Raw genomic sequence first — 55623 nt, forward strand, 5'->3', positions numbered from 1 at the left:
TTCACAAATCGTTCCCCCCCCCTCCCCGTCCGCCCCCCGCGCGGGCGCCCCGCCGGCGGGGGGGGGGGGGGGGGCCCCCCGGCGGGCCCCCCCCCCCCCCCCCCCCCGACGAGGTCAGCGGCCCGGCCGCCCCTGGGTGCGCAGTTGACCGACCGTCTTCAGCAACCGATCGGCGGGCGCCAGCAGTTGGGGGTGGGCCAGCACGGTGTTGCGCAGTCCGCGCACCGGCCGGCGCCACACCCGCTGGGCCATGGACACGGGGTGGGGGCGGGACGCGAAGCCCTCCCCGACCCGCAGTTCGCGGGTCTTGAGCCAGTCCTTGTACTCCTTGTCGCCCCGGCCGAGGTCCACCAGGGTGACCCCGCCTCGGGCGGCCCCCTCGGCCGTGCGCAGGTGCATCATCAACCCCGGTGAGTAGTAGTGCAGTTCGGGGTCGTACGCGGTGAACCAGGCGGCCAGGACGGTGCTGGAGCGGGGCCCGAAGTGGGCGGCGACGGGGCGGTCGCCCGCGTACAGCACGGACAGGACCCCGGTGAAGTGCTCCTCGCGGACATGGAAGAGGTGGTTCACCAGGTCCACGATCCAGGGGCGCGAGAAGCGGTCCATGCGGCCGGTGCGGCGGTACTGCGCCGACTTCCAGCGCATCAGGGTGCGCAGCATCTCCGGGTCGCGCTCGTCGAAGACGAAGCGCACCTCGCCGATGTCGCGGCCGAGCCTGCGCTCCTTCTTCAGGGTGGTCTTGGCGAGCCCCGGGTAGGTGGCGCGCAGCCACTCCGCGTAGGTGCCGTCGCCGGGCTTCACGTCGATGACCGGGGAGGCGAAGGTGCCGGTGAGGTGCGGGGCGAACGGCCGCTGCTCCTGCACGAGATGGTCGAACTCGAAGATGCTGAGCCCGCAGGCGCGCAGCAGTTCGGCGGCGTCCCAGGTGACGCCGGGCCGGTGCACGAGGGCCTGACAGTCGGAGAGCCCGAGCCCGATGGCCCGGCCGGTGCCCAACGGCCCCCGCTCGTAGGGGAGGAAGCCGACCGGCTCGCCGCCCTCGCGCAGCACGGCGACGCGCACGCCGCCGCGATGGCGGCCCACTCCGATGGCGAACTCCGGTGCGAGGAAGGGGTTGGCGTACTCGGGTGATTCGTCCATCGCCCGGTGCCAGGCCCCGCGCAGCGCGGACGTCAGTTCGCCGGGTCTGTGAATGGTGATCTCCACCGCAGTTCGCCCCGCCCTTCGTGTGATCGCTCCCCGTGGCGCGCACCGCCGCTCAAACGTGGCGAAACAGTACGCACAGCGTCAAGGGTGCCCCAGAAGGCGGACGCTCCGCCACGGTTCCGCGCAGATCGACCCGTCCGTTTGCGCCCATCGTCCCAAGTGGTGCCGCCCCTGACGAGACCTCGGGCCGTGCCGCATCTCTTGACGGGGTTGGACCGGACCTTTAGCTTCACGGGTCATCGACGTCCAAGGATGCGTTCAGCGTTCATCATGCTGAACGCACTCGGCCCGGCGGAAGGACCCCCCACATGCTCCGTTCCCGGCTTCTCACGGCGGCGGCCGCAAGCCTCGCCCTCACTCTCGGCGCGCTCGGCGGCACCGCGCACGCGGCCGACCCGCACAAGGCGCCCGGCGGCAACTTCGACCTGTCGGTCTGGCAGCTCCAGGAACCGGTCGGCTCCCCCGGTTCCCCCACCACGGTCTCCTCGTCCCGGCTGCGCGGCGAGAACGGCTACCAGGACGCGTACTTCTACACCGACACCCGTGACGGCGCGATGACGTTCTGGGCGCCCGAGAAGGGCGTCACCACACCGAACTCGAACTACGCCCGGTCCGAGCTGCGCGAGATGAACCGCGACGGCAAAGCGGCCGACTGGGCGCTGGACGGGACGCACCGGATGAACGCGACCCTGCGGGTGGTGTCGGTGACCAAGAACGTCTGCGTCGGACAGATCCACCTCGGCTCCGGCGGCTCCTCCACCAAGCCGCTGCTGGAGCTCTACTACCACGCGGACGGCGAGATCGTCCTGGGCACCGAGAACTCCCCCTCCGGCGGCCAGACCCCGCACACCGTGGGCCAGGTGCCGGTCGGCAAGACCTGGACGTACAGCATCGCCGTGACCGGAGGGAACACCATCGAGCTGACCGTCGACGGCAGCACCACGCGCTACGGCATCCCCGCGTCCTTCAAGCCGTACCGGCAGTACTTCAAGGCCGGGTCCTACAACCAGTCGTCCTCGGACTCCACCACCAGGGGCGCCCGCGTCGCGTTCTACGGGCTGACCGTCCAGCACGGCTGACCCACACGCTCCCACCTGCGCGAGTGGTGCATCCGGGCGATCGGTCGTAGCGTCGGCACACGGTCGGACACAGCACGACAGGTGGGAGCGGCCATGCGCGGATCACTGGTGGGAACGACGGTCACCCTGGCCGCGGGAGCACTGCTCACCGCGGCGATGACGACGGCGTCGGCCAGCCCGCCGACGGCCCCCCAGCAGCCGCGCGACCGGACGGCACCCGTGCTCGTCGACTGCCAGTGGAAGAAGGACGTGCGCCCGGCCGAGTTCATCCTGGCCTGCGGCGACGGCAACAGCAGGCTCGACGGGCTCAAGTGGGTCAAGTGGGACTCGGAGTCCGCGGTGGCCGAGGGTGTGAACCTGGTCAACGACTGCGACCCGTACTGCGCCAAGGGCGTCTTCCGCTCGTACCACGTGACCGTGCGCCTCGACCGCCCGGCCGCGTGGAAGAAGAACCCGGACGTCCAGCGCTACACCCGGATGAGCGTGACGTACGACGACGCGCGCCCGAAGGGCTTCACGCAGACCATGGTCTACCCGCTCTGGGACTGATCCCGCCCGCGCGCCGGCTCCGGCCCCCGTGAGCGGGGCCGGAGCCGGCGCGGGCGGCCTCAGGCCAGCTCGACCAGCAGGTCTCCGCCCTCCACCTGCTGAATGCGGTTGATCGCCAGCCGGGACACCCGGCCCGCCTTCGGCGCCGTGATCGTGGCCTCCATCTTCATCGCCTCGATGGTGGCCACGGTCTCCCCGGCCGCCACCTCGGCGCCCTCCTCCACCGCGAGCGTCACCACCCCGGCGAACGGCGCCGCGACATGGCCCGGGTTCGAGCGGTCGGCCTTCTCCGTCACCGGCACGTCGGTGGCGGCCGAGCGGTCGCGTACCTGGATGGGCCGGAGCTGACCGTTGAGGGTGGACATCACCGTGCGCATGCCGCGCTCGTCCGCCTCGCCGACCGCCTGCAGCTCGATCAGCAGGCGCACGCCGGGCTCCAGGTCGACGGCGTACTCCTTGGCCGGGCGCAGGCCGTAGAAGAAGGACTTGCTGTCCAGGACGCCGGTGTCGCCGTACGCCTGCCGGTGGCTGTCGAACTCGCCGGTCGGGCCGGGGAACAGCAGCCGGTTCAGGGTGGGCCTCGGGTCCTTCTCCAGCCCCTCGCGGTCCTCGGCGGACAGCTCCCGCACCGGCTTGGCCTCGGCGCGGCCGCGCAGCGCCTTGGTGCGGAACGGCTCCGGCCAGCCGCCGGGCGGGGTGCCCAGCTCGCCGCGGAGGAAGCCGATCACCGAGTCCGGGATGTCGAAGCGGTCCGGGTCGGCCTCGAAGTCCGCCGGGGACACGCCCGCGCCGACCAGGTGCAGGGCGAGGTCGCCGACCACCTTGGAGGACGGGGTGACCTTGACCAGGCGGCCGAGGATGCGGTCGGCGGCCTCGTACATCGCCTCGATCTCCTCGAAGCGGTCGCCGAGGCCGAGCGCGACGGCCTGCGTGCGCAGGTTGGAGAGCTGGCCGCCGGGGATCTCGTGGTGGTAGACGCGGCCGGTCGGCGAGGCGAGGCCCGCCTCGAAGGGGGCGTAGACCTTGCGCACGCTCTCCCAGTACGGCTCCAGCTCCTCGACCGCCCGCAGGTCGAGCCCGGTGGGGCGCTCGGAGTGGTCGGTGGCGGCGACCAGCGCCGAGAGCGAGGGCTGGGAGGTCGTCCCGGCCATCGAGGCGACCGCTCCGTCCACCGCGTCGACGCCCGCCTGGATCGCGGCCAGGTAGGTCGCGAGCTGGCCGCCCGCGGTGTCGTGCGTGTGCAGGTGCACCGGCAGCCCGAACTCGGCGCGCAGCGCGGTGACCAGCTTCGCGGCGGCCGGGGCGCGCAGCAGACCCGCCATGTCCTTGACGGCGATGACATGGGCGCCGGCCTCGACGATGCGCTCGGCCAGCCGCAGGTAGTAGTCGAGGGTGTAGAGCCGCTCGGCGGGGTCGCTGAGGTCGGCGGTGTAGCACAGGGCGACCTCGGCGACCGCGGTGCCGGTGCCGCGCACGGCGTCGATGGCGGGGCGCATCTGGTCCACGTCGTTGAGCGCGTCGAAGATGCGGAAGATGTCGACGCCGGTGGCGGCGGCCTCCCGTACGAAGGCGTCGGTGACCTCGGTGGGGTACGGGGTGTAGCCGACGGTGTTGCGGCCGCGCAGCAGCATCTGGAGGCAGATGTTGGGCACCGCCTCGCGCAGCGCCGCAAGCCGCTCCCAGGGGTCCTCGGCGAGGAAGCGCAGGGCCACGTCGTAGGTGGCGCCGCCCCAGCACTCCAGGGAGAGCAGTTCGGGCAGGGTGCGGGCGACGGCGGGGGCGACCGCGAGCAGGTCCTTGGTGCGCACGCGGGTGGCCAGCAGGGACTGGTGGGCGTCGCGGAAGGTGGTGTCGGTGACGCCGAGCGCCGGGGACTCGCGCAGTTCGCGGGCGAAGCCCTCGGGGCCGAGGTGGACCAGGCGCTGCCGGGAGCCGGCCGGGGGCTCGCCCGCCGGGAGCGCGGGCAGCTTGGTGACGGGGTCGAGGAGTTCGGGGCGCTCGCCGTGCGGCTTGTTGACGGTGACGTCGGCGAGGTAGGTGAGCAGCTTCGTGCCCCGGTCGGCCGAGTGGCGGGACGTCAGCAGGTACGGGCGCTCCTCGATGAAGGAGGTGGTGACGCGTCCGGCGCGGAAGTCGGGGTCGTCCAGCACGGCCTGCAGGAAGGGGATGTTGGTGGCCACGCCCCGGATGCGGAACTCCGCCACCGCGCGCCGGGCGCGGCCGACGGCGGCCTGGAAGTCGCGCCCCCGGCAGGTGAGCTTGACCAGCATGGAGTCGAAGTGGGCGCTGATCTCGGTGCCGGCGTGGGTGGTGCCGCCGTCGAGCCGGATGCCGGAGCCGCCCGGTGAGCGGTAGGCGCTGATCAGGCCGGTGTCCGGGCGGAAGCCGTTGGCGGGGTCCTCGGTGGTGATCCGGCACTGCAGGGCGGCGCCGCGCAGGGTGATCCGGTCCTGGGAGAGGCCGAGGTCGGCGAGCGTCTCGCCGCCGGCGATGCGCATCTGGGCCTGGACGAGGTCGACGTCGGTGACCTCCTCGGTGACCGTGTGCTCGACCTGGATGCGGGGGTTCATCTCGATGAAGACGTGGTTGCCGTCGCGGTCGAGGAGGAACTCCACGGTGCCCGCGTTGCGGTAGCCGATCTCGCGGGCGAAGCGCACGGCGTCGGCGCAGATCCGGTCCCGCAGCCCGGGATCGAGGTTGGGCGCGGGCGCCAGCTCGATGACCTTCTGGTGGCGGCGCTGGAGCGAGCAGTCGCGTTCGTAGAGGTGGATCACGTTGCCCTCGCCGTCGGCGAGGATCTGCACCTCGATGTGGCGGGGGTCCACGACGGCCTTCTCCAAGAAGACGGTCGGGTCGCCGAAGGCGGACGCGGCCTCGCGGGAGGCGGCCTCGATGGACTCGCGGAGCTGGGCGGGCTCCTCGACGCGGCGCATGCCCCGGCCGCCACCGCCCGCGACGGCCTTCACGAAGACGGGGAAGCCGATGTCGTCGGCGGCGCGGACCAGTTCGTCCACGTCATTGGAGGGCGCGGACGAGCCGAGCACGGGCACCCCGGCCGCGCGTGCGGCGGCGACGGCGCTGGCCTTGTTGCCGGTGAGTTCGAGGGTGTCGGCGCTGGGGCCGACGAAGGTGATCCCGGCCTCCTCGCAGGCGCGGGCCAGGTCGGGGTTCTCCGAGAGGAAGCCGTAGCCGGGGTACACGGCGTCGGCCCCGGCGCGGCGGGCGGCGGTCACGATCTCGTCGACGGAGAGATAGGCGCGGACGGGGTGTCCGGGTTCGCCGATCTCGTACGCCTCGTCGGCCTTGAGCCGGTGCAGCGAGTTGCGGTCCTCATGGGGGAAGACGGCCACCGTGCGCGCGCCGAGTTCGTAGCCCGCCCGGAAAGCGCGGATGGCGATCTCCCCGCGGTTGGCTACCAGCACCTTGCGGAACATCTGGGATTCCCTTCAGCCTGCCGGCGACGAACGCCATGGTGTCAGCCACGTAGTGCCCCCGTACTTCGCGGAAACACTAGGGGGTGTGTCCCCGGGCCGAAGTGCGAAAACCATCACATTGACGCGGCCGCGTCCCGTGGGCAGGCGCTCGCCCCCGGCGGGCCGGGCGGCGCGACGGGCTCCGGCATCCCCCGTCCGACTGTCGGGGTGAACCCGCGGGAGCGTGCCGCGCCACCGCCGGACAGGTGAACGCCGCCCCGCGTCGGGGTGAGCCGCCCGGCGGGGACGGCCCGGCCCGCCCGGGGAGCGCGGGGTGAGATCCACCGTTTCGCCTCACCCGCGAACAGAGCCCGGTTCACGGCCAAAGCGACGTTTTGAACGTCCACTTCATGGAAGGCCGCTGCTTTCTTTCCACTTTGATCATCAACTCTCGTATAGTGACCGCCGGTTCACCGAAGTCGGTGATTCTCGTCTCCCGACCGCCCCCGATTGCCGCGAGGACCAGACCGGACCGATGACCGCGCCCACGCCTGACGGCGACGACCGCCACGCCCTCCGTACGCCCGCCGTCGCCCTCGTCGCGACCGCCGCCGTGTGGGCGACGGCGCTCGGCGCGGCCGCGGCGGCCGCCCCCGAGGCGGCGCGCACGGTGCTCGTGTGGGCCGGGGCCGCGGCGGGGGTCGCGCTCTGCGCCGCGGTGGCCGTGACCGTCCGGGCCCGGGACACCGCCCGCCGCGCCCGGCACCGGCTGGACGCCGCGCTGGCCGACGTGGCACGCCTGGAGCGGGAGCGGACGTCCGCGACCGAGGAGACACGCCGGGAGCAGCAGCGGCTCATCGACGAACTCTCCGCCCAGCGCCAGGAGTTCAGCACCGAGCGGGTGCGGCTGGAGAAGGACGGCGCGCGGGAACTGGAAGAACTGCGGCACGAGGTGCACCGGCTGTCCGCCGACCTGGAGCGGGCCCGGCGCGAACGCGCCGCCGCCGTCTCGGCCACCTCCAACGCGGCGGGGCGCATGCAGGCGCTGGCCACGGCCACGCTGGCCGACCTGCGGGCGATGGAGGAGCGGCACGGGGACGAGGAGGTCCTCGCCGACCTGCTGCACCTGGACCACCGCACCGCGCAGGCCGGACGGCTCGCGGACTCCGTCGCCGTGCTCACCGGGGCGCGTTCGGGGCGGCGCTGGGCGCGGCCCATCGCCATGGAGTCCATCCTGCGCGGCGCCATGGGCCGGATCGGCGGCTACCAGAGGGTGCGGGTGCACTCCGTCAGCGACTCCGCCGTCGCCGGGCACGCGGCCGAGGGCGTGATGCACGCGCTCGCCGAACTCCTCGACAACGCCACGAACTTCTCCCCGCCCACCGCCGAGGTCCACGTCTACGTGGAGGGGGTCCCGGCCGGCGTCATCATCTCCGTGGAGGACAGCGGCCTGGTGATGGGCGACGTCCAACTGCGCCGCGCCGAGAAGGCGGTGACCGGTGACGTGTCCGGGCTGGGCGGTCTGACCGGTACCCGGCTCGGCCTCGCCGTGGTCGGCAGGCTGGCCCACAAGTACGGGCTGAAGGTGTCGTTCCGGCCCTCGGCGCGCGGCGGCACCGGTGTGCTGATGCTCGTACCGCAGGAGATCCTGACCGGCCCGGAACCCGCGCCCCGGGTCGCCCCGGCGCCCGCTCCGAAGCCCGCCGCCGCCCCGGTCCGAAAGCCCCCGGCGCCCGCCGCCCCGGCCGCCGATGAGGCCGACGGGCTGCCCAGGCGGCGTCGCGGCCGCACGCTGGCCGAGGCCGAGCGCTCCCGGTCCGCCTCGCGGGGCGGCACCCGCGGGTCCGCAGCCGACCCCGCCGAGGCCAAGCTGCGCGCGGCCCGGTTCAGCAGTTTCCGCCAGGCCGTCCGGCCCGGCGAGAAGGCCGGGGACGAGGTACCGCGGACCCGGCCCGCGCAGCCGCCGAAGGCCGGCCCCGCCGGCGATCCCGCCGAAACCCCTCCCCCCACGCAACCGCACACGCACCTGGAAGGCGACCCCACTCCATGACCGGCACGACCACCGCCGACGACACGCTCACCTGGCTCCTGGAGGGCCTGCTGGAGAAGACCCCGGGCGCCCGGCACGCGCTCGTCCTCTCCCGTGACGGCCTCAAGCTGTGCCGCACCCCCGAGTTGTCCGTCGACCAGGCGGACCAGCTCGCCGCGATCGCCGCGGGCATCCAGTCGCTGTCCCACGGCGCCTCCGTGGAGTTCGGCGACGGCAGCGGCGGCGTCCGCTCGGCGATGGCCGAGTTCTACGGCGGTGTGCTGTTCATCGTCGAGGCGGGCGAGGGCGCCCACCTGGCCGTGGTGACCAGCGACGACGCCGACCCCGGAGTGGTCGGCCACACGATGAGCGAACTGGTGGAACAGCTCGGCGAGCACCTGACCGCACCGCCTCGCGCCTCGTGAGCAGACCGGGCAGGGACGACGCTCCCGACCGTCTCTACACGCTCACGCGGGGACGGCTCGGGACCGGCGACGGCAGCCCGCTGGACCTGGTCACGCTGATCGTCGCCGAGTCGGCGGCGGCCACCGGCATGCAGTCCGAGCATGTGGCCATCCTGCGGCTGGCGGAGTTCCCCACCTCCGTGGTGGAGATCGCCGCCGAGCTGCGCCTGCCCGTCAGCATCACCAAGGTGCTGCTGTCCGACCTCCTGGCCAGCGGCCATGTCAGCGCCCGCCATCCGCACCGCCCCGCCATCACCGACCCCGACATCCTGGAGCAGGTGCTCGTTGGACTCCGCAATCTCTGACGCGCGCACCCCGCTGGGTGCCTCCGCGGACAACGGTCTGAAGATCGTCGTCGTGGGCGGTTTCGGCGTCGGCAAGACCACGCTGGTCCGCTCGGTCAGTGAGATCCGGCCCCTGAACACCGAGGAGACGATGACCCTGGCGGGCGAGTCGGTGGACGATCTCGCCCTCGTGGGCGGCAAGTCGGCCACCACCGTCGCCTTCGACTTCGGCCGGGTCACGCTGGACGCGCGCAACGTGCTGTACCTGTTCGGGGCGCCCGGCCAGGAGCGGTTCTGGTTCCTGTGGGACCGGCTGTTCTCCGGCACGCTCGGCGCGGTCGTCCTGGTCGACACCCGCCGGATCGAGGACTCCTGGTACGCCATCGACCGGCTGGAGCGGCACGGCACGCCGTTCATCGTGGCCTGCAACGACTTCGGCGGACGGCGCGCGGGCGACGACGTGCGCGCGGCCCTGGACCTCGACCCGCACGTGCCGCTCATCGACTGCGACGCCCGCTCCCGCGAGTCGGCGAAGGACGTCCTGATCAACCTGGTCGGCCATGTGCGGTCCCTGTACACGGACGACGCCGGGGCCGGTCTCCGAGGGGAGCTGGTGTGATGTCCGAGGCCGTACCGCTGGCGGGACCCCGCTTCCGCACCGATCCCGCCCGCCTCTACCGGGAGTTGCGGCGCGACCACGGCTCCGTGGTGCCGGTGGAGCTGGACGGCGGCATACCGGCGTGGCTGGTGGTGGGCTACCGCGAGCTGCACCAGGTGACCGGCGATCCGGTGCTGTTCAGCCGGGACTCCGAGCTGTGGAACCAGTGGGAGAACGTCCCCGGGGACTGGCCGCTGCTGCCGATGATCGGGCACCGCCAGCCCTCGATCCTCTACACGGTCGGGGAGCGGCACCGGCAGCGCGCCGCGATGATCAGCGACGCGCTGGAGTCGGTCGACCCCTTCGAACTCAGGCGCCAGGCCGAGCGGTTCGCGGACCAGCTGATCGACGCCGTCTGCCCGGCCGGCGAGGCCGACCTGATCACCCAGTACTCGGCGCTGCTCCCGGTCCGCGTCCTCGCGCGCCTGTACGGCTTCCCGGACGACGAGGGACCGGGCCTGGTCACCGCGCTCAACGACATGATCGACGGCCGCGAGCGGGCGCTGGCCGGGCAGTCCCACCTCGCCTCCGCCATGGCCCGGCTGGTCGCCGACCGTGCCGGGAAGCCCGCGGACGACGTGGTCTCCCGGATGCTGGCGGACGACGGCGGGTTCACCGACGAGGAGATCGTCCAGGACCTGATGGTGATGATGGCGGCCGGTCACCAGCCGACCGCCGACTGGATCGGCAACTCCCTGCGGCTGATGCTGACCGACGACCGGTTCGCCGCCTCCCTGTTCGGCGGCCGCAACAGCGTCGCGGAGGCGATGAACGAGGTGCTGTGGGAGGACACCCCCACGCAGAACGTCGCGGGCCGCTGGGCCGCGCGCGACACCCACCTCGGCGGGCGCCGGGTGCGCGCCGGTGACCTGCTGCTGCTCGGTCTCCAGGGCGCCAACTCCGACCCGCAGGTCCGTACCGACGCCTCCGCGCTCACCGGCGGCAACAACGCGCACTTCTCCTTCGGGCACGGCGAGCACCGCTGCCCGTTCCCGGCGCAGGAGATCGCCGAGGTGATCGCGCGCACCGGCATCGAGGTCGTCCTCGACCGGCTGCCGGACATCGACCTGGCGGTGCCCGCCGGGTCCCTCACACGCCGGCCCTCGCCCTGGCTGCGCGGGCTGACCGAGCTGCCCGTGCGGTTCACCCCGACCCCTGCCCTGGGAGGCACGTCACGATGACCACCGGTACCGGTATGTCCCGTATCGCCCTCGACCCCTTCGTCACGGATCTGGACGGTGAGAGCGCGGCCCTGCGCGCGGCCGGACCGCTCGCCGCGGTGGAGCTGCCCGGCGGGGTGCCCGTCTGGGCCGTCACCCGGCACGCCGAGGCCAAGGCGCTGCTGACCGATCCGCGCCTGGTGAAGGACATCAACGTGTGGGGCGCCTGGCGGCGCGGCGAGATACCGGCCGACTGGCCGCTGATCGGGCTGGCCAACCCCGGCCGCTCGATGCTCACCGTGGACGGCGCGGACCACCGCAGGATGCGCACGCTGGTCGCGCAGGCCCTCACCCCGCGCCGGGTGGAGCTGATGCGGGAGCGGATCGAGAAGCTCACCCGCGACCTGCTGGACGCGCTGCCCGCCGGGGACGAGGTGGTGGACCTGAAGGCGGCCTTCGCCTACCCGCTGCCCATGTACGTGGTGGCCGAGCTGATGGGCATCGACGAGGCGTCACTGCCCCGGCTGCAGGTGCTGTTCGAGAAGTTCTTCTCCACCCAGACCCCGCCCGCCGAGGTCGTCGCCACCCTGACCGAGCTGGCCGGGATCATGGCGGCGACCGTCGAGGCCAAGCGGGCCGAGCCGGGCGACGATCTCACCAGCGCGCTGATCCTCGCCTCGGCGGACGGCGACCACCTCACGGACGAGGAGATCGTCGCCACCCTGCAGTTGATGATCGCGGCGGGCCACGAGACGACGATCTCCCTGATCGTCAACGCGGTCGTCAACCTCTCCACCCACCCGGACCAGCGGGCGAAGGTGCTGTCCGGGCAGGTGGACTGGCCGGCGGTGGTCGAGGAGACGCTGCGCTGGTCCACCCCGACCTCGCACGTGCTGATCCGCTTCGCCACCGAGGACGTCCCCGTCGGCGGTTCGGTCATCCCGGCCGGGGACGCGCTGATCGTGTCGTACGGCGCGATCGGCCGGGACGAGGAGGCGCACGGGCCGAGCGCCGGGGAGTTCGACATCACGCGGGAGACCGCGAACCGGCACATCTCCTTCGGTCACGGCCCGCACGTCTGCCCGGGCGCGGCGCTGTCCCGGCTGGAGGCGGCCGTGGCGCTGCCCGCGCTGTACGCCCGTTTCCCGCACCTGGACCTGGCGGTCCCGGCGGCCGGGCTGCGCAACAAGCCGGTGGTCACCCAGAACGACCTGTTCGAGCTGCCCGTTCGCCTGAACGGGTGACTTGACTTCGAGCGCGCTTCAGCTCGTAGCGTCGCGCATGCTCCGGTGCCCGGCTCCCTCACGGGATGCCGGGCGGCCAGATCCGTCGCTAGATGGATGAGGGGCCCGGTCCCCGGCCCGGGGACCGGCAGTCGTCCGGAAGGACGATCGAGCGCGTGCGAAAGGCTGGAACACCACATGCGACAGCGCAGTCTGCGGGATCTGCAAGTGTCGGCGATCGGCCTCGGCTGCATGGGAATGTCCGCGTTCTACGGGACGGCCGACCAGGACGAGGGCGTGGAGACCATCCGGCGCGCCCGCGAGCTGGGCATCGACTTCCTCGACACGGCCCAGATGTACGGGCCGCTCACCAACGAGTCCCTGGTCGGCGAGGCGATCCGGGGCCACCGTGACAGCTACGTGCTGGCCACCAAGTTCAACTACCGGATGGACGACGCGATACCGGGCGACATGTCCAGCGTGGGCCGTCAGGACGGCTCGGCCGAGCATGTCCGCTCCTCGGTGGAGGGTTCGCTCCAGCGGCTCGGCACCGACCACATCGACCTGTACTACCAGCACCGGGTCGACCCGGACGTGCCGATCGAGGAGACGGTGGGCGCGCTGGCCGAACTGGTAGCCGAGGGCAAGATCGGGCACATCGGGCTGAGCGAGGCGAGCGCGGAGACCCTGCGCCGGGGCAACGCGGTGCACCCGATCACGGCCGTGCAGAGCGAGTACTCGCTGTGGTCGCGGGACGTGGAGGCGGAGGTGCTGCCGACCTGCCGCGAGCTGGGCATCGGCTTCGTCGCCTACTCACCGCTCGGCCGGGGCTTCCTCGCCGGCCGCTTCTCCTCCCCCGACGAGCTGGACGAGAACGACTACCGCCGCAGCAGCCCCCGCTTCACCGACGAGCACCTGAAGGCCAACCTGCGTCTGGCGGCCAAGGTCAAGGAGATCGCCGGGCAGAAGGGCGTCACCCCGGCGCAGCTGGCGCTCGCCTGGGTCCTGGCGCAGGGCGAGCACATCGTCCCGATCCCCGGCACCAAGCGGCGCTCCTACCTGGAGCAGAACGCGGCCGCCGTCGACATCGAGCTGACGCCTCAGGAACTGGCGCAGATCGACGCGGAGCTGCCCGAGGTCTCGGGCGAGCGGTACGACGAGGCGGGGATGCGGGCGGTCAACCGCTGATCCGCTCCGCCGGGCCGGGACTCTCGGCGGTGTCCCGGCCCGGCGCCGTCCGGGGCCGCGGGTCCGCCCCGGTCTCCAGGCGCCGGGCCCGCACCCGGCCGGCGTCGGGCCAGCGCACGTCGTAGGCCCAGCCGAGGCGTTCGAACCAGCGGATCAGCCGGGCGCTGGCGTCCAGCTGGCCGGTGAGGACGCCGTGCCGGGCGCTGGTCGGGTCGGCGTGGTGGAGGTTGTGCCAGGACTCGCCGAAGGACAGCGGGGCCAGCCACCACACGTTGCCGGAACGGTCCCGGCTGCGGAAGGGCCGCGAACCGGTCGCGTGGCAGATGGAGTTGATGGACCAGGTGACGTGGTGCACCAGGCAGATCCGCACCAGCCCGGCCCAGAAGAGCGCGCTCGCCGCCCCCGCCCAGGTGCCGGTCAGCAGCAGGCCGAGCAGCGCGGGCAGCGCCAGCGAGAGCACGACGAAGACCCCGAAGCCCCGTGAGACGAGGCGCAGCGCCGGGTCCCGTGCCAGGTCGGGCGCGTACCGCGCGGCGGGGGCGTGGTCGGTGTCGAACAGCCAGCCGAGGTGGGCGTGGAACATGCCCTTGGCGAGCGCGCGCGGGGTGCGGCCGTACCGCCAGGGCGAGTGGGGGTCGCCGTCGCGGTCGGAGTAGCGGTGGTGCTTGCGGTGGTCGGCGACCCAGGTGAGCAGCGGCCCCTGCACGGCGAGGCTCCCGGCGACGGCGAGCGCGATGCGCAACGGGCGCCGGGCCTTGAACGCGCCGTGGGTGAAGTGCCGGTGGAAACCGACCGTGATGCCGAGCCCGCTGACGAGATAGAACGCGGCCGCGAGGCCGAGGTCGGTGGGGCTGAGCCCGCGCCGCCAGGCGAGCGGGCCGGCCGCGAGGAGCGCGAGGAAGGGCACGGCGACGAACACGCCGATCAGCACCTGCTCGGCGCTGGGCCGGGACCACGCCCGGCCGGGCGGCTGCGCGGCCGCCGTGATCTGCGGCGCTTCCGGGACTTCCGGCACGGGTGGGACCTTTCCGCTGGGCGCGGGCGCTTGCGTCGGCCCGCCTTGGAGGGTCGGCTACTCGGCGGCCGTGAGGGCCAGTACCGCGTTCTGGCCGCCGAAGCCGAAGGAGCTGCTGATGGCGGCGCGCATCGTGAGGGGGCGCGGGGTCTTGGCGACGACGTCGAGGTCGATGGCCGGGTCGAGGGTGTGGAGGTTGGCGGTGGGCGGGACGAGCTGATGGCGCAGCGTCAGCACGGTGCAGGCGGCCTCGATCGCGCCCGCGCCGCCGATGGCGTGGCCGATGGTGCCCTTGACGGCGGTGACCGGGGGCGGGCGGTGGAAGACCTGGTGGAGGGCGTTGCTCTCGGCGAGGTCGCCCTGCGGGGTGGAGGTGCCGTGGGCGTTGACGTGGTCGACGTCCTCGGGGGCGAGCCCCGCGTCGCCGAGCGCGCTGCGGATGGCGCGGGCGGCGCCGTCGCCCTCGGGGTGCGGGGAGGTGAAGTGGTGGGCGTCGCAGGACGCGCCGTATCCGGCGACCAGGGCGGCCGGGCGGGCGGTGCGGGCGCGGGCGTCGGCGGTGCGCTCCAGCACGAGGACGGCGGCGCCCTCGCCGAGGACGAAGCCGTCACGGTCGCGGTCGAAGGGGCGGGACGCCTCGTGCGGGGCGTACGAGCGGCGGGACAGGGCGCGCATCTGCGCGAAGCAGGCGGCGGTCATGGGGAGCCGCGCGGACTCGCTGCCGCCGGCCAGGACGAGGTCGCAGGCGCCGGAGAGCAGCAGGTCGCGGGCGAGGCCGATGGCGCTGGTGCCGGAGGCACACGCGGTGGAGACGACGAGGTTGGGTCCGGTGACGCCGAGGTCGAGGGCGATCTCGGCGGCGGCCATGTTGGGCACGCTGCGCGGCAGGGCGAGCGGGGAGACCCGGTCGGGGACGCGGGCGGCGAGCCGGTCGAACTCGGCCTGCCAGCCCTGCATGGAGCCGGTGCCGACGCCCATCACGACACCGACGCGCGGACCGTCCCAGTCGCCGGCGGCGAGCCCGGCGTCGGCGACGGCCTCACGGGCGGCGAGCAGGGCGAAGGTGGTGAAGCGGTCCAGGCGGCGGCTGAGCCGGTGGCCGAGCAGCCGGGGGGCGTCCAGATCGGGCACCTGGCAGGAGAACGCCACGGGCAGCCCGTCGAGTCCGGGGTCGGCGGTGGCCGTGGAGATTCCGGCGCACAGTCCCTCCCAGGCCGCCTGCCGTCCGACGCCGGCCGGGGTGACCAGTCCGAGTCCGGTGACGGCCACGGGGGCGCGCCGGGTCGCTTGACCTGCCTTCACGAGCTGCATGAGCGGTGATTATGCGGACCCGCGGCGCGGGCTTCCGGCCGCCACGACCCGTTCGGTCCAGGACGGCACCGGCTACCACCCGGATGCCCGAACGTCCCCGTCCCGCACGCCGGGCGCGGCTCAGTTCCGGTCGGCGGACGGGGGCACGACGGGTGCGGCCCGGCGCCGCCGGGGCCGTGGTCTGCCGGGCCCGGTCTGGGTCAGCAACGCCTCGGCCGCGGCGCGTAGTTGGCGTGCGGTGGTCCGGCAGGCGGCCGCCTGGCGGGCGAGGGTCGGTCTGCTCCACTCGGGTTCGGCGACCCGGCCGCTCAGGGAGGCGGCGGTGGCGAGCAGACGCCGGGCGTAGTCGTCCATCAGCTCGGCGTCGGTGCGCAACAGCGCTATGCGGTCGAGGAGTTCGGCGGCGATCGGCTGGGCGGGGGTGGAGTGGCTCACCATGGCGGCTCCCGGTCGCTTGGTTCGAGGAGGTTCAGCGCGGGAGGACGGCGCCCGCGGCGCGATGGACCATGAACTGGGGGCAGGCCACGACGAACAGCGGCCGGGCGGTGTCGATGCCGAGCCGGCGCAGCTGCCCGGCCATCGGTTCGGCCGCTGCGGTGTCCAGCCTGAGCCGGACCCCGGCCCCGGCGTGCAGGCGGGGGCGCGCGGAGGTGCGGACGGCGGTGCGTACGGTGCTCTCGCCGCGCCGGCCGTACAGCGCCCAGTCCGGCTCGGGGCAGCGGACGCCGGGGCCTAGGCGGCCGAGGACGGCGATGCCGAGTCCGGGTGCGCTGAGGCGGATTCCGCGGCCGGTCAGATGGACCTCGGCGGCGGCGCGCACGGCGGGCTGGCCCCAGATCTCGCGTGTCGCCACGCGGGCCTCCTCGCTGGTCACCGCGAGGGAGAGGACGAAGCGCCCGGTGCGGCGCAGGTCGGCCCGGCGCAGCAGGTCGGTGGCGAGGTCGGCCGGGCGGGGCCGCCAGAGGTCGTCCACGGGGACGGACAGCGCGATCTCGGTGTAGGAGCCGAGGGTGGAGCAGCGGTGCTCGTACAGCGAGAGCACGGCGAGCGTGTGCCGGCCCGGTCCGCTGGGCCGCATCCAGGGGACGTCGGGCAGCAGGGACCGTACCGCCTCGGTGTCGACGGGGAAGCAGAGGTGGGCGGCGGCGGAGTCCTGGTAGCGCACGGGCACGCCGACCGGGCCGGTGGCGGTCGGGACCGGGGCGGTGGGCAGGGTGAGGAAGGGATGACCCTCGGGCGGCCGGGCGGGGTCCTTCAGCTGGTACGCCTGGCTGCGCACCACGGGACCCCGGTAGGGCGTGAGGGCGTCGTCGAGGTGACGGCGCGCCTCGGGGGCGACGGTGCGCAGGTGGCCGATGTACGCGCGCAGCAGGTGGGAGTCGGGGAAGGCGCGGGTGGGCCCGGTGTAGCGCGCCTCGTACCGCTCGGGATGCGGGGCGGCGGGGTTCGCGGCGGGGACGAGGTCGTGTTCGTTGGTGACGTGGCCGATCCAGGTGCGCGGGTCGGCGGGGTGCCCGGCCGGGGACGGGGAGCCGACCGCGATGACGTGGGTGAGCCGGTAGGCACGGCAGAACCCGGCGTCCCGCGCGAGGTTGAGCAGTGCGGTGCCGCCCTCGCCGTGCCCGACGAGGGCGAGTTCGGCGCCGCGCGGGATGCCGTGCGCCTCGATGGCGGGGCGCAGTGCGCGGGTGTAGGGCGAGTCGGCGCCGAGCTGCTCGCGCCAGGCGCCGACGACGTCGTGGGGGGAGCCGTGGCGGGGGCGGCCGGAGTCGGTGCCGGGCGCCTGGACGACGTACCGGACGACACCGTCGGGGCCGCGCACGTTCTGCACCAGGACGCGGCCCTCGGGGGCCAGGAGTTCGATGTTGCGGAGGAAGCCCAGCAGGGAGCCCTCGGTGGCGAGGGTCTGTTTCTCCCCGCCGGTGAGGTCGACCGCCTCGGCGCCGCCGCCGGGGTCAGGTACGGGTTCCGGGCCGCCGGGCGGCACGGCGTCCAACAGGGTCCGCACCGTGAGGAGTTCATCCAGTACGGGGCTGAGCGCGGCCAGGGCGCGCTGGGCGCCGGGGTCCAGGAAGAGGGCGCGCAGCTCGCGTACGGCCTCCCCGTCGCCCCGGGTACCGAGGGCCGCGGTGAGCCGGCGTATGCCGGGGTCGCGGGCCAGTTCGGGGTGGCCGGCCAGGACCGCGGCGATGCGCAGCCGCAGCGAGGTGACGGCCGTCGTCGCGGCGAGGGGTTCACCGCCCCGGCGTGCGCCGAGCAGCCGCGCGAGTCTTCTGCGGGCCGCTCCGGTGGGGGCGCCCAGGCCGCGCGGGTCCGTCAGGGCGCGCAGCAGCGCCCAGCGGGCGGTGAGTCCCGTACGGGGGTGGCGGGCGGAACCCTTGCGGGGTGGCGCGAGCAGGGCGTCCGCGGTGCGTGTCGCGACGGCGCGTACGCCCTCGGCGATGCCGGCGACCTCACGGGCGCCGTCGCGCAGGAGTTCCTCGGTGGTGCGCTGGTCGGCGTCCTGCCCGCCGGGCGCGGGCCGTCCGGGTGCGTGGCCGTCCGCTCGCATCCGACGCTCCCTCGATTCGGTCGACGTACGACGGGATGCGACCGCGTCCGGAGGGACGCGGCCTCGTGCTCCATCGTCGGCCAGGGGTCCGGCGCCCGCACCTCCGTCCGGCCGGAGCGGGCCGCGCGGGCGGGCGCCGTACCGGTACGGTGCCGGGCCGGGCGGGGCATCCCGGCGGGCGCGGCGCACACCGCCGAACGGGCGACCCCGGCGTCAGCCGGACAGGCCCGCGGCGAGCACGGCGCCCAGTTCCCAGCACGCCTCGGTGTCGGCCCTGGCCGGCGGCCCGGTGACGGTGACCGGCTCGGCGGCGCGCCGCCAGCCGAGGCCGGTGGTGACCGCCTCGACGGCGCGCACGGCGCCGGTCACGTCGTTGCCGCCGTGCACCCAGTAGCCGAAGGGGCGGCCCCGGGTCTCGTCCAGGCACGGGTAGTAGACCTGGTCGAAGAAGTGCTTCAGGGCGCCGGACATATAGCCGAGGTTCGCCGGGGTGCCGAGCAGGATGCCGTCGGCGGCCAGGACGTCGGAGGCGGTCGCGGCGAGGGCGGCGCGACGGACGACGCGGACGCCCTCGATCTCGGGTGCCGTCGCACCGGACACGACGGCTTCCAGCAGCTCCTGGCAGTTCGGCGAGGGGGTGTGATGGACGATCAGCAAGGTGGGCACGCCCGCACCCTGCCCTGCCGGGGCTCGTGTCCGCAAACGCCGGGCGTCGTGAGGCGCGGGTCTGGGCATGGGCATGGGTACGACGCCGCCGGGCACCGGTGGCGCATCCGAGGGGAGCGGTCTTGGCAGAGGACGATCAGCGGGCACCGGCGGCGGTGGTCTTCGACACGCTGGGCCTCGCGTACGAGCGGGCGTTCGCCGCCTCCGGGCCGCATCTGGCCTCGCTGAGCTGGCTGGTGGACCATCTGATGCCGGGCAGCCGCGTGCTGGACGTGGGCAGCGGGACCGGCCGGCCCACCGCGGAGGCGCTGGCACGGGCCGGGCACCGGGTGCTCGGCGTGGACGTCTCCCCGGTGATGGTCGACCTGGCCGCGCGCCAGGTTCCGGACGCCGAGTTCAAGGTGGCCGACATCCGTGAACTGCCCCTGGAGGAAGCCTCCTTCGAGGCCGTCTGCGTGTACTTCTCGCTGCTCCAGATGAGCCGGGCCGAACAGCGCGAGGTGGTGGGCGCGCTGGCGCGGGCGCTGCGTCCGGGCGGGCTCGCGGTGCTGGCCACGGTTCCGGTGGACGTGGCGGACGTGGAGACGGAGTTCATGGGACAGCCGGTCCGGGTGAGCAGTTTCGCGCCGGAGGAGTTCGCCCGGCTGGCGGCCGACGCGGGGCTGTCGGTGCTGTCCGAGTCGCACGCCACCTTCGTACCGGCCCACCCGGACGCCGGACCGGAGCCGCATCTGTTCCTGTACTGCCGGCGTACGGCGCACTGAGCCCCCGGTCCCTCCAGGGGGCCGGGGGCTCAGGCAGGGCCGGGCCTGGCGCAGGGTCAGTACCGCAGGCGCCGGGCGCGGAGCAGCATCACCAGACCGGACGCGGCCAGCAGCACGCCGAGGGCGGCGGGCCACAGGCTGGCACCCGTCTCGGCGAGACCGCCGTTGCCCACCGCCTGCGGCTCCAGGTCCGCGGGCGGCGGCGTGGTCACGGCACCGGCCTGCGCCGGGGCGGACGTGCCGGTCTGCGGGGCCGCGCCGCCCGCCTGGGTGGCCGGGGCGGCGGAGTCGTCCCGCTTGGCCTGGCCGCCGTCGTTCTTGGTGGTGTTGGCCGGTGCGGTCGTCGCGTCGTCGCGCGGGGCCTCCACGGGGTTGGACTGCGCGGGCTGTTGCGCGGGCTGTTGCGCGGGGGCGCTGTCGGCGGGCTTCACCGGGCTGTCCCCGGCCGGCTCGCCGTTGTCCTGGCCTCCGTCGTTCTGGTTTCCGTTGTCCTGGTTTCCGTTGTCCTGGCCGCCGTTGTTCTGGCCGGGGTTCGCCGTGGCGTCATCGCCCTTGCCGCCGTCGTCCTGACCGCCGCCCTGGCCGCCTTCACCCTTGCCGCCGTCGTCCTGGCCGTTGTCACCCTGGCCGCCGCCCTGGCCCCCATCGCCCTTGCCGTCGTCGCCGGGGCCGCAGTCGCGGCCGGAGTTGATGCAGTCGACCATGGTCCGCATCAGGCCCTCGTCGAAGACGTTGATGAAGTCGCCGTGGTCGGTGACCGGCTTGTGCTGCTGCTCCGGGAAGGAGTCGACGGCGAACAGCGGGGTGCCCTTGCCGCCGTCGCCCAGGCTCGGCGCGTCCACGTCGTAGACGATCCGCTGGACGAGCTGCGGGATGGCCTTGAAGCCGCCGGGGCAGTTGCCCTGGGCGTCGGCGAAGGCCACGTGGGTGCGGTGGTTGGCGCTGTCGGCGTTACGGCCGTCCCAGCAGCTCTGGAAGCGGAAGCTGCGGACCACGTCGCTGCCCGACGGGCACAGCGGGTACTTGTCCTTGAGCTGCCGGTCCTCGAACCCGGTGCAGCTCCAGGAGGCGTTGGCGTTGGCGGGCCCGTTGACGAACGCCTTGGCGTCACCGGTGATGATGCGCAGCAGACGCGGCATCTCGGCGACCTGGCCGCTCGGGCTGCCGACGAAGGTCAGGGTGACCTCCTTGGGCGTGACGATCTCGCCCGCGTTGCCCTCGGTACCGCCGCCCGGCGCGCCCGCGTCCCGCTCCTGCTTGCCGTTCTGCAGACGCAGCACCGGCCAGTAGTACGTGGACCGGTCGCCCTGGTCGGCACAGCTCGTCTTGGCGTTCGCCAGGTCCTGGTCGCTGGCGAAGGCGGTGTTGGACTGGTTGCCGACGTAGTCGTGGAAGTGGTGGGCGCCGTTGGAGACACCGGGGGCCACGATCACGTTGTCCGAGTTGAACAGGCCGTTCTCGTTGACCCCGCACTCGGTGCGGAAGGTGCCGCCCGGGGGTGCTTTCGGGGCGTTGGGCTGCACGGACTTGATGTCCGTGTAGTCGGCCGCGACGGGGCCGTTGCCGCCCTGCCCGGTGCCGCCGTTCTGACCCTGCCCCTGCCCCTCTCCCTGGCCTTGCCCCTGGTTCTGGCCCTGGTCCCCGCCCGCGCTCTGCGAAGGCGCGGCCGAACCCTGCTGCTCGCCGCCCGCGGCGTTCTCGGCGGGGCGCAGGGAGCAGGGGGCGAGCGCTTCGAGCTGGTCCGGGCGGTTCCCCGCCCGGCCGATGGCGTCGGCGATACGGCCGAGGGTCGCCGTCCGCTTGTCCTTCAGCGGGTTCATCACGGAGTTGTCGGCGGCCGAGGGGTCCTGCCGGAGCGCGTCGGCCGACTGCTGCAGCCGCTGGTACGCCTCCGCGATCTGCTGGTCCAGCTGGGCCAGCTCGCGGTCGACGTCCGCGCGGGCCGCCTCCGGTACGTCGGTCAACTGCGCGCCCACGTCGGGGCAGTCGACGGTGGCCATGCCGGCCGACCTGAGCTGAGCGTTCACCCCGTCGCCGGAGCCCTGTCCGCCCCAGCCGCCTTCGCCGGCCGACGCGTAGACGTTCGCCGCGACGAGGCCTCCGCCGCCGAGCATCAGCGCGACCGCGGCGAAGGTCACGCGTCGTGCGCCGGTCGGGCGCCTGCGCCTGTTCGGTTCCAAGATCGTCCCCTGCGGGTCGTGGTCGGTGGGGGGCATGTGGCGCCCCACCCCCTTACGCGGGGCGACGCCGACGCGTTCACGCCGGGCCGGAATTCTTGGCCAACTCTCAAGAGGGACGGGTCATATGGGACGCCTCGCACCTCACGAGCCCTTCCGCACAGTCCAGTTGGCGACGGAGGCGCACAGTCTGCCCGCCCGAACATCGCGGCGAACATCACAAATACGTATCGGACATTCCACCCGTCGACCTTCACACGAGTGACACAAGTTGGCTAGGTTGACGCCAGGCCGCCCGGCTCCACCGTTCCAGTGAGCCCGCAGCGGCGTCCGGCACGGGAGATCGACCGACTTCCGGGCGCGTCGTGCCGACTGCCCCGCGGGGCGAGGAAGGAGTCGTCTCTCATGGCGCCGGAGAGTCACGAAGAGGTTCGGCAGCGGATCGACTCCCTCTACGCACGGGCTGAAACCGCGACGGGCAACTACAACGCCACCCGCGCGATGGCGGCGGCCACCCGCAAGCGGGGCGTCCCGCTCGCCAAGCGGTCCGGCGGCCGTCAGGACCCGGCGCTGGACGCGGTGACCCGCCAGTGGTTCGACGCGGCCCGCGTCAAGCTCGGCCCGATCGTGCCCGCGGCCCTGCCCGCCGACCGGATGCTCGACAACTCCCCTGCGGAAGAGCGCACTTGGACCGCCGAGGAGCTGGGCCTGCCCGCACCCGCACCGGAGCGGCCCGCCCTGCCCGCCGGAACCGCGCAGCGCCCCGTGGCTGAGCTGACGGGCGGCCCGTCCACCCCGGCCCTGGACGCGGGAACGGCGACCGCACTCCCCCCGGCCGCCCCCGTGGCGGCACTCCCGCCCGCACCGGCCGCCCAACTCCCGCCGAGCGTGGCGGAGTCGGCACCCCCGGCCCTGCCCACCGCCGGACCGGACCTGACCGGACCGGACCTCGCCGGCCTGGGCATGGCGGGGCCGGGCATGGCGAGCACGGGCATGGCCGGGCCGGGCATCGCTGGGCCGGGCATGGCGAGCACGGGCATAGCCGGGCCGGGCATTGCTGGACCGGGCATGGCGGGTCTGGGCATGGCGGGTCAGGACCTCGCCGGCCTGGGCATGGCGAGCACGGGCATCGCGGGCACGGACATCGCGGGCGGCACGGCCATCGCCGCGCCGGCGCCGCTCGGAGGTGCCCCCGGAGTGCTGCCGGTCACGCCCGCCGGGCCCCGGCGCACCGCCCCCGCCGACCTCAAGGCGGGCAACCGCCGCAAGCTCGCCTCCGCCAAGGACATGCTGTCCCGCCACGCCTGGACCCCCGCCCCGGGGCAGGCGCGGGGAGGCGACGCCCGCCAGGCGCCCGCACCGGGCGCCGTACAGACTGCCGCGCCGGGGATCGCCAGCTCCGGCGCGGCGCCTACACCGGCCGCCCCCGCCGGACCGTGGACGGCACCGGTCGTGGACACCGGCCCGCTGACGTACCCGGTCCCGGACGCGACGGGGGACACCGGCTCGCTGCCGTACCCGATCCCCGGGCCTCTCAGCGACACCGGCGGCCTGAGCTATCTGGCGCCGGCGCCGCAGACCGACACCGGCACGCTGCCCGCCGTCGACACCAGCGCCTTCGCCTACCCGCCCGCCTCCGTGCCCGGCTACGACACCGGCGCCTTCCCGGCTGCGGCCGCGCTGGCGCCCACGTACGACACCGGGGCCTTCCCGGCGGTACCTCCGGTGGCGGAGGCGGCCCCGGCCCCGACTCCGGTGTTCGACACGGGAGCGTTCCCGGCTGCTCAGGCGGCGGCACCCACGCCCACCCCTGGGTTCGACACGGGAGCGGCGTTCCCGGCGGTGGCCCAGGCACCTGCCCCGGCCCAGGCTCCGGCTCCGGCTCCGACCTACGCAACAGACTCCTTCCCGGCGGCACCCGCGTTCCAGCCCGCGCCCGCGGCCCAGACCGCCCCGGCACCTATGCCCGCACCCACGCCCGCCCCGGCCCCCACCCCCGCCTACGCCCCCGGAACGGGACCCGCCCCCACCCCCCAGCCCCCCGCCTTCAGCACAGGCACCTTCCCCTCCGCCTCCTCCGCCCGCCCGGCCGGGGAGTCCGCCCACGCCGTGCGTGCCGCCAAGGCCATCGCCTTCGCGGCCGCGCAGGTCGGCAAGCCGTGCGTCTGGGGTGCCACCGGGCCCGACTCGTTCGACTGCTCCAGCCTCACCCAGGGCGCGTGGCGGGCGGCCGGGGTCGAGCTGCCGCGGTCCGCGCACGAGCAGGGGGCGGCCGGGACCGAGGTGGCGCTCGGCGCCGCGCTCCCCGGCGACCTGGTGCTGTTCTTCGAGGACGACCGGCACGTGGGTCTGTACGTCGGCAACGGCGCCATGATCCACGCTCCGGGGCCCGGCGCGGCCATCCGCGAGGAGTCCGTGTACGGCGCCGGTGAGAGTGCGATCCACCGGGTGATCAGGCCGGCCTGATTGCCCATAAAACCTGTTTATGAGCCCATAGACCGGACCCGTGTACTAACTTAGGGCTGCCTTAGCTTAGGCTTCCTGATCGAGTCGCCTGTCCACGCTCGAAGGGAACCTGATCATGCCGCGCCCCCTGCGGGTAGCCATCGTCGGAGCCGGCCCCGCCGGGATCTACGCCGCCGACGCCCTGCTGAAGTCCGAGACGGCCGCCGACCCCGGCGTGTCCATCGACCTCTTCGAGCGGATGCCCGCCCCGTTCGGCCTGATCCGCTACGGCGTGGCTCCCGACCACCCGCGCATCAAGGGCATCATCACCGCCCTGCACCAGGTGCTCGACAAGCCGCAGATCCGCCTCTTCGGCAACGTCGACTACGGCAACGACCTCAGCCTGGACGACCTCCGCGCCTTCTACGACGCGGTGATCTTCTCCACGGGCGCCATGGCCGACCGCGAGATGTCCGTCCCCGGCATCGACCTGGACGGCTCCTACGGCGCGGCGGACTTCGTGTCCTGGTACGACGGCCACCCCGACGTCCCGCGCACCTGGCCGCTGGAGGCCGAGAAGGTCGCCGTCCTGGGTGTCGGCAACGTCGCCCTGGACGTGGCCCGCGTCCTGGCCAAGACGGCGGACGAGCTGCTCCCCACGGAGATCCCGCAGAACGTCTACGACGGCCTGAAGGCGAACAAGGCCCTCGAAGTCCACGTCTTCGGCCGCCGCGGCCCGGCGCAGGCGAAGTTCAGCCCGATGGAGCTGCGCGAGCTGGACCACTCCCCCAACATCGAGGTCATCGTCGACCCCGAGGACATCGACTACGACGCGGGCTCCATCGAGACCCGGCGCGGCAACAAGCAGGCCGACATGGTCGCCAAGACGCTGGAGAACTGGGCGATCCGCGACGTCGGCGACCGCCCGCACAAGCTGTTCCTGCACTTCTTCGAGTCCCCGGCGGAGATCCTCGGCGAGGACGGCAAGGTCGTCGGCCTGCGCACCGAGCGCACCGCCCTGGACGGCACCGGCAACGTCAAGGGCACCGGCGAGTTCAAGGACTGGGACGTCCAGTCGGTCTACCGCGCGGTCGGCTACCTCTCCGAGAAGCTGCCCAAGCTGCCCTGGGACCTTCAGACGGGCACCGTCCCGGACGAGGGCGGCCGGGTCATCGAGGAGGGCGGCGCGCACCTGTCGTCCACGTACGTCACGGGCTGGATCAGGCGCGGCCCGGTCGGCCTGATCGGCCACACCAAGGGCGACGCCAACGAGACGGTGGCCAACCTGCTGGCGGACCACGCCGCCGGCCGGCTGCAGACCCCGTCCGCGCCCGAGCCGGAGGCGGTGGAGGCGTTCCTCGCCGAGCGGAACGTCCGCTTCACCACCTGGGACGGCTGGTACAAGCTGGACGCCGCCGAGCGCGCCCTCGGCGAGCCGCAGGGCCGCGCCCGCGTGAAGCTCGTCGAGCGCGAGGACATGCTCCGGGAGAGCGGCGCCTGAGGCCCCGCCCGTAGCGGCCCCCGCCCGGCGCGAGACCCCGACGAGACCTCTTGTCGGGGTCTCGCGCTACCCGCCCCGTGAGGGGGGCGCGGGAGGCTCGCCGGGGCGCGCACCACCGCGCGCACCCCCGGCCGACGCGCCACCCCCGGCCCCCGGCGCCCCGGCGGCGGGACCGAGCGGTGATACTGGAACGCGCACCGGCCTCCACCAGCAGATTGGCTCATGTCGAACTCCGCCACCGACCGCGCCCCTGTCCCGCAGACCCTCTGGGCGGCCCGCGGCCGTCACACCGGCCCCGACCCCGACGACGTCGTACGCCGTACCCTCCGCCGCCACCGCACGAGCGGGGATCTGGACGACTTCACCGAACCGTCCGCGCCCGAGGGCTCCCCGCACCGCGTCTTCGAGGCGCGCTGGCGCGCCGGGGGAAAGGTCACCGTGCGGGCCCGGCTCACCCTCGCAGCGCTCCCGGAGCGGCCGGGTCACGAGTGGACGCTCGTCGCGGAGGCCGAGGAGCCGTGGCGGGCGGAGTGGCCCTCACCGGCCACGCTGTTCTGGCCGGAGGACGGCGTCTCCGGCGGTGACGGCGACTGGGACCAGCACCCGACGGTGTCCGGTCTGCGCTTCCGGCAGGTGAACGCGCTGCCGCTGGACGACAAGGAGATGCGCCGGCGGCTGCGCGACGCGGCCCGTGAGGCGTGGTGCGTCAACCTGGTCGTGCACGAGGCGATGACGCCGGACGAGCGCGGCAGACTGCCGCTGGCGCGGCTGCTGCCGCCGGGGCTGCGGCACCGGGTGATCGAGCACCGGGCGACTCCGCAGCAGTTCCGGGCGGTGAACTGGGCGCTGAAGGATCTCGGGGTCGAGGTGCCGCGCGGCGGCGCCGTGCTGCTGCCCTGGGACCCGGCACCGGCCGGGTACGACCGGCAGGCGTACAGCGTGCGCAGTGTCTTCCTGGACGGCTCCGAGCCCGCCGAGCTGTTCACGGCCCTGCGGGACTTCGCCGCGCTGCCCCGGCCGCGGCCCCGCGGGCTCGGCGAGGCGCTGACCGGTCTGCGGGAGAACTGGACGCTGATGACCGCGCGGGAGGAGCTGGAGCGGGAGCGGCGCCGGGTCGAGCGGTACCGGGAGGCGCTGGAGGCGATGACGAAGTCGCGGGACCTGTACCGGGAGGCCGCCGAGCAGGCCCACGAGGCGCTGGCCGCGTACCGGGACACCCCGCTGCCCGTCCTTCCCCAGCAGCGGCCCTCGGCGCGCAACCAGTCGCCGCTGCAGCAGCTCACCCGGTCCTTCGAGCGGCTGCGGCTCCCGGCGTGGGCGCAACGGCCCGAGGCCGGCGAGGGGATGCCCCGCTCGGCGCCCGGTTCCGGGCCCGAGGCCGCCGGGGAGGCTTCCGGTTCCGTGTCCGCGGCCGGGGACGGCGACCGGGTGTGACCGGGCGACTGCCGTGCGCGGGAGCGGGCAGTAGCTGAAGGGCGGCGGGACGAGCGCCGGCTGAGGAGGGGAACTGTGGACGGGAGCACGATCGTGCTGGTGGGGGCCGCCGTCGCGGCGGCGGCCGTACTGGTGCTGGCCGTCGTACTGCTGGTGCGGCTGGTGCGGACCCGGCGCGCGCTGCGCGACGCGGGGCTGCCCACCGGGCCGCGCTGGGTCTTCTGGGGTGCCGTCCTCTATCTGGTGCTGCCGACCGACCTGCTGCCGGACCCGGTCTACCTGGACGACATAGGCGTCCTGCTGCTGGCGCTGCGCAGCCTGCGCGCCGCGCGGCCGCTGACCGGGAAGACGGGCGGCCTCTGAGCGGTGTCCGGCGGCGAGGGGCGGTTCGACGGGTTCGGCGGGTCCGGTACGGGTTTCTCCCGGCCGGGTGAGCGCGGGGCCGGCGCAGGTGAGCGCGGCGCGGCCGCTGCGGGCCCCCCACCTCGGGGGATGGCCTCGCCTGACGGAGCGCGGCAGTGTAGACATGGGCACATGGTGCGACTGCCCGGCCGACCCGACACGCGGGCGCCCCGTACGTCCGGGCTTCCGCGCGCGCCCTTCGGGGCGCGGCATCCGGGCGCGGGGAACGGCGACGGCACGCCGCCCGGAGCGCTGCGCTCCGCGACGACGGGACGCAGCCTGGCGGGACAGGTGTTCCTGCTCCAGGTCGTGATCGTGCTGCTGCTGGTGGTCGCGGCCGTGGTGGCGCAGGTGCTCCAGGTACGGCACGACAGCGAGCTGGAGGCACGCAACCGTTCGCTGTCCGCCGCCGGTGCCTTCGCCAACGCCCCCGGTACGGCGGCCGCGCTGCGCGCGCCGGACCCGACGGCCGTGCTCCAGCCCTCCGCGGAGGCCGCCCGCAAGGCGACCAAGGTGGACTTCATCGTCGTGATGAACACCGAGGGCATCCGCTACACCCACCCCGACCCGGACCGCATCGGCAAGAAGTTCGTCGGCACCATCGGACCCGCCCTGCACGGGGACACGGTGGTGGAGGAGCTGACCGGGACGATAGGGCCGCTGGTGCAGGTGGTGGTGCCGGTCCGGGACTCGGGCGGCAGGGTGGTGGGGCTGGTGTCGGCCGGCATCACCACGGCGCACGTCGGCGGCGCGGCCGACCAGCAGCTCCCGCTGCTGCTCGCGGCGGCCGCGGCGGCGCTCGCGCTGGCCACGGCGGGCACGGCCCTGGTCAGCCGCCGTCTGCTGCGCCAGACGCACGGCCTGGGCCCCTACGAGATGACCCGGATGTACGAGCACCACGACGCGGTGCTGCACGCGGTCCGCGAGGGTGTTCTGATCGTCGGCGGGGACGGCAGGCTGCTGCTGGCCAACGACGAGGCGCACCGGCTGCTGGACCTGCCCGAGGACGCCGAGACGCGCAATGTGCTCGACCTCGGCCTGGACGACGAGACGGCCGGGCTGCTCGCCTCCGGCCGGGTCGCCACCGACGAGGTGCATCTGGTCAAGGACCGGCTGCTGGCCATCAACCAGCGCCCCACCGACCTGCGCGGCGGCCCGCCCGGCAGTGTCACCACGCTGCGGGACTCCACCGAGCTGCGCGCGCTGTCGGGCCGCGCCGAGGTGGCCCGTGAGCGGCTGAACATGCTGTACGACGCCGGGGTGGGCATCGGCACGAGCCTCGACGTGGGCCGCACGGCGGAGGAGCTGGCCGAGCTGGCGGTGCCCCGGTTCGCGGACTACGTCACGGTGGACCTGTTCGAGCCGGTGCTGAAGGGCGAGGAGCCCAAGCCGGGCACCGAGCTGCGGCGGGCGGCGTCCAGCGGCATCCGCAAGGACGCCCCGCTGTATCCGCTGGACGAGCGCATCCGGTTCGTCCCCACCTCGCCCCAGGCGCGCAGCCTTGCCACCGGGCAGTCCGTGGTGGAGCCGGACCTGCGCGAGGCGCCGGGCTGGCAGGCGCAGGACCTGGAGCGGACCGAGCAGATCGTGGACTACGGCATCCACTCGCTGATCACGGTGCCGCTGCGGGCGGGCAGCCTGGTGCTGGGGGTGGCGAACTTCTGGCGCTCGGAGAAGCCGCAGCCGTTCGACTCCGAGGATCTGGCGCTGGCGGACGAGCTGGTCGCGCGGGCGGCGGTGTCCATCGACAACGCCCGCCGCTACACCCGTGAGCACAGCATGGCGGTGACGCTCCAGCGCAGTCTGCTGCCGCGTACGCTGCCCGCGCAGGACGCGCTGGAGATCGCCTACCGGTATCTGCCCGCGCAGTCCGGGGTGGGCGGCGACTGGTTCGACGTGCTGCCGCTGCCGGGCGCCCGGGTGGCGCTGGTGGTGGGCGACGTCGTGGGGCACGGGCTGCACGCGGCGGCCACGATGGGCCGGCTGCGCACGGCGGTGCACAACTTCTCCGCGCTGGACCTGCCGCCGGACGAACTGCTGGGTCTGCTGGACGAGCTGGTGGCGCGCCTGGACCAGGACGAGACCCCGGAGGACGGCGCGGCAGCCGTCACCGGAGCGACCTGCCTGTACGCGGTCTACGACCCGGCCTCCCGGCGCTGCACCATCGCGCGGGCCGGTCATCTGCCGCCCGCGCTGGTCTCCCCGGACGGCTCGGTGGAGTTCCCGGACGTGCCGGCCGGTCCCCCGCTGGGCCTGGGCGGGCTGCCGTTCGAGACGGCCGATCTGGTGCTGCCGGAGGGCAGCCGTCTGGTGCTGTACACGGACGGTCTGGTGGAGGACCGCGAGCGGGACATCGACGAGGGCCTGGAGCTGCTGCGCGACGCGCTGCGGCACGCGCCGGGCGCCTCCCCGGAGGAGACGTGCCGCGTCGTCCTGGACCGGCTGCCGGTCCGGCCCGCGGACGACGTCGCGCTGATCGTGGCCGAGACCCGCGTCCTGGGCGCGGACCAGGTGGCCCGGTGGGAGGTGCCCGCCGACCCGGCGGCCGTCTCGGAGGTACGCGCCGAGGTGACCCGCAGGCTCGCCGAGTGGGACCTCGAGGAGCTGACGTTCACCACGGAGCTGATCCTGAGCGAGCTGGTCACCAACGCCATCCGCTACGGCCGCGGCCCCATCGGCGTACGCCTGCTGCGGGGCCGTTCGCTGATCTGCGAGGTCTCCGACGGCACGACGACCTCCCCGCACCTGCGCTACGCGGCGAGCACGGACGAGGGCGGCCGCGGCCTCTTCCTGGTCGCCCAGCTCTCCGACCGCTGGGGCACCCGTTACACCCCCACCGGCAAGATCATCTGGGCGGAACAGCCCCTGCCGTGAGCCCCGCTCCCGTGCGCGCGAACAAGGCCGCGCTCGCTCAGCCCAGCGCCTTGTCCAGGTTGAAGGCCGCGCTGATCAGGGACAGGTGGGTGAACGCCTGCGGGAAGTTGCCCTGTTGTTCGCCGGTGCGGCCGATCTCCTCGGCGTAGAGGCCGAGATGGTTGGCGTAGGTGAGCATCTTCTCGAAGGCCAGGCGGGCTTCGTCCACGCGGCCCGCGCGGACCAGGGCCTCGACGTACCAGAAGGAGCAGATGGAGAAGGTGCCCTCGTCGCCGCGCAGGCCGTCGGGACTGGCCTCCGGGTCGTAGCGGTAGACGAGGGAGTCGGAGACCAGGTCCTCGGTGAGGGCGTCGAGGGTGGAGAGCCATTTAGGGTCCGTCGGCGCGATGAACTTGGCCAGCGGCATCATCAGCACGGACGCGTCGAGCACGTCGCTGTCCTCGCACTGGGTGAAGGCGCCACGCCGGGCGGACCAGCCGCGGTCCATGATGCGGCGGTAGATGTCGTCGCGGGAGCGGCGCCAGCGGGGCAGGTCGGCGGGCAGGCCACGGCGGTTGGCGAGGCGGATGGCGCGTTCGATGGCGACCCAGCACATCAGCCGTGAGTACAGGAAGTTCTTGCGGCCGCCCCGGGTCTCCCAGACCCCCTCGTCCGGCTGGTCCCAGTGGTCGCAGACCCAGGTGACCAGCTGGCACACGTCGTCCCACTGGGCGCTGGAGATGGGCTGGGCCCACTTGTCGTAGAGGTAGATGGAGTCGATCAGGGCGCCGTAGATGTCGAGTTGGAGCTGCGCGGCGGCGGCGTTGCCCACCCGGACCGGTGCCGAGCCCAAATAGCCTTCCAGGTGCGGAAGTTCGCGCTCGTCGAGTTCGGCGCGCCCGTCGATGCCGTACATGATCTGCAGGGGGCCCTCGGTCGCGCCGTCGCCGGGGCTGATGTGGGTGGTGAGGAAGCGCATGAACGCTTCCGCCTCGCCGGTGAAGCCGAGGCGGAGGAGGGCGTAGACGGCGAAGGCGGCGTCGCGGACCCAGACGTAGCGGTAGTCCCAGTTGCGCTCGCCGCCGAGCTGTTCGGGCAGGCTGGTGGTGGGAGCGGCGACGATGGCGCCGGTGGGGGCGTAGGTGAGCAGCTTCAGGGTGAGCGCGGAGCGGTGCACCATCTCGCGCCAGCGGCCCCGGTAGCGGGACTGGGTGAGCCAGTGGCGCCAGTAGGCGACGGTGGCGTTGAACTCGTTCTCGGCCTCGGCGTGCGCGCAGCCGCGCGGGGCGATCTCGCCGCCCGCCTGGTCCAGGGCGAACACCGCCGTTTCGCCCTCGCCCAGCTTGAACTCGGCGCGCGCGTCGAGCGCGTCGCACTCCATGGCCACGGTCGCGGTGAGCGCGAGGGAGTGCTCCCGGGCGTCGAACCGCAGCCGCCCGTCCTCCTCGCACAGGGTGTGCGGTTCGGCGCCGTACCCGAAGCGGGGAGCGACCAGCGCGCGGAACGGCACGGTGCCGCGTACGCAGACCACGCGGCGGATCAGCCGGTGCCGGGACTCCTCGCCGGGCCGCTCGATCCCGACCGGCATGAAGTCCTGGACCTCGCCGACGCCCTCCTCGGTGAAGAAGCGGGTGATCAGCACGTTGGTGTCGGGGAAGTAGAACTGCTTGGTGTGCGCGGGGACGGAGGCGGCCAGCTCGAAGCGGCCGCCGCGCTCGGCGTCCAGGAGCGCGGCGAACACGCTGGGCGCGTCGAAGGACGGTGAGCAGTACCAGTCGATGGTGCCGTCGCTGCCGACGAGCGCGACACTGCGCAGGTCGCCGATGAGACCGTGCTCGGCGATCGGCAGGTAGCGGTGGCGCTGCCGGGTCTCCTGCTGGAAGGGCGTCTCGGCCATCGCTGCGGCCTCCCGGTGAGGTGTACGGCTGCACCTCCAGCGTAGGACGCTCCGGATGCGCGCGGCGCCCGGGCGGCCGATGGTGGGGAGTGTGCCCCGTTCGGCGGCACCGGCACGGATGCGCCCATCCGGACCGAGGAGGAGAGCATCATGTCGAGTTCCACGCCCGAAGAGTCCCGGTCGGCCGACGACCACTGCACCCCTGACGCCCTGCTGCACACCGCCCCGGCCAGGGACGTCACGCCGGAGGACCTGGTGATGGCGGCCGGCAGGGACGTCACCCCGAAGACCTTGGACTGGGCCCGCCGCAAGCTGGAGACGGAGGGCACTGCGGCCATCGAGAAGCTGCTGCCCTAGGCGTCCTGAAGAGCGGCCGCCCCCTGGAACCGCGTCACAGCGCCTTGCGGCGCAGCAGCACGGCGAGGGTGACGAGGCCGGGGGTCAGCGGCAGCCAGACGGTCAGCATGCGGTAGCCGAGGACGGCGGACGCCGCCGTCGCGGCGGGCGCGCCGGACGTGGCGAGCGCGAGGACGAGCGCCGCGTCCAGCGAGCCCAGCCCGCCGGGCGTGGGCAGCAGGGCGGCCGCGCCGCTGGCGGCGAGGTACAGCAGCGCCACTTCCGGGGCGGGCAGCGGCAGCGTGACGGCGCGCGCCACCGCGACCAGTACCGCGCAGTGCAGGGACGCGAAGGCGAGGGAGCCGCCCCACAGGGCGACGGCCCGCCCCGGCCGGGCGTGCACGGCCCGTACGTCGGCCATCAGGGCGCCCAGTGCCCGGCGGCAGCGCGGCCACAGCGGCCCGGCGGCCACCCCCGCGATCAGCGCCAGTGCGCCGAGCGCGCCGAGCAGCCACGCCAGGGGCAGTTGCGGCACGCGCAGCAGCCCCGGGCAGAACGGGACGAGCAGGGCGATCAGCGCGAGCCGGGCCACTCCCCCGGCGCCGCCCTTGACGGCGAGCGCTCCGGCGGAGCGGCCCATGGGCAGCCCGCAGCGCAGCAGGAACCGCAGGTTCACCGCCCCGGCGCCGATCCCGGCGGGCAGCAGATGATTGGCGGCACCGGCGGCGAACTGGGCCGCGACGAGCCGGACGCCGGGCAGCCGTTCGAGGACCGCGCCCTGCTGGGCGACCGCGGAGGCCGCCCAGGTCCCGACGGCGGCGGCCGCCCCGACGGACAGCCAGACCTGGTCGGCCAGCGCGAGCCGCACCGCACCGCCGCGCACGGTGGGCCAGTGCCGCTGGGTGAGGTAGGCGAGGAAGAGCAGTACGCAGAGCAGCAGGGCGGCCTGCCACGCCACGCCCCGCAGGCGGGGCCGCGGGGCGCCGGGCGGAAGCGGGGGCGCCCCGGGAGCCAGGCCCTCGCGGGCGGTGCCGGTGTCCGGCATCGGCACCCCCTCCCCCTCCGGCACGAGACGCGCCCGCCACCGGCGTCCGGGAGAACCGGACTCCGGGGCGGAATCACGGTCAAGCTAACCCGGATCGGCGCCGTTCGCCGCGCGCGTTCCGCCATCCGGTGGCGCCCCCGCGCGCCGCGAGGCGGGCGACGTGTCCCGTGCGGGCGCGCCCGGCCGGAGCGGACCGGGCCGCTCAGAGCCCCTTGGGCACCCGGTGGGGCGGCTGCTCCGGTGTCGGCCGGTGCGTGAGCGGCGGCACGGTCCGCACGGCGGGTTCGTCGGCCTCCAGCGCGACGGTCTCCCCGTGGTGCTCGATGATCAGCGGCGGCCCTTCGAGCAGCGTGTACGTCGTCTTGTCCGACCCGATCTCCACGCGCAGCCGCCTCCCCCGGAACTGCAGGTGGAAGGCGAGCCGGCGCAGCCGTTCGGGGAGGCGGGGGGCGAAGCTCATCCCGGCCGGGCCCTCCAGCACCCGCCGCATGCCGCCGAACCCGGCCACCAGCGCCATCCAGGTCCCGGCCAGCGAGGCGATGTGCAGTCCGTCGCGGGTGTTGTGCTCCAGGTCGTGCAGGTCCATCAGCGCCGCCTCGGAGGTGTAGGCGTAGGCGAGCCGCAGGTGGCCCGCCTGGGCGGCGATGACGGCCTGGCAGCAGGCGGACAGGGAGGAGTCGCGGACGGTCAGCGGCTCGTAGTAGGCGAAGTTGCGGGCGACCTGCTCCTCGTCGAAGAAGGAGGCGCAGGTGTACATCGCGAGGACCAGGTCGGCCTGTTTGACGACCTGTTTGCGGTAGAGGTCGAAGTACGGGTAGTGCAGCAGCAGGGGGTAGTGCTCGGCGCGGGTCCCCGCGAAGTCCCAGCGCTGGTAGCGGGTGAAGCCGGCGTTCTGCTCGTGGACGCCGAGTTCGTCGTTGTAGGGGATGTTCATCGCGTCGGCCGCGTCCCGCCAGGCCGCGCTCTCCTCCTCGTCGGCGCCGAGCCGGTGCGCCTCGTCGGGGTAGCGCTCCACCACGTCGGCGGCGGCGAGCAGGTTCTGCCGCGCCATCAGGTTGGTGTACGTGTTGTCGTCGGCGACCGCGCTGTACTCGTCGGGCCCGGTGACGCCGTCGATGTGGAAGGCGCCGTGGTGGTCGTGGTGGCCCAGCGAGCGCCACAGCCGGGCGGTCTCCACCAGCAGCTCCATGCCCACCTCGCGCTCGAAGCGGACGTCCCCGGTGGCCTCGACGTAGCGCACGACGGCGTCGGCGATGGCGGCGTTCACGTGGAAGGCGGCGGTGCCCGCGGGCCAGTAGGCCGAGCCCTCCGAGCCCTCGATGGTCCGCCAGGGGAAGGCGGCGCCGCCGAGCCCGAGCTGGGCGGCGCGTTCCCTGGCGGCGTCCAGGGTGTTGTGGCGCCAGCGCAGCGCTTCCGCCACGGCGCGCGGGGCGGTGTGGGTGAGCAGCGGCAGGACGAACATCTCGGTGTCCCAGAAGGCGTGCCCGTCGTAGCCGGAGCCGGTGAGGCCCTTGGCGGGGATGGCGCGCTGCTCGGCGCGCGCACCGGCCTGGAAGACGTGGAACAGGGCGAAGCGGACGGCCTGCTGGATCTCCTCGTCGCCGTGCACCTCGACGTCGGCGCGGGCCCAGAAGTCGTCCAGGCATTCGCGCTGGTCGGCGAGCAGCCCTTCCCAGCCGTCGTGCGAGGCGGCGGCGAGGGCGGCGTCGACCTGGTCGGCCATGGCGGGCAGGGAGCGGGTGCCGGACCAGCCGTGCGCGACCAGCTTCTCCACCCGCAGGGTGTGGCCGGGCTCCAGGACGGAGGTGACGGTGAGCCGGGCGACGTCGGTGCCGCTCTCGCTGCGGCTGGTGGTGCGGCCGGGCCCGGTGATCACATGGTCGGCGCCGACGGCGACCCTGAGTCCGCTGCGCTTGGTGCGGTGCACCAGCCGCAGCCGCTCACCGGAGGCGAAGCCGTCCTCCTGCTCCAGCGGGGAGCGCGGGGTCATCGCGGCGCGGGGGTCGCCGTTGGGTTCGGGCAGGCTCTCGTTGGCGACCAGCTCGGACTGGATCACGACCCGGCTGGGGCGGCCGACGGCCTCCACCTCGTAGGCCACGGCGGCCACCGCGCGCTGGGTGAGGGAGACCAGCCGGGTGGAGCGCACCCGGACCGTGGACCCGGCGGGGCTGGTCCACTCGCAGGTGCGCTCCAGCACCCCGCGCCGCATGTCGAGGACGCGCTCGTGGGAGACGAGGCGGCCGTAGCGCAGGTCGAAGGGCTCGTCGTCGACCAGCAGGCGCAGGATCTTGCCGTTGGTGATGTCGATGACGCTCTGCCCGGACTCCGGGTAGCCGTACCCGGCCTCCGCGTAGGGCAGCGGGTGCACCTCGTGCACGCCGTTGAGATAGCTGCCGGGCAGGCCGTGCGGCTCGCCCTCGTCGAGGTTGCCGCGCCATCCGATGTGCCCGTTGGACAGCGCGAAGACCGACTCGCTCTGGGCGAGCACGTCGAGATCGAGGTCCGTCTCGCGCACGTGCCAGGGCTCGACCGTGTACGACCGTTCGTTGATCACCTCTTGCCTCCCAGCTCGGCGAGGTCATTCACGACGATATGCGCGCCGTGCGCGTACAGCGCGTCGGCCTGGCCGGTCCGGTCCAGTCCGACGACGTATCCGAAGCCCCCGGCGCGGCCGGCGTCCATCCCGGCGAGCGCGTCCTCGTAGACGGCGGCCCGTTCCGGGGGTACGCCCAGGTCCTTCGCGGCGGCCAGGAAGGTGTCGGGGCTGGGCTTGCCCGGCAGGTCGCGCTCGGCGGCGACCACGCCGTCGATGCGGACGTCGAAGAGGTCCTCGGCGCCGATGGAGCGCAGCACGTCCCGGCAGTTGGCACTGGAGGAGACGATGGCGGTGGCCAGGCCGGCCTCGCGCACGGCGGCCAGGTAGCGCAAGGTGCCCTCGTACGCCTCGACGCCGTCGGTGCGGATCTTCTCCAAGAGGAGTTCGTTCTTGCGGTTGCCGAGGCCCCGCACGGTCCGCGCGTCCGGCGGGTCGTCGGGGGTGCCCTCGGGGAGCCGGATGCCGCGGGAGGCGAGGAAGGAGCGGACGCCGTCGGCGCGGGGGCGGCCGTCCACGTACTCGTCGTAGTCGGCGACCTCGTCGAACGGCCGCGCGTCGGGGCCCTCGTGGTCGCGGAGGAAGGCGTCGAAGGTCTCCTTCCAGGCGGCGGCGTGCACGACGGCCGTCTTGGTGACCACTCCGTCGAGGTCGAACAGGCACGCCTGGATGGTGTCGGGCAGTCCGAGCTGAGTCATACCCTGCTCCCTTCCCCGGATCGGGCACGGCGATCACGCCCGTCGGAGCGGAAACCCGGCGCCCCTCCGGCCGCCGCGCGCACGCCCGGTGGCACACTCTGCTGCATGCCGCCGACCTTCGACGATCTCCTCCTCCGCGCCCGCAGCCTGGTCAGGGACCGACGGCGCGCGATCCTCGGCATCGCGGGCGGTCCGGGCGCGGGCAAGACGACCCTCGCCCGGCACCTGGTGCGCGCCCTGAACGCCGACGGGCCGCCCTGGGCCGCGCATGTGCCGATGGACGGCTTCCACCTGGCCGACGCGGAGCTGGACCGGCTGGGGCGCCGGGACCGCAAGGGCGCCCCTGACACCTTCGACGCGGCCGGGTACGCGGCCCTGCTGCGGCGGCTGCGGGAGACCCCCGCCGACGCGGACGAGGTGGTGTACGCGCCCGCCTTCGAGCGGGACCTGGAGCAGCCGGTGGCGGGCTCGGTCCCGGTGCCGCCGTCCGCGCGGCTGGTGGTGACCGAGGGCAACTACCTTCTGCTGCGGGAGGGTTCGTGGGCCGGCGTCCGGCCCCTGCTGGACGAGGTCTGGTACTGCGAGGTCGGCGAGCCGGAGCGGGTGCGGCGCCTGGTGGCCCGGCACGTGGAGTTCGGCAAGGAGCGCGCGGCGGCGGTGGCCTGGGTCATGGGCACCGACCAGCGCAACGCGGAGCTGATCGCGGCCACGCGGGACCGGGCCGACCTGGTGATACCGGCCTCGGCGCTGCCCGTACCCGACGGGAGCTGAACCGGCGCGGCCCTGGGGCCGTATCCGTGGGTGCGCGGCGGAGGGTCCGCCGAGGGGCCCGGCGGGGCGGTGGCACCGCCGGACGCGGGAACGGTGTGCCGACACGGTCCGTCAGCGGGGCCGGCCGCCGCCGGGACCGGTGCGGCCCGTGCCACCGTGGGGCGGATGATGGCGAGCGAACAGCACGGGGCCGTGGCCACCGCGACGGCCCCCGTACCCGCCTCCCCGCCCGCCCCGCTCCCCCGGGCCGGCCGGTGGGTCCGGCTGGTGCCGCTGCTGGTGCTGCTGCTCCTGGGCCAGATGGCGGCGGCGATGGTCACCACGGCGGTCCGGCAGACGCCCACCATCGACGAGCCGGTGTACGTGGTCACGGCCACCGACTATCTGCGCGAGCACCGGCTGCGCTACAACGCCGAGCACCCGCCGCTCGGCAAGCTGCTGATCGCGGCCGGGGTGGCGGTGGCCGCCCCGCACTACGACCCCGGCACGCCCGGCACCCAGGGCGACGCCGGCCGGCACCTGCTGTACGAGTCGGGCAACGACCCCTGGCGGCTGATGCTGTGGGCGCGGCTGCCGGTGATCGCGCTGACCCTGCTGTGCGGGCTGGTGGTGTTCGCGTTCGCGCGTGACCTGGCGGGCCCGGTCGCCGCCCTGGCGGCGCTCGCGCTGTACGCCTTCTCGCCGGACGTGATCGCGCACGGCTCGCTGGCCACCCTCGACCTGCCGATGACCGCCTTCCTGCTGACGTCGGTCTGGCTGCTGTGGCGGGCCCGCCTGCGGCCGCGGCCGTACGTGCCGCTCGCCGGGGCTGCGCTGGGCGCGGCGGTGGCGACCAAGATGAGCGCGCTGCCCGCGGTGCCGCTGCTGATGCTGCTGGCCGCCTGGTCGGTGTGGCACGCGCGGGCCGGGTCCGGGCGGCGGCGCAGGACGCTGTCGGCGCTCTCGGCGGGGAGCACCGTGCTGCTGGTGGCGCTGGCCGTCGTGTGGGCCGCGTATCTGGTGGTCGACCCCCGCCTCGGCTTCGACCCCGCCGAGGCGGTCCCGGCGCTGGCGGGCAAGCGGGCCCTGGTGAGCGGTCTGCTGCCGCTGCCGCCCGCGTTCGGGGCGGGGATGCGGATGCAGTTCGCGATGGAGTACTACCCGTGGGGCGGGTTCCTGTTCGGCCGGGTGTACACGGGCTCCCTCTGGTACTACCTGCCGGTGGCCCTGCTGGTGAAGACCCCGCTCGGGCTGCTGGCCCTGGGCGCGGCCGGTGCCGTGACCCTGGCGGCGGTGCCCCGGCTGCGTCCGGCGGCGCCGTATCTGCTGCTGCCGCCCGCGCTGCTGCTGGCGGTGGCCATGACGGGCGCGCGGGACTTCGGCACCCGGTACGCGCTGTTCGTGCCGGTGTCCCTGGCGGTGGCGGGAGGCTGTGCCGTCGTGTGGCGGCGCCGGTGGGCGCGGGCGCTGGCCGGGGTGCTGGTGCTGTGGGTGGCGGTGAGTTCGCTGCGGGCCTTCCCGTACTACCTGCCCTATGCCAACGAGGCGTTCGGCGGCCCGGCGCGCACGCACGAGCTGCTGCACGACTCCAACGTGGACTGGGGCCAGGACCTGGGGGCGCTCGCGGACCGGCTGCGGGAGCGGTATCCGGGCGAGCGGGTGTGGCTGGTGTACAAGGGCGCCGGTGTCCCGTCCTACTACGGCATCCACGCGGCCGACCCGCGTACCGTGCCGCCGGACCGGGTGCGGGGGCTGCTGGCGGTGTCGGACTCGGCCGTGGCCAAGGCCCAGGGGCGGCTGGCGGAGCTGATCCGTACGAGCCGGCCGGTCGGCGAGGTGGGCCACTCGATCACGCTGTACCGGCGCTGACCGGCCGGGCCGACTCGGCGGCCGGGCGGGGGCGGTGAGCTATGTTGATGCGTCGTGGGAGACAAAGTCGACGGTCCGGCGCCCTCGCCGCAGCAGGCGCGCGCCCAGGCATCCGCCATCACCTCGGGCGGGACGGCCACGGGCGCCGAGGCCGCGCCCGCCTCCCAGTTGCGGGCGCTGTTCGACGGGCCCCGGCTCTCCCCCGGACAGCGCCGGGTGGCGCGGTACCTGATAGACCACCTCACCGAGGCGGCGTTCCTGTCCATCACGGAGCTCGCCGACCGGGCGGGGGTCAGCCAGCCCTCGGTGACCCGGTTCGCGGCCGCCGTGGGTTTCAGCGGCTATCCGGCGCTGCGGGAGCGGCTCCAGTCGATCGCGCTGGGCGCGCTGGCGGGCGGCGCCGGCGAGGAGGACCGGGCCAACGAGCTGCAGGCGGCGGTGGACGCGGAGATCCAGAACCTGGAGCACCTGCGCCGCGACCTGGCCGACCCGGAGCGGGTGGTGCGGGTGGGCCGGGAGCTGTCGCGGTCCGCCCCGCTGACCGTGCTGGGCCTGCGCATCTCGGCCTCGCTCGCGGAGTACTTCGGCTACGCGGCCCGGCGCATCCACCCCGATGTGCGGCTGGTGACGCGGGGCGGCAGCGTGGCCTGCGACGCGCTGCTGCAGTCCCGTGAGGCGGGCGGCACCTGGGTGCTGGCGTTCGCCATGCCCCGGCACGCGCAGGAGACGCTGACCGCGCTGCGGGTGGCGCGGGAGGCGGGGCTGAAGGTCGCGCTGGTCACCGACCTGGCCCTGGGCCCGCTGGCGGAGGAGGCCGACGTCACCTTCGCCACCGGCACCGGTTCCCGGCTGGTCTTCGACTCCTACGCCGCGCCCGGCCTGCTGACGGCGGCGCTGCTGCAGGCGATGACCGACGCCGACCCCGAGCGCGCTCAGGCCCGGCTGGAGAAGTACGAGCAGGTCGCCGACCAGCAGCAGTTCTTCCTGCGGGACTGAGCGGGGACGGCTCGTCCCGCACCGGCAAGGATGAATGTTTTCATACGTCTTGAAAAGCGGTTGGCATATATAAATACTGCTCACGGATTCCGTGGCGGTCCCGTCCGGCCCGCCGGGGCCAGGGCCGCCCCCACCCGTCGGATCACCCTCTCCGACGACGAGGCACACCGGAAGCGATGAGCATGCCGATCACCACCACGCGCATCAGCCCCGACTGGCCCTGCCAGGTCAAGCCGCCGGGCAGCTACGACTGGGAACGCTCGGCGGCCAAGTGGCTGCGCGAACTGATCCCGGCGCGCTACGCCAGCTATCCGGCGCTGATCCGGCACCCCGTGCTGTTGGCCCGGCACGCCGGGCTCCAGGTGCAGCAGGAGATCAGGGTGGCGCGCACCGCGCTCCAGACCGCCCGCGCCGAACTGCCGATGCTCGGGCTGCCCGAGTCGGTCATCGAGCACACCATCAAGCTGTACGCGGCCGAGCTGCTCCAGCTCCAGCACATCGCGCGCAGTGTCCGGGCCGTCTCCGAGGCGCTGGGCACCCGCGGCACCGGCCGCTGAACCCGGCCTTCCGCGCCCGTCGTCCGGTGCCCGCGGCCTGGGACGGGAACGGCCGCTCCGGACAAGTGAGCGAACGGCCCGGGTGTGCCATGCTCATCGCGTGACGAGCGAGCCCACCTCTCCCGTGGACCCCGGCTACGGCGCCGACGTCGCGGCGCTGGCCAAGGTCGTCGCGCGCCAGCGCGCCGAGATGGAGCGGCTGCGCGACCTCGCCGCCTCCTCGGCGGTGCTGGAGCGGGCCAAGGGCGCGCTGATGGCCATGACCGGCCGGTCCGCCGACGCCGCCCACGGGGAGCTGCTCGCGCGGGCCGAGGCCGGCCGCCGCACCCTGATCGAGGAGTGCTGGCTCACCCTGGGCGCGCTGCAGCCGCCGGGTGCCCCCGCTCCGGACGCGCGGGACACGCCACCCGGCGGCACGCCCGAGCCGTGGTCCGCCGCCTCCCGGCAGCCCCGGCCCACCGCGCCGGGCGACCTCGCGGACGTCCTCGCCGATCTGGGCCGGGATCTGGTGCGGGTCGGATCGCCGCAGGAACTGGCCGGGCGCCTGCTGCGCCATCTGGGCCCGGACGCGGCCGCCGACGCCGTGCTGCTCTATCAGCACCTCCCCGACGAGGAGGGCATCGAACTCATCGGGTACGCCGGGATCGACGCCGCCCTCGCCGGGCGCTGGCACCGCATGCCGGCGCTGAGCCGGCTGGCCCCGCTGGAGTGTCTGCGCACGGGCGAGCCGCGCTGGCTGGAGGACCTGGCGCGGGACCGGCGGCGTTACCTGCTCGGGGACCCGCCGGACCGCTGGCTGTCGCGGGCGTGGCTCCCGGTGCCCGCCGGGCAGGGCTCCGGCGTGGCGCTCGGCGTACTGCGCACCCAGGAGGGGCCGTTCGAGCCGCGCGAGCGCCGACTGCTGCTGGCGGCGGCCCGGTTGTGCGCGGGACGGCTGCGCGCCTTCGACGCGGAGCCGGACGGCGAGGCGGCCGGTGTCGCGCGCGGCGTGCAGACGGTGCTCGACGCGCTGCCCGGCGCCGCGATCCTGCTGCGCCCGCTGCGGGCCGGCTCCGGCGCGGTGGAGGACTACCGGATCGACGCCGCCGGCCCCGAGGCGGTCGACGTGTTCGGCAACAGCGGCCGCGAGATGATCGGCCGGCACATCCTGGAGAGCTATCCGTCCGTGGCGGGCGAGCCGTTGTGGCACGGCTACCTGACGGCGCTGACCACCGGGGTGCCGTTCGAGAGCGCGCCGTTCGCCTACCAGGACGTGGTGGACGGCGTGCCGGTGACCGCCACGTACTCCGTCCGGGCGGCGCCGCTGGCCGACGGGCTGCTGGTGACCTGGCTGCGTCTGGACCCGGTGGAACGGCAGGAGCAGCGGCTGTGGGACGTGCAGCGGCTGGGCAATCTGGGCTGGGCCAACTGGAACCTGGTCACCGGTGACATCTCCTGGTCGGCGCAGACCTACGCGGTGCTCGGCCTGAACGCGGCACGCGGGCCCGTCGCCCTGGCGGAGCTGCCCGCGCTGGTGGCCGCGCAGGACGCGGCGCCGCTGCGGGCGGCGATCACCGGACTCGTCCGGCACGCGCGCCCCTTCGACGTGCCCTTCCGGGTGGACGCGCCGGAGGGGGTGCGGCACTTGCGGATCGTCGCGGAGGCGGTGACCGAGCCCGACGGCACGCCCGTGGAGGTGCACGGCTTCGTGCAGGACCTCACCGCCCAGCGCAGCGCCGAACTCGCGCTGGTGGAGAGCGAGCGGGCGATGCTGCTCCAGCGCGGAGTGCTCCAGGCCGAACGGGCGCTGGCCGACCGCCTGCAACACGCCCTGCTCCCGCTGCCCGCCGGTCCGGTCCGGATGGCGGGGCTGCGGGTCGAAGTGGCCTATCTGCCCGCCCAGTCGGGCATCCAGGTCGGCGGCGACTGGTTCAGCGCCGTCGAACTCTCCGACGACGCCGCGCTGTTCGTGGTCGGTGACGTGGCGGGCCACGGCATCGGGGCGGTCGCCACGATGGCCCAGCTCCGGTTCACCGCCAAGGGGATGGTGGGCACGGGATCGTCGCTGACCGGGGCGCTGACCCGGCTGAACACACTGCTGCTGCACTCACGGGACGGGCGCAGCACCGCGACCATGGTGCTGGCGCGGTACGACCCCAGGACCCGGGTCCTGGCCTGGGCGCAGGCCGGGCACCCGCCGCCGCTGCTGGTGCGCGCGGGCACGGCCCGCTTCCTCACCCGGCCGGTCGGCATGCTCCTCGGCGCGAGCGCGACGCCGGTGTTCGAGGCGGCCGAGGCCCGGCTGGAGCCCGGCGACCGGCTGCTGCTGTTCACCGACGGTCTGGTGGAACGCCCCGGCGAGGACGTCCACGCCGGGTTCGCCCGGCTCGCCGAGACGGTCCGCGTGCACGGCGAGGACAGCCTGGAGACGCTGCTCGGCACGATGCTGGTCGACGAGCACCGGGACGACGTGTGCGTGGTGGACATCAGGCTGCCGGTGGAGTGAGGGCCGGGTCCGTGCCGGTACGGGACTCCAGGGCGCGGCGGGTGTCGTCGCCGTAGACGCCGTCCTCGTCGCCCCGGATGCCGTACCAGAGCTGGAACCGGGCCACGGCGGCGGTGAGTTCGGGGTCGTAGGCGCCGGCGTCGGAGCCGTCCCGGAAGACGTCGGGGATGCGCAGCAGGCGGCGCCGCAGTTCGGTGACCTCGGGGCCGGAGTCGCCCTGGCGGAGGGTGCCGGGTCCGTCCGGGTCGGCGGGGGACGTGGTCGCGGGGGACGCGGGGGCGGCGGTCGCCGGGAGCGAGGGCGCGGGGCGCGCGGTGGCCTCCTGCCGGCCGGTGAGCAGCAGCGCGCAGCCGAATCCGACGAGCGCGGCCGCCGACAGGGCCAGGACGGCCGCCCACCGGCGTGCGGACACGGGCCCCGTGCCAGCGGGGGCGTCCGGCACGCCGGGCGGGACCGGGGGCAGTTCCTCGGTGTCCTCGGCGTCCCTGGCGTCCTCGGTGTCCCTGTGGGAGCCGGTGTCGTGCCCGGCCGGGCGGGCGGGCTCCTCGCTCCGGGGCGGCGCCCCCTGTTCCGGCATCAGCTCGCGCATCAGCTCGGCCAGGGCGTCGGTGGGGCGGGCGCGCAGGACGCGTACGGGTTCCACGACCCTGCCGGGGCGCGGGCGTCCGGGATCGGGGGGTGTCGGCACGCTGCTCTCCTTCCGTCCCTCGCCCTGGGATACGGGGCGCGGGACGGCGGTGTTCAGCGTGGCGCTCTCACGCCGGGGCGAGCGCCTCCTCGCAGGCGCCCTCGTGCACGAAGCGGCTCAGGGAAGCGGTCAGGGTGCCGACGAAGGCGTCCTGTTCGTCCTCGCCGAGCACCTTGAGGGAGAGGTAGGGGTTGAGGTCCTCCAGCTCGACCAGCAGCAGCTGCCCCTGAAGGGTGCGGCAGGCGTCGACGCGCTGGATGCCGTGCCCGAGCGCGTTCCAGTCGATGAAGCCGCGCGCGAACTCCAGGTCGGCGGCGGTCGCCCGGTACGGCCTGAGGTCCCAGCGCTGCCGGGGGTCGGGGGCGTAGAGGGCGTACTGGAAGTCGTCGTCCACGAAGTAGAAGGACACCTCGTGGACGAAGTCGATGTGCGGCTGGACGAGCACCGAGCCGTCGGCGAGCGGCGCCTCGGCCACCCGGCTCGCCGGGACGGTCCGCAGCCCGAGGGAGTCGGCGCCGTAGGTCGGCTTGACCACGTACCGGTCGGCGGCGGGCAGCCGGTGCAGGTCCTCGGCGCGGTCGACGGTGGGGATGACCGGGAGCCCCGCCTCGGTGAGGTCGAGCAGGTAGCGCTTGCCGGTCATGTCGGCCTTGCCGGTCAGCGGGTTGTAGACCCGGGCGCCGGTGTCCAGGGCGCGGGCGCGGAAGGCCTCGTACTCGGCCCGGTAGCCCAGCACCGGGCCGGTGTTGCGGACCACGACGGCGTCGAAGCCGTCCATCAGCGCGGCCGCGTCCATCGGGTGGCACAGGGCGAGGTCGAAGTGGGTGCGCAGCCGGGAGGTGAGGAAGACGTCCTCGTCGCCGTAGCGGCGCCCTCGGGCCGGGTACGCCAGGTCGGTGACGTAGAGCAGGCGGGGGCGGGCGGAGGGCATACGGGATCTCCTCGTTCGGGCCGGGTGCCGACAGGGTGGAGAAAGGTTACGTCGCAGGACCGGGACGATGATCGCCGGGCCCGCGCGGCCGCCGGCGACTGCACTCGGTTCCCCCGCGAGCGGCCGTCGGCTGCACTCAGTGCCATCCGCGTGCCCCAGGTGCTACTTTCCCGTCCATGAGCACCAGCAGTGCGCCGCCCGCGAAGCCGCCGATGCGCGAGGCCCTGGTGGCCGCCGCCTTCCAGCTCTTCATGGAGCGCGGGTACGAACAGACCACGGTGGACGACATCGTGGCGCTGGCGGAGGTCGGACGGCGCTCGTTCTTCCGCTACTTCCCCTCCAAGGAGGACGTGGTCTTCCCCGACCACGAGGGCTGCCTGGCCGACATGACCGCGTTCCTGGCGGCGGGCGACGGCGGCGGCGAACCCGTGCGGCGGGTCTGCGACGCGGCCCGGCTGGTGCTGCGCATGTACGCGGAGAACCCGGCGTTCTCGGTGCAGCGCTACCGGCTGACGCGCCGGGTGCCGGGGCTGCGGGCGTACGAGCTGTCGGTCGTCTGGCGCTACGAGCGCGCCCTCGCCGCCTATCTGCGCGGCCGGTTCGCCGGGCGGACGGACGGCATCCTGCGGGCGGACGTGATCGCGGCCGCGGTGGTCGCCGCCCACAACAACGCCCTTCGCTCCTGGCTGCGTTCGGACGGCGAGGGCGACGCGGAGACGGCCGTGGACCACGCGCTGGGCTGTGTGCGGGCGGCGTTCGCCGAGGCGCCGGCCCGCTCCGGCCCCTCCCCGTTCCCGCCGGGGCCGCCCCGCCCCGACGACGTGCTGGTGCTGGTGGCCCGCCGGGACGCTCCCCTCTGGCAGGTGGTGCGCCAGTTCGAGACGGCGCGGGGCGAGAGCTCGTAATTGAGGGTACGCAGTGCCTTTACGCGTGACACTGAGTGCCATACGCTGTCGCTCGTGCACGGTGGCACGGCATCGGGCACGAGCGGATTCCGGCCCAGTGCAGGGAGTTGACGAGCGTGTACCACCACTCAGCAGGAACGACCCAGCCGGTGGCAGGCTCCGCGGGCCTCCTGGCCGACCGCCCCTCCGACCACATCGAGTACCAGCGCTGCGGCTGGTGCGGCACCGCGATGTACCACCGGCTGCTGTGTCCGGTCTGCCAGGGCAGCGACCTGCGCACCGAGCGCAGCGACGGCGTCGGCACGGTCCGCCACTCCACGATCGTCCACCGCAACACCCCCGCCGCCCGCAACGTCTCCCTGGTCGAACTGGCCGAGGGCTTCGTCGTGCGCGGCCGGGTCATGGGGCCGCCGGTCGGCATCCACAGCGGTGACCGCGTACGGCTGTCCAGGGCCCAGGACCCGGTCCGGGGCGAGCCGGTCTTCCAGCTGCTCGACGAGGCGTGCCGGGCCTGGACCTGAGCCGCGCCTCAGGCCGGCAGTGTCACCCTGATGCCCACCGTGCCCTCGGTGCCGCGCCGCAGTCTGCTGCCGAGCAGGGTGAGCCGGCCGGCGATGCCGTACTTGCGGGCGATCAGGGTGCGGTAGCGGGCGGTGGTGGCGGGGTCGGCGATCTCGGCGGTCGCCTCGCGCTGGGGACCGGTGGGGCGGCCGCGCATGTCGCAGGGGCCGACGAGGACGTCCGCGCGGCGGCGGATGCGCTTGACCTTGTAGCTGTCGGCGGCGGTCCAGACACCGAGGGCGTCGCCGTCCACGACGACCCAGACCGGCGTGGCCACCGGAGTGCCGTCCTTGCGGTAGCTGGTGACCAGCAGATACTTGCCCGAGCCGAGCTGGGCCATGAGCGCGTCGTTCATGGCCGGAGTCTATGCGGCGGGCCCCGCGGGGCCGCGGGCGACACCTCCTCCACCCCGGCGGCGCCGGTCAATGCGGCGGACCTGCGGCGAGGAGCAACTCCGGCGTCTACATTGCGTCTTGACCGGTACCTCTCGTCCCAGGCACCCCAGGAGCTGACCCCCGTGACCGACAACCCGGCCGCCACCAACGACGTTGCCGTGTCCCTGCGCGCCCGCGTCAACACCGGCCAGCCGCACACCGCCCGCATCTGGAACTACTGGCTCGGCGGCAAGGACAACTACGAGGTCGACCGCGCGGCGGGCGACCAGATCCGCCTTCTACACCCGGGCATCGGCGAGTACGCCCGTCACGACCGTCTCTTCCTGGGCCGCGCGGTGCGCCACCTGGTCGGCGAGGTGGGCATCCGGCAGTTCCTGGACATCGGCACCGGTCTGCCCACCGCCGACAACACGCACGAGGTCGCCCAGAGCATGGCGCCGGAGACGCGGATCGTCTACGTCGACAACGACCCGCTGGTCCTCGCCCACGCCCGCGCCCTGCTCACCAGCACCCCCGAGGGCCACACCGACTACCTGGACGAGGATCTGCGCAACATCGACGCGATCTTCGAACACGCCGCCAAGACCCTGGACTTCAGCAAGCCCGTCGCCCTGATGCTGCTCGGCGTGGTCATCTTCATCGGCGACGACGAGGACCCGTACGCCCTGGTGCGGCGCCTGGTGGACCGGCTGCCCGAGGGCAGCTACCTGGTGCTCTCCCACACCGTCACCAGCCCGGCGATGCCGGACGTGGACGAGGCGGTGAAGTTCTGGAACGAGCACGGCACCCCCAAGCTCACCCAGCGCACCCCCGAGGACGTGACCCGCTTCTTCGACGGCCTGGAGCTGCTGGAGCCGGGCGTGGTGTCCTGCTCGCGCTGGCGTCCGGAGGGCGCCGGAGAGGACGAGCCGGAGGAGGTCGCCATGTTCGGCGGGGTGGCCCGCAAGAAGTGACCCCGGCCGCCGGGCGGAATCGCACCCTCCGGTGAACACTCGCCGCCCGCGTCCCGTACTGACGGGGGGCGCTCATGACCGCAGCGCCCGGTGCCGCCGGTACGGGCGGCGCTCGCTCGGGGTTCGGGAGTCTGGCATGAGGCACGCACGACGGCGGGTCGTCCGGCGAGTGACACGGCTGGCGGCGGTCGGCGGACTCCTCCTGGGCACAGGGATGGTCGCGCAGGCCGCCATGGCGGGCGAGACGCCGGCCCCGCCCGCGGCGACCTTCAGCGCGGCGGGCACGGCCGGGGGCAAGGGCGCGGCACTGGCGGCGGAGCTCGGCACGGCCCGCTCGGCGGGCAACTGGGTGGACGCCCAGGGCCGGCCGGTCGTCGCGGTGACCGACGAGCGGGCCGCCGCCGAGGTGCGGGAGCGGGGGGCGCAGGCCAAGGTGGTCGGCCACAGCATGAACGAGCTGCGGTCGGCCACGGCCGCGCTGCGCTCGGCGCCCCGGGTGACGGGCACCGCGTGGGCGGTGGACTACCGGACCAACCGGATCGTGGTGAGCGGCGACCGCACGGTGTCGTCCGGGGACTGGACGAAGATGACCCAGGTCGCCTCGCGCATCGGCGACTTCGTGACGATGCGGCGCACCCAGGGCACGTTCACCACGCGGCTCAACGGCGCCCAGCCGATCCTGTCGACGGGGGGCCGCTGCTCGGCGGGGTTCAACGTGACCGACGGGCAGAAGGACTTCATCCTCACCGCCGGCCACTGCGGGCCGACGGGCTCCATCTGGTTCGCGGACGGCCAGGGCACCCGGCAGCTGGGCGCGACGGTGAACAGCAGCTTCCCCGGCGGTGACTTCTCCCTCGTGCAGTACGACACCGGCGAGGCGGGCCAGGGTGCCGACGTGGTCGCGGTCGGCGGCGGCAAGGGGGTGCGGATCACCGGGTCGGCCGACGCCGCGGTGGGCCAGCGGGTGTTCCGCAGCGGCAGCACCAGCGGGCTGCGCGACGGCCAGGTGACGGCGCTCGGCGCGACCGTGAACTACCCCGAGGGCACGGTCACCGGGCTGATCGAGACCGACGTGTGCGCCGAACCCGGCGACAGCGGCGGCCCGATGTTCTCCGACGGCGTGGCGCTCGGCATCACCTCGGGCGGCAACGGCGACTGCACGGCCGGCGGTACGACGTTCTTCCAGCCGGTGACGAAGGCCCTCGCGGCGCTGAACGTCAAGCTCATCACCGCCACCCCGCCGCCCGGCGCCGCCGCCGGCGCCTCCCCCGCCGCAACGGCCGAGGCCGGCCGCGGCGGGATGACCCCGAGCGCGGCCAGGCCGGGCGCCTCGGCCCCGGTGACCGGGGTGGCGGGGGAGACCCTGCTGGCCCGGCTGACCGACACCCGCAACGTCGGTCCGGGCCTGCTGGTGATCGCGGGCAGTGTGATCGCGCTCGTCGCCACCCGGTACATCCGCGCCGAGCAGGACCGCAAGGCGTACCAGCGCTACTACTCCGCGACCTGGGGCTGACCCCCCGGGCCGGGGCACGGCAAAGGAGGGCACCCGGTCATGGGTGCCCTCTCGACGTTGCGACGGTGGCTGCGGGTCCGGTCAGACCGAGCGGCGCGGCATAGGGGCCGCGGCGGCCCACTCCATCACGAGGCGCTGGTACTCCGCGCGCTGCTCGCTGGTCAGGATGCCGCCCGACCGGCGCCACAGGGCCCGGATCTCCTCGTTGACCTCCGCGGCCGAGCGCCCGCAGGAGGCTTCAGCAGTGGTGGACATGGTGTGAAGCATATGCCGGTCCCCGTGAAGGCAGCGTGAATAAGTACCCGCGATACGGGCATTTCGGACCGTGTTGCTCATCACGTCAAGAAGCCGTGCGGAAGGGCGAGTTCACTTGCGTCCGGCCACCCCGCCCGTCCGCTCGCGGCTGCGGCTCAGGTGCCGGGCTTGCGGCCGTAGACGTAGACGTCGTCGCCGTTCTTCAGCAGTGACCAGTACTTCTTCGCGTCCGTCTTGGTCATGTTCACGCAGCCGTGGGAGCCCGGCGGGTTCCACACGCTGACCCCCACCGAGTGGAACGCCTGCCCGCCGTCGAAGAACTGGCTGTAGGGCATCGGCACGTCGTACAGGCTGGAGACGTGGTCGATGTCACGCCAGTAGACCTTCTTCAGGCCGGTGCGGGTCTCGTACTTGTCGCGGCCGGTGCGCACGGGGACGGGGCCGTGGACCAGCTTCCTGCCGTCCTGGACCCAGCTGAGCTGGAGCGTGAGGTTCACGCAGGCGATGCGGCCCTTGTTGGTCGGGCACTTGCCGTCCTTGTTGGGGTTCTTCCCCACGGCCTTCTGCCGGTTCATGAGGTCCATCACACCCCAGGTGACGGGTCCGGCGTAGCCGATGTTCGGGGTGATGCCGTGCTTGTTCTGGAAGCTGCGGATGGCCGAGCAGTCCCCCGAGGACTGCTTGCCGTCCACCGTGCGGCCGAGGAACCGCTCCACCTGCTTCTGGTACGGACCCGCCTTGCTCGTGCAGCTCGCGGCCTGGGCCGGTGTGGCGGTGACGGCGAGCGTGAGCGGCGCGACCAGCGCACCGACCCCGAGTGCGACGGCTCCCCGTCTGCGTATGTCGCCCATGGTCGGCCCCATCCCTTCTCCCCTGCGGGTCCCGGGGACCTCCCCCGGGCGGCGCCCCGTGCGTTCCGGGGCCTTCGGCCTACTAGACCGGCTCGTCGGCCGGATGGTTGTGTTTCCGGCATGCTGTGACGAAACGGTGAACTTTACCTCCGCCCCGCGCCGCTCCCGTCCAGCGCGGTACGGAACCCGGTGTGCACGGACGTCAGGCCGCCGTCGACGACGAGGGTGGTGCCGGTGATCCAGGCGGCGTCGCGGGAGGCGAGGAAGGCGACGGCCGCCGCGATGTCCTCGGGCTCGCCGACCCGGCCCAGCGGGTAGCAGCCGCTCACGGCGTCGAGGTCGTCGTCGCGGCCCTCCCAGGCGGAGGTGCGCACGGTGCCCGGTGCGACCAGGTTCACCCGCACCCCGCGCGCGGCCGCCTGCCCGGCGAGGGTACGGGTCAGGGAGCCGAGGCCGGCCTTGGCGGCGCTGTAGGCGTGGTTGCCGAAGTCCATCAGGCCGTTGACCGAGCCGATGCTGACGACGGCGCCGCGCCCGGAGGCGGCGAGGTGGGGCAGCGCGGCCCGGCAGCAGCGGCGGACGCCGCCCAGAGTGATGTCGAGGTCACGGGCCCAGGACTCGTCGGGGTCGTCCTCGAAGGCCGGGCCGTCCGCGGAGCAGTGGGCGGCGCAGTTCACCAGGACGTCGAGCGAGCCGAACGCGGCGGCCGCGCGGGCGACGGCCGCGTCGACCGCCCCCTGGTCCGCCACGTCGCACACCGCCGCCTCGGCCAGCAGGCCCTCCCGGCGCAGGGCGGCCGCGACGTGCTCCGCCTCCGGGGCGTCCCGGTCGGTGACCAGGACCCGCGCGCCCTCCTGGGCGAGGCGCCGGGCGACGGCCGCGCCGATGCCCCGGCCCGCGCCCGTGACGAGGGCGCCGTGGCCCGTGAAGCGGTGGGTGAGATCGGTCATGGGCCGACGGTAGGGCAGCGGGGGCCACCGCGACAGAGGCCGTACGGTCGCGGTGGCCGCCCGTCGGGGCGGTGCGGCTCAGTGACCGCGTTCGATCCACTCCTGGAGGTGGCCCGCCTCGTCGCCGATGGTCGTCGGGTCGCCGTGGCCGGTGAGCACCTTGGTCTCCGGCGGGAGAGTGAGCAGCCGGTCGCGGATGGAGTCGATGATCGTCGGGAAGTGCGAGTACGACCGCCCGGTGGCGCCCGGTCCGCCCTGGAAGAGGGTGTCCCCGCTGAACACGGCGCCCAGGCCCGGATCGTAGAGGCAGACGGCGCCGGGGGCGTGACCGGGCGTGTGCAGCACGGTCAGGTCGGCACCGGCGGTCTCCAGCACCTGACCGTCCACCAGGTGCTCGTCGGGCTCGCGGCCGGGGTGGGTGAGCCGCCACAGCGGCAGGTCGTCGGGGTGCAGCCAGATCGTGGCACCGGTGAGGTCGGCCAGCGCGGGGGCGGCGTTGACGTGGTCGTTGTGCGCGTGGGTGCACACGATCGCGGTGAGCCGGCGGTCGCCGACGGCCGCGAGGACGGCCTCGGCGTCATGGGCCGGGTCGATGACGACGGCCTCGTGGTCGTCGCCGACGATCCACACGTTGTTGTCGACGTCCCAGGTACCGCCGTCGAGGGTGAACTGGCCGGAGGTGACGAGGCGTTCGATACGGGCGGTCATCAGAACACCACCACCGAGCGCAGCACGTCGCCGTGGTGCATCCGCTCGAACGCCTCTTCCACCTGCTCCAGCGCGATGGTCTCGGTGACGAAGGCGTCCAGCGGCAGGCGGCCCTGGAGGTGCAGGTCGATCAGCATCGGGAAGTCCCGCGAGGGCAGACAGTCGCCGTACCAGGAGGACTTGAGGGAGCCGCCCCGGCCGAACACGTCGAGCAGGGGGAGTTCGAGCTTCATCTCGGGGGTGGGCACGCCGACGAGGACGACGGTGCCGGCCAGGTCGCGGGCGTAGAACGCCTGCTTGTAGGTCTCGGGGCGGCCCACCGCGTCGATCACCACGTCGGCGCCGAAGCCGCCGGTGAGTGCGCGGATCGCCTCGACCGGGTCGGTCTCCTTGGAGTTGACCGTGTCGGTGGCGCCGAGCGTGCGCGCCTTCTCCAGCTTGCGGTCGTCGATGTCGACGGCGATGATCCGGCCGGCCCCGGCCAGGGCCGCGCCCGCGATGGCCGCGTCGCCGACGCCGCCGCAGCCGATGACGGCGACGGAGTCGCCCCGGCCGACGGCGCCGGTGTTGATGGCCGCGCCGATGCCCGCCATGACACCGCAGCCGAGCAGCCCGGCGACGGCCGGGGAGACCCCGGGGGCGACCTTGGTGCACTGCCCGGCCGCGACCAGGGTCTTCTCCGCGAAGGCACCGATGCCGAGCGCGGGGGTCAGCTCCTGGCCGGTGGAGGCGAGGGTCATCTTCTGCTTGGCGTTGTGGGTGTTGAAGCAGTACCAGGGGCGGCCGCGCAGACAGGCCCGGCAGTTGCCGCACACCGCACGCCAGTTGAGGATCACGAAGTCACCGGGCGCCACGTCGGTGACTCCCTCCCCCACCGACTCCACGACACCGGCGGCCTCGTGGCCGAGCAGGAAGGGGTAGTCGTCGGAGATGCCGCCCTGCTTGTAGTGCAGGTCGGTGTGGCAGACACCGCACGCCTGGATGTCGACGACGGCCTCGCCGGGGCCCGGATCGGGGATCACGATGGTCTCGATCCGTACCGGCTCGTCCTTCCCCGGTGCGACAACGCCGCGTACTTCCTGCGCCATGGCCTGGCCCCTTTTCGTCGGTGTCCCTACGCTTGCGACCCTACGCCACGGGAGCCTGCCGGGAGGGCTCGGCGAGGGCGTGGACCAGCGGGTTCTCCCCGGCACGGCGAAGGGCCGCCCGGTCACGGACGGCCCTCGCGGACAAGGCTGTTCGAAGCCGGCGGCGGTCTAGAGACCGGGGAGCAGCCCGGTGACGGGAGCGGCGAGGTCGGTGAGCTGGTGCAGTTCGTTCAGCCGGTTCAGGTCGCTGACCTGGTTCAGGCCGCGCAACTGCTCGCCGACCCGCGGGACCTGGCTCTGGGCCTCGGGGGGAAGCTCGCTCAGGGCGACGTCGTCCAGCACGGTCATCGGGTTGATCTGACCGCCGGCCGGTGCGCTCGCGTCGGCCGCGTTCGCCATGGGTGCGACAAGGCCCGTGACACCGGCGGCCAGACCGACGGCGGCGACGATGCGTCGTGTTGAGATCATGCCCCGCACAACGGCCGTACCCCCGTGCCGGACACGGGCGGTGGCCGTCGCTCACCCGTCAGGCGGACGCGGTCTCGTGCGTTTGCCGTGTCCGCCCGGGCGGAGGAGTCTCGGATGTGGGCCCCTGCGGCCCGCCGCCCGCCGGGCCGCGGGCGTACCGAGGAGGTCACCATGGGCAGCAGACAAGACACCGCCTTCACCGCCGAGACCCTGCGCGAGGCGATCGAGGCGGACTCCGGAGCCGGCCTGCTCGCGCTGTACGAGGACGACGCGCAGATCCGCGTCATCGACCAGTCCGACCAGCCGAGCCATCCCAAGGTGCTGCGCGGGCGCGGCGAGATCGAGGAGATGCTCGCCGACATCTACAGCCGCGAGATGATCCACCGGCTCGACCAGTGCGTCATCGAGGGCGACCGCGCGGCGTTCACCGAGTCGTGCCAGTACCCGAACGGCAACAAGGTCTACGCCGAGTCCATGGTCATTCTGCGCGACGGCCGGATCTCCGAGCAGATCCTGATCCAGGCATGGGACGACTAGGCGCGAGGCTCGCGCGGGTCCAGGTCAGTTCCCGGCTGACCTGGACTTTCTCGGCACGTATCGGGCCGGACCCGGCGCGTTCGCGGCCGGTGGCCGCCCGGCCGGCCGGGGTGGTGCGCTGCTCGGGGCGGCTGGCGCGCGCGGTGCTGCGGGCGGTGCGGCCGCGGCTGCCGCTGCCGCACCGCTCCCGCGGCGACCGGGCCGTCAGCCGGTGGTGAGGACCATCCGGAAGCGGGCCTCACCGGCGAGCATCTTCCGGTAGGCCGCCTCCGCGTCGGCCAGCGGTACGCTCTCGCTCATCGGGCGGATGCCGTGCAGCACGCTGAACTCCATGGTGTCCTGCACGTCCTGCGAGGTGCCGGAGGGATGGCCCTTGACCTCCCGGCCGGCCATCAGGAGCTGGACCGGGCTGATGTCCAGCGGTTCGGTGGTGGCGCCGATGGCCACGAGCTGGCCGCGCGGGGCGAGGCCGTCCACGGTGGCCGACATCGCGGCGGAGTTCCCGGCGGTGGCCAGCACCACCTTGGCCCCGCCGAGCGCCTGGAGCGCCTCGGCGACGGAGGTGTCCGAGGTGCTGTCGACGTAGTGGTGGGCGCCCAGTTCCCGGGCGAAGTCGGCCTTCTCCGCCCCGCGCGCCACGGCGACGGTCTCGAAGCCCATCGCGGCCGCGTACTGCACCCCGAGATGGCCGAGGCCGCCGAGGCCGAGGACCGCGACGAGGTCGCCGCCGGGCCGGGCGTCGGTGTGCCGCAGGGCGTTGAAGGTGGTCACGCCCGCGCAGGCCATGGGCCCGGCGTCCGCCGCGGCCAGGCCCTCCGGGATGCGGGCGAGCGCGTCGACGGGGGCGATCACCTGCTCGGCGAATCCACCGTCGTAGGCCCAGCCGGGCACCTGGAGGCGGACGCACATGATGAAGTCGCCCTGGCGGCAGGGCTTGCACCAGCCGCAGCTGCCGCCGAACCAGCCGACCGCGACCCGGTCACCGACCTGCCAGTCCCGCTCCGCCGCGCCCTCGCCCAGCGCCGCGATCCGCCCGGCGATCTCGTGTCCAGGGACCTCGGGGAAGGTGACGCCGGGCAGGGCGCCGTCGACGAACAGGGCGTCGCTGTGGCAGATCCCGCACGCCTCCACGGCGATCCGCACATGGCCGGGGCCGGGCTGCCGGACCTCCCGCTCGACCAGCTCGAAGCCGCCGCCGGGGCTCGTCACCTGCGCCACTCGG

General features: G+C 74.0%; 48 protein-coding genes and 1 pseudogene (1 of these 49 only partly in view). 27 read left to right on the forward strand and 22 right to left on the reverse strand.

Going from position 1 to position 55623, the window contains the following annotated elements; genetic code table 11:
• Window positions 1–114 precede the first annotated feature (114 nt).
• Entirely contained in the window at window positions 115–1206 is a 1092-nt protein-coding gene (locus tag ABZ898_RS25400; RefSeq protein ID WP_361663233.1) for a GNAT family N-acetyltransferase, read from the reverse strand.
• Between the two features lie 308 nt (window positions 1207–1514).
• On the opposite strand from ABZ898_RS25400, the gene ABZ898_RS25405 reads away from it, so the two are divergent.
• Together ABZ898_RS25405 and ABZ898_RS25410 are read left to right on the forward strand one after the other, a co-directional pair.
• Entirely contained in the window at window positions 1515–2285 is a 771-nt protein-coding gene (locus tag ABZ898_RS25405) for a polysaccharide lyase family 7 protein (RefSeq protein ID WP_361663235.1), read from the forward strand.
• A 93-nt stretch (window positions 2286–2378) separates the two neighbouring features.
• A complete protein-coding gene (locus tag ABZ898_RS25410; RefSeq protein WP_361663238.1) occupies window positions 2379–2834 on the forward strand; it encodes a hypothetical protein in 456 nt (151 codons plus the stop codon).
• Window positions 2835–2893: 59 nt separating this feature from the next.
• Here ABZ898_RS25410 and ABZ898_RS25415 read toward each other — a convergent pair whose 3' ends face one another.
• Complete coding sequence (locus ABZ898_RS25415) at window positions 2894–6268, reverse strand: pyruvate carboxylase (RefSeq protein ID WP_361663241.1); 3375 nt, start codon at window positions 6266–6268, stop codon at window positions 2894–2896.
• Between the two features lie 514 nt (window positions 6269–6782).
• Between ABZ898_RS25415 and ABZ898_RS25420 the strand changes: the two genes are divergently transcribed.
• The 7 genes from ABZ898_RS25420 (at window position 6783) to ABZ898_RS25450 (ending at window position 13253) form a co-directional block, all read left to right on the forward strand.
• A complete protein-coding gene (locus tag ABZ898_RS25420; protein ID WP_361663244.1) occupies window positions 6783–8297 on the forward strand; it encodes an ATP-binding protein in 1515 nt (504 codons plus the stop codon).
• Window positions 8294–8701 carry a roadblock/LC7 domain-containing protein gene (locus tag ABZ898_RS25425; protein ID WP_361663247.1) on the forward strand — a complete coding sequence of 136 codons (408 nt, stop codon included), beginning with the start codon at window positions 8294–8296 and terminating at the stop codon, window positions 8699–8701. Before ABZ898_RS25420 ends, ABZ898_RS25425 begins: the two co-directional genes overlap by 4 nt.
• Window positions 8698–9045 (forward strand): DUF742 domain-containing protein, encoded by a 348-nt coding sequence (locus tag ABZ898_RS25430; protein WP_361663249.1) that lies wholly within the window; start codon window positions 8698–8700, stop codon window positions 9043–9045. Before ABZ898_RS25425 ends, ABZ898_RS25430 begins: the two co-directional genes overlap by 4 nt.
• On the forward strand, window positions 9026–9643 hold the full coding sequence (locus ABZ898_RS25435) for an ATP/GTP-binding protein (RefSeq protein WP_361663252.1): 618 nt from the start codon (window positions 9026–9028) through the stop codon (window positions 9641–9643). Before ABZ898_RS25430 ends, ABZ898_RS25435 begins: the two co-directional genes overlap by 20 nt.
• Window positions 9643–10863 carry a cytochrome P450 gene (locus ABZ898_RS25440; protein WP_361663255.1) on the forward strand — a complete coding sequence of 407 codons (1221 nt, stop codon included), beginning with the start codon at window positions 9643–9645 and terminating at the stop codon, window positions 10861–10863. Before ABZ898_RS25435 ends, ABZ898_RS25440 begins: the two co-directional genes overlap by 1 nt.
• Window positions 10860–12086 (forward strand): cytochrome P450, encoded by a 1227-nt coding sequence (locus ABZ898_RS25445; RefSeq protein WP_361663258.1) that lies wholly within the window; start codon window positions 10860–10862, stop codon window positions 12084–12086. Before ABZ898_RS25440 ends, ABZ898_RS25445 begins: the two co-directional genes overlap by 4 nt.
• Window positions 12087–12263: 177 nt before the next feature.
• Window positions 12264–13253, forward strand: a complete 990-nt coding sequence (locus ABZ898_RS25450) for an aldo/keto reductase (protein WP_361663261.1) — start codon at window positions 12264–12266, stop codon at window positions 13251–13253.
• On the opposite strand, the gene ABZ898_RS25455 is transcribed toward ABZ898_RS25450, so the two are convergent.
• From ABZ898_RS25455 to ABZ898_RS25475, 5 genes are all read right to left on the reverse strand, one after another.
• Window positions 13243–14241, reverse strand: coding sequence for an acyl-CoA desaturase (locus tag ABZ898_RS25455; protein WP_361663433.1), 999 nt, complete (start codon window positions 14239–14241; stop codon window positions 13243–13245). The genes ABZ898_RS25450 and ABZ898_RS25455 overlap by 11 nt on opposite strands.
• 84 nt (window positions 14242–14325) lie before the next feature.
• Complete coding sequence (locus tag ABZ898_RS25460; protein WP_361663264.1) at window positions 14326–15579, reverse strand: beta-ketoacyl-[acyl-carrier-protein] synthase family protein; 1254 nt, start codon at window positions 15577–15579, stop codon at window positions 14326–14328.
• A gap of 120 nt (window positions 15580–15699) precedes the next feature.
• Window positions 15700–16017, reverse strand: coding sequence for a hypothetical protein (locus tag ABZ898_RS25465; protein ID WP_361663267.1), 318 nt, complete (start codon window positions 16015–16017; stop codon window positions 15700–15702).
• 31 nt (window positions 16018–16048) lie between these two features.
• The gene (locus ABZ898_RS25470; protein WP_361663270.1) at window positions 16049–18130 is read right to left on the reverse strand and encodes an acetoacetate decarboxylase family protein; all 2082 of its coding nucleotides are present in this window, start codon (window positions 18128–18130) and stop codon (window positions 16049–16051) included.
• A gap of 213 nt (window positions 18131–18343) precedes the next feature.
• Window positions 18344–18796, reverse strand: a complete 453-nt coding sequence (locus tag ABZ898_RS25475) for an NAD(P)H-dependent oxidoreductase (protein ID WP_361663272.1) — start codon at window positions 18794–18796, stop codon at window positions 18344–18346.
• 122 nt (window positions 18797–18918) lie between these two features.
• On the opposite strand from ABZ898_RS25475, the gene ABZ898_RS25480 reads away from it, so the two are divergent.
• Window positions 18919–19560, forward strand: coding sequence for a class I SAM-dependent methyltransferase (locus ABZ898_RS25480; protein ID WP_361663275.1), 642 nt, complete (start codon window positions 18919–18921; stop codon window positions 19558–19560).
• A 56-nt stretch (window positions 19561–19616) separates the two neighbouring features.
• Here the strand turns inward: ABZ898_RS25480 and ABZ898_RS25485 are convergent, their stop codons facing one another.
• Entirely contained in the window at window positions 19617–21674 is a 2058-nt protein-coding gene (locus ABZ898_RS25485) for a DUF1996 domain-containing protein (RefSeq protein ID WP_361663436.1), read from the reverse strand.
• A 2157-nt stretch (window positions 21675–23831) separates the two neighbouring features.
• Here ABZ898_RS25485 and ABZ898_RS25490 point away from each other — a divergent pair.
• The 5 genes and pseudogenes from ABZ898_RS25490 to ABZ898_RS25510 form a co-directional block, all read left to right on the forward strand.
• Window positions 23832–24203 (forward strand): annotated as a pseudogene (locus ABZ898_RS25490) (C40 family peptidase); the annotation flags it as partial.
• Between the two features lie 115 nt (window positions 24204–24318).
• Window positions 24319–25683, forward strand: a complete 1365-nt coding sequence (locus tag ABZ898_RS25495) for an FAD-dependent oxidoreductase (protein WP_361663278.1) — start codon at window positions 24319–24321, stop codon at window positions 25681–25683.
• Window positions 25684–25905: 222 nt separating this feature from the next.
• Window positions 25906–27117, forward strand: coding sequence for a hypothetical protein (locus ABZ898_RS25500; protein ID WP_361663281.1), 1212 nt, complete (start codon window positions 25906–25908; stop codon window positions 27115–27117).
• Between the two features lie 75 nt (window positions 27118–27192).
• Window positions 27193–27480, forward strand: a complete 288-nt coding sequence (locus ABZ898_RS25505; protein WP_361663284.1) for a YkvA family protein — start codon at window positions 27193–27195, stop codon at window positions 27478–27480.
• Between the two features lie 171 nt (window positions 27481–27651).
• Window positions 27652–30393 carry a SpoIIE family protein phosphatase gene (locus ABZ898_RS25510; protein ID WP_361663286.1) on the forward strand — a complete coding sequence of 914 codons (2742 nt, stop codon included), beginning with the start codon at window positions 27652–27654 and terminating at the stop codon, window positions 30391–30393.
• Window positions 30394–30430: 37 nt separating this feature from the next.
• On the opposite strand, the gene ABZ898_RS25515 is transcribed toward ABZ898_RS25510, so the two are convergent.
• A complete protein-coding gene (locus tag ABZ898_RS25515; protein ID WP_361663289.1) occupies window positions 30431–32269 on the reverse strand; it encodes a glycoside hydrolase family 15 protein in 1839 nt (612 codons plus the stop codon).
• 150 nt (window positions 32270–32419) lie between these two features.
• Between ABZ898_RS25515 and ABZ898_RS25520 the strand changes: the two genes are divergently transcribed.
• Window positions 32420–32626 carry a hypothetical protein gene (locus tag ABZ898_RS25520; RefSeq protein ID WP_361663292.1) on the forward strand — a complete coding sequence of 69 codons (207 nt, stop codon included), beginning with the start codon at window positions 32420–32422 and terminating at the stop codon, window positions 32624–32626.
• A gap of 34 nt (window positions 32627–32660) precedes the next feature.
• Here the strand turns inward: ABZ898_RS25520 and ABZ898_RS25525 are convergent, their stop codons facing one another.
• The 3 genes from ABZ898_RS25525 to ABZ898_RS25535 all read right to left on the reverse strand — a co-directional run bounded on the left by ABZ898_RS25525 (window position 32661) and on the right by ABZ898_RS25535 (window position 36941).
• Entirely contained in the window at window positions 32661–33650 is a 990-nt protein-coding gene (locus tag ABZ898_RS25525) for a lysylphosphatidylglycerol synthase domain-containing protein (protein ID WP_361663295.1), read from the reverse strand.
• Window positions 33651–33852: 202 nt separating this feature from the next.
• Window positions 33853–36204 (reverse strand): glycosyl hydrolase family 65 protein, encoded by a 2352-nt coding sequence (locus ABZ898_RS25530; protein ID WP_361663298.1) that lies wholly within the window; start codon window positions 36202–36204, stop codon window positions 33853–33855.
• A complete protein-coding gene (locus ABZ898_RS25535) occupies window positions 36201–36941 on the reverse strand; it encodes a beta-phosphoglucomutase family hydrolase (protein ID WP_361663301.1) in 741 nt (246 codons plus the stop codon). The genes ABZ898_RS25530 and ABZ898_RS25535 overlap by 4 nt, the downstream gene beginning before the upstream one ends.
• Before the next feature lie 105 nt (window positions 36942–37046).
• On the opposite strand from ABZ898_RS25535, the gene ABZ898_RS25540 reads away from it, so the two are divergent.
• From ABZ898_RS25540 to ABZ898_RS25560, 5 genes are all read left to right on the forward strand, one after another.
• Window positions 37047–37712, forward strand: coding sequence for a nucleoside/nucleotide kinase family protein (locus ABZ898_RS25540; RefSeq protein WP_361663304.1), 666 nt, complete (start codon window positions 37047–37049; stop codon window positions 37710–37712).
• Between the two features lie 300 nt (window positions 37713–38012).
• Complete coding sequence (locus tag ABZ898_RS25545) at window positions 38013–39560, forward strand: phospholipid carrier-dependent glycosyltransferase (RefSeq protein WP_361663439.1); 1548 nt, start codon at window positions 38013–38015, stop codon at window positions 39558–39560.
• A 54-nt stretch (window positions 39561–39614) separates the two neighbouring features.
• Complete coding sequence (locus tag ABZ898_RS25550; protein WP_361663307.1) at window positions 39615–40556, forward strand: MurR/RpiR family transcriptional regulator; 942 nt, start codon at window positions 39615–39617, stop codon at window positions 40554–40556.
• A 176-nt stretch (window positions 40557–40732) separates the two neighbouring features.
• Entirely contained in the window at window positions 40733–41113 is a 381-nt protein-coding gene (locus ABZ898_RS25555) for a hypothetical protein (RefSeq protein ID WP_361663310.1), read from the forward strand.
• Window positions 41114–41237: 124 nt separating this feature from the next.
• Complete coding sequence (locus tag ABZ898_RS25560; protein WP_361663442.1) at window positions 41238–43598, forward strand: SpoIIE family protein phosphatase; 2361 nt, start codon at window positions 41238–41240, stop codon at window positions 43596–43598.
• On the opposite strand, the gene ABZ898_RS25565 is transcribed toward ABZ898_RS25560, so the two are convergent.
• The gene (locus tag ABZ898_RS25565; protein WP_361663312.1) at window positions 43579–44286 is read right to left on the reverse strand and encodes a peptidoglycan-binding protein; all 708 of its coding nucleotides are present in this window, start codon (window positions 44284–44286) and stop codon (window positions 43579–43581) included. The genes ABZ898_RS25560 and ABZ898_RS25565 overlap by 20 nt on opposite strands.
• Window positions 44287–44353: 67 nt before the next feature.
• Entirely contained in the window at window positions 44354–45217 is an 864-nt protein-coding gene (locus ABZ898_RS25570) for a hypothetical protein (RefSeq protein WP_361663315.1), read from the reverse strand.
• Window positions 45218–45393: 176 nt separating this feature from the next.
• Here ABZ898_RS25570 and ABZ898_RS25575 point away from each other — a divergent pair, with 176 nt between their 5' ends.
• Window positions 45394–46122, forward strand: a complete 729-nt coding sequence (locus tag ABZ898_RS25575) for a TetR family transcriptional regulator (RefSeq protein WP_361663318.1) — start codon at window positions 45394–45396, stop codon at window positions 46120–46122.
• Window positions 46123–46238: 116 nt separating this feature from the next.
• Window positions 46239–46643, forward strand: coding sequence for an OB-fold domain-containing protein (locus tag ABZ898_RS25580; RefSeq protein WP_361663321.1), 405 nt, complete (start codon window positions 46239–46241; stop codon window positions 46641–46643).
• Between the two features lie 8 nt (window positions 46644–46651).
• Here the strand turns inward: ABZ898_RS25580 and ABZ898_RS25585 are convergent, their stop codons facing one another.
• Window positions 46652–47038: a PPOX class F420-dependent oxidoreductase gene (locus ABZ898_RS25585; RefSeq protein WP_361663324.1), complete on the reverse strand. Its 387-nt coding sequence runs from the start codon at window positions 47036–47038 to the stop codon at window positions 46652–46654.
• A 162-nt stretch (window positions 47039–47200) separates the two neighbouring features.
• On the opposite strand from ABZ898_RS25585, the gene ABZ898_RS25590 reads away from it, so the two are divergent.
• A complete protein-coding gene (locus tag ABZ898_RS25590) occupies window positions 47201–48031 on the forward strand; it encodes an SAM-dependent methyltransferase (protein WP_361663327.1) in 831 nt (276 codons plus the stop codon).
• A gap of 136 nt (window positions 48032–48167) precedes the next feature.
• The gene (locus ABZ898_RS25595; RefSeq protein ID WP_361663329.1) at window positions 48168–49544 is read left to right on the forward strand and encodes a S1 family peptidase; all 1377 of its coding nucleotides are present in this window, start codon (window positions 48168–48170) and stop codon (window positions 49542–49544) included.
• Window positions 49545–49625: 81 nt separating this feature from the next.
• Here the strand turns inward: ABZ898_RS25595 and ABZ898_RS25600 are convergent, their stop codons facing one another.
• The 6 genes from ABZ898_RS25600 to ABZ898_RS25625 all read right to left on the reverse strand — a co-directional run bounded on the left by ABZ898_RS25600 (window position 49626) and on the right by ABZ898_RS25625 (window position 53864).
• Window positions 49626–49811, reverse strand: coding sequence for a hypothetical protein (locus ABZ898_RS25600; protein ID WP_217462260.1), 186 nt, complete (start codon window positions 49809–49811; stop codon window positions 49626–49628).
• Between the two features lie 143 nt (window positions 49812–49954).
• Entirely contained in the window at window positions 49955–50650 is a 696-nt protein-coding gene (locus tag ABZ898_RS25605) for a L,D-transpeptidase family protein (RefSeq protein ID WP_361663445.1), read from the reverse strand.
• Window positions 50651–50793: 143 nt separating this feature from the next.
• The gene (locus tag ABZ898_RS25610; RefSeq protein WP_361663332.1) at window positions 50794–51600 is read right to left on the reverse strand and encodes an SDR family NAD(P)-dependent oxidoreductase; all 807 of its coding nucleotides are present in this window, start codon (window positions 51598–51600) and stop codon (window positions 50794–50796) included.
• Window positions 51601–51678: 78 nt separating this feature from the next.
• The gene (locus ABZ898_RS25615) at window positions 51679–52308 is read right to left on the reverse strand and encodes an MBL fold metallo-hydrolase (RefSeq protein ID WP_361663335.1); all 630 of its coding nucleotides are present in this window, start codon (window positions 52306–52308) and stop codon (window positions 51679–51681) included.
• A complete protein-coding gene (locus ABZ898_RS25620; protein ID WP_361663338.1) occupies window positions 52308–53396 on the reverse strand; it encodes an S-(hydroxymethyl)mycothiol dehydrogenase in 1089 nt (362 codons plus the stop codon). Before ABZ898_RS25620 ends, ABZ898_RS25615 begins: the two co-directional genes overlap by 1 nt.
• Before the next feature lie 168 nt (window positions 53397–53564).
• The gene (locus ABZ898_RS25625; protein ID WP_361663341.1) at window positions 53565–53864 is read right to left on the reverse strand and encodes a hypothetical protein; all 300 of its coding nucleotides are present in this window, start codon (window positions 53862–53864) and stop codon (window positions 53565–53567) included.
• Between the two features lie 171 nt (window positions 53865–54035).
• Between ABZ898_RS25625 and ABZ898_RS25630 the strand changes: the two genes are divergently transcribed.
• Window positions 54036–54401, forward strand: a complete 366-nt coding sequence (locus ABZ898_RS25630) for a nuclear transport factor 2 family protein (protein ID WP_361663344.1) — start codon at window positions 54036–54038, stop codon at window positions 54399–54401.
• On the forward strand, window positions 54389–54619 hold the full coding sequence (locus ABZ898_RS25635; RefSeq protein WP_361663347.1) for a hypothetical protein: 231 nt from the start codon (window positions 54389–54391) through the stop codon (window positions 54617–54619). Before ABZ898_RS25630 ends, ABZ898_RS25635 begins: the two co-directional genes overlap by 13 nt.
• Here ABZ898_RS25635 and ABZ898_RS25640 read toward each other — a convergent pair.
• Window positions 54606–55623, reverse strand: partial view of an alcohol dehydrogenase gene (locus ABZ898_RS25640; protein ID WP_361663350.1) — the 3' portion only. 11 nt of this gene lie beyond the right edge of the window; 1018 of the gene's 1029 nt are visible here — the last part of the coding sequence; the start codon falls outside the window, past its right edge — the gene reads right to left on this strand; the stop codon is at window positions 54606–54608. The genes ABZ898_RS25635 and ABZ898_RS25640 overlap by 14 nt on opposite strands.

The sequence above is a fragment of the Streptomyces sp. NPDC046860 genome (assembly GCF_040645115.1).
GTDB lineage: Bacteria > Actinomycetota > Actinomycetes > Streptomycetales > Streptomycetaceae > Streptomyces.

Coding starts and splice junctions, on each gene's coding strand:
- ABZ898_RS25405 (WP_361663235.1), top strand. CDS start 1,515: ATGCTCCGTTCCCGGCTTCTCACGGCGGCGGCCGCAAGCCTCGCCCTC.
- ABZ898_RS25410 (WP_361663238.1), top strand. CDS start 2,379: ATGCGCGGATCACTGGTGGGAACGACGGTCACCCTGGCCGCGGGAGCA.
- ABZ898_RS25415 (WP_361663241.1), bottom strand. CDS start 6,268: ATGTTCCGCAAGGTGCTGGTAGCCAACCGCGGGGAGATCGCCATCCGC.
- ABZ898_RS25420 (WP_361663244.1), top strand. CDS start 6,783: ATGACCGCGCCCACGCCTGACGGCGACGACCGCCACGCCCTCCGTACG.
- ABZ898_RS25425 (WP_361663247.1), top strand. CDS start 8,294: ATGACCGGCACGACCACCGCCGACGACACGCTCACCTGGCTCCTGGAG.
- ABZ898_RS25440 (WP_361663255.1), top strand. CDS start 9,643: ATGTCCGAGGCCGTACCGCTGGCGGGACCCCGCTTCCGCACCGATCCC.
- ABZ898_RS25445 (WP_361663258.1), top strand. CDS start 10,860: ATGACCACCGGTACCGGTATGTCCCGTATCGCCCTCGACCCCTTCGTC.
- ABZ898_RS25450 (WP_361663261.1), top strand. CDS start 12,264: ATGCGACAGCGCAGTCTGCGGGATCTGCAAGTGTCGGCGATCGGCCTC.
- ABZ898_RS25460 (WP_361663264.1), bottom strand. CDS start 15,579: ATGCAGCTCGTGAAGGCAGGTCAAGCGACCCGGCGCGCCCCCGTGGCC.
- ABZ898_RS25465 (WP_361663267.1), bottom strand. CDS start 16,017: ATGGTGAGCCACTCCACCCCCGCCCAGCCGATCGCCGCCGAACTCCTC.
- ABZ898_RS25470 (WP_361663270.1), bottom strand. CDS start 18,130: ATGCGAGCGGACGGCCACGCACCCGGACGGCCCGCGCCCGGCGGGCAG.
- ABZ898_RS25485 (WP_361663436.1), bottom strand. CDS start 21,674: ATGCTCGGCGGCGGAGGCCTCGTCGCGGCGAACGTCTACGCGTCGGCC.
- ABZ898_RS25495 (WP_361663278.1), top strand. CDS start 24,319: ATGCCGCGCCCCCTGCGGGTAGCCATCGTCGGAGCCGGCCCCGCCGGG.
- ABZ898_RS25500 (WP_361663281.1), top strand. CDS start 25,906: ATGTCGAACTCCGCCACCGACCGCGCCCCTGTCCCGCAGACCCTCTGG.
- ABZ898_RS25510 (WP_361663286.1), top strand. CDS start 27,652: ATGGTGCGACTGCCCGGCCGACCCGACACGCGGGCGCCCCGTACGTCC.
- ABZ898_RS25515 (WP_361663289.1), bottom strand. CDS start 32,269: ATGGCCGAGACGCCCTTCCAGCAGGAGACCCGGCAGCGCCACCGCTAC.
- ABZ898_RS25520 (WP_361663292.1), top strand. CDS start 32,420: ATGTCGAGTTCCACGCCCGAAGAGTCCCGGTCGGCCGACGACCACTGC.
- ABZ898_RS25525 (WP_361663295.1), bottom strand. CDS start 33,650: ATGCCGGACACCGGCACCGCCCGCGAGGGCCTGGCTCCCGGGGCGCCC.
- ABZ898_RS25535 (WP_361663301.1), bottom strand. CDS start 36,941: ATGACTCAGCTCGGACTGCCCGACACCATCCAGGCGTGCCTGTTCGAC.
- ABZ898_RS25540 (WP_361663304.1), top strand. CDS start 37,047: ATGCCGCCGACCTTCGACGATCTCCTCCTCCGCGCCCGCAGCCTGGTC.
- ABZ898_RS25545 (WP_361663439.1), top strand. CDS start 38,013: ATGGCGGCGGCGATGGTCACCACGGCGGTCCGGCAGACGCCCACCATC.
- ABZ898_RS25555 (WP_361663310.1), top strand. CDS start 40,733: ATGAGCATGCCGATCACCACCACGCGCATCAGCCCCGACTGGCCCTGC.
- ABZ898_RS25570 (WP_361663315.1), bottom strand. CDS start 45,217: ATGCCCTCCGCCCGCCCCCGCCTGCTCTACGTCACCGACCTGGCGTAC.
- ABZ898_RS25575 (WP_361663318.1), top strand. CDS start 45,394: ATGAGCACCAGCAGTGCGCCGCCCGCGAAGCCGCCGATGCGCGAGGCC.
- ABZ898_RS25585 (WP_361663324.1), bottom strand. CDS start 47,038: ATGAACGACGCGCTCATGGCCCAGCTCGGCTCGGGCAAGTATCTGCTG.
- ABZ898_RS25595 (WP_361663329.1), top strand. CDS start 48,168: ATGAGGCACGCACGACGGCGGGTCGTCCGGCGAGTGACACGGCTGGCG.
- ABZ898_RS25600 (WP_217462260.1), bottom strand. CDS start 49,811: ATGCTTCACACCATGTCCACCACTGCTGAAGCCTCCTGCGGGCGCTCG.
- ABZ898_RS25605 (WP_361663445.1), bottom strand. CDS start 50,650: ATGGGCGACATACGCAGACGGGGAGCCGTCGCACTCGGGGTCGGTGCG.
- ABZ898_RS25610 (WP_361663332.1), bottom strand. CDS start 51,600: ATGACCGATCTCACCCACCGCTTCACGGGCCACGGCGCCCTCGTCACG.
- ABZ898_RS25615 (WP_361663335.1), bottom strand. CDS start 52,308: ATGACCGCCCGTATCGAACGCCTCGTCACCTCCGGCCAGTTCACCCTC.
- ABZ898_RS25620 (WP_361663338.1), bottom strand. CDS start 53,396: ATGGCGCAGGAAGTACGCGGCGTTGTCGCACCGGGGAAGGACGAGCCG.
- ABZ898_RS25625 (WP_361663341.1), bottom strand. CDS start 53,864: ATGATCTCAACACGACGCATCGTCGCCGCCGTCGGTCTGGCCGCCGGT.
- ABZ898_RS25630 (WP_361663344.1), top strand. CDS start 54,036: ATGGGCAGCAGACAAGACACCGCCTTCACCGCCGAGACCCTGCGCGAG.
- ABZ898_RS25635 (WP_361663347.1), top strand. CDS start 54,389: ATGGGACGACTAGGCGCGAGGCTCGCGCGGGTCCAGGTCAGTTCCCGG.